This window comes from Sphingobacterium sp. UBA1897, assembly GCF_002337775.1.
In the GTDB taxonomy this organism is placed as follows: domain Bacteria; phylum Bacteroidota; class Bacteroidia; order Sphingobacteriales; family Sphingobacteriaceae; genus Sphingobacterium; species Sphingobacterium siyangense.
This window is the reverse complement of record NZ_DDGR01000003.1, coordinates 127,133-172,645: the sequence shown is the minus strand read 5'-3', so window position 1 is coordinate 172,645 and position 45,513 is coordinate 127,133. Positions and strand designations below refer to the sequence as shown.

Below are 45,513 nucleotides of genomic sequence, written 5' to 3'. Positions count from 1 at the left end.
GTGATTAATGTAATTTACAATTGATTTGCTCGGGCAGTTATTTCCGCAATGTCCAACACCTCAATCTCTGATTCTTTTTCTTTTATTTTTACGCCATCTTTTAACATCGTCATACAGAAAGGACATGCTGCAGCGACAACTTGAGGCTTTGCATCGATGACTTCTTCGATACGTTCGATGTTAATGTCTTTTGCTCCGGGCTCTGGTTCTTTGAACATTTGTCCGCCCCCAGCACCGCAGCAAAGTCCATTGCTCTTACAACGTTTCAGTTCGATCAACTGGGCATCCAAGCTTTCCAATACTTTTCTCGGTGCCTCATAGACCTCATTTGCACGGCCAAGATAACAGGGATCATGATAGGTTATCTTCTTTCCTTTGAATACGTTGTTATCCGCTGGTTTTAATTTTCCTTCATCGATCAGGTTTTGGATCAATTGTGTATGATGAATGACCTCATAGTTACCACCTAGGGATGGATACTCATTTTTCAATGTATTGAAACAGTGTGGGCAAGCCGTTACTATTTTTTTGATTTCATAGCCATTGAGTACTTCGATGTTCATCATGGCCTGCATTTGAAATAGAAATTCGTTTCCACTTCTTTTGGCAGGATCACCTGTACAACTTTCTTCTGTACCTAAGATGGCATATTTTAAACCGACATGTTGTAATATTCTGCAGATATCGCGCGTAATTTTCTGTGCACGTTCGTCAAAACTCCCTGCACAACCTACCCAAAATAGTATATCAGGAGTTTCTCCTTTGGCCAACAGTTCTGCAACTGTGGGAACTTTTAATTCATTTTCCATCATAAAACTATTGTTGTTGAGCCCAATTGGCGCGGTCCAATTGCGCATATTTCCAAGGGGCACCATTGTTCTCAATATTTCCAAACATATTGTTAATACTCGCAGGAGCTTGTGATTCTTCCATAACAGCAAAGCGGCGTAGCTCAATAATAATATCCAAAGGATTAATATTGACCGGGCATTGTTCTACACATGCATTACAGCTTGTACAGGCCCATAACTCTTCTCTGCTGATGTAAGTGTCAATGAGAGATTTTCCGTCATCCTGAAAGCTTCCATTTGTTTTGATATTCGTACCGACTTCAGTGAGTCGATCCCGTGTATCCATCATGATTTTTCGTGGGGACAGCAGCTTTCCCGTTATATTTGCGGGGCAGGAAGATGTACAACGTCCACATTCAGTACAGGTATATGCATCCAATAAGCTCTTCCATGTTAAATCCTGGACATCTTTGGCTCCAAAGCGTGCATTTGCATCTGCTGGAGGCGGGGTGAAACTCGGATCAAGCATTGCCTTAACCTCATTGGTCACAGCTGGCATATTGGATAGTTTGCCTTTTGCGTTCAGATTAGAAAAATAGGTGTTCGGAAAAGCCAAAATAATATGAAGGTGCTTGGAATAGGGGAGGTAGTTTAAGAAGGCAAGTACACCTAGGATATGAAACCACCAACAAGACCGCTCTATTAAAAATAAGGCCTCCGTCGAAGTAGGAAGGTATGGAAGAAGATAATGGCTTACTGGAAAGGAACCTGCCGATTTAAAATGTGCAAAGCCATAGAGTTGCAATTTAAGATCAGAAGCGTTCATCAGCAGGAAAGCCGACATTAAAAGAATCTCTGTGATTAAAATAATATTTGCATCCGTCTTGGGCCAATGTTTCAATTCCGCGCTATTTAAGCGAGCTACTTTAGCAATATTTCTCCGAAATAAAAAGATGAGACAGGATACCAGTACACCCAGCGCGAGCCATTCAAATGCCCCAATCAGGAAATTATAAAAACTCCCTAGAAATGAAAAGATACGATGTGTACCAAAAAGCCCGTCGATGACAATCTCCAACATCTCAATATTGATGATGACAAATCCAAGGTATACAAATAAATGTAGGACTGCGGGGAAAATACGCTTAAACATTTTCTTTTGACCAAAGGCGACGAGGAACATCATTTTCCAACGCTCCGCGGATCTGTCCGAACGATCTGCCGGTCTGCCTAGCTTGATATTACGATAAATCTGTTGTGCATTTTTGCTAAAAAGAAACAATGCTACAGCGAAACAAACCGCAAATATTAGTTGACCTATCATATGCTTGTATCTTGGTTATAAACAAATATACTATATTATTTTGTTATGCTAACATAGTAAAAATAAATCAAAAATGAGGACCTAACACGATAAATTATTGGAAATTTTTAATGGTGAATTTAGGCTGTAATGAAAAACGTCCAAGAAGGAATTATTTCTTCTTGGACGTTTTCTCTAGTTGTATCTGAGTAGACTACAGCTCAACATCAGAAAATGTCTGTTCTAATATTTTACGCATCGTTTTCTGAATTCGTTCTTTTCCTGCTTCGGTATTTACATCAATACCGCAAAATGTACTACCTGTAGATTTTGCCTGAAGGCTCAAATAATAAATTGAACTGACTAAAATCGCTAATGTCGCTCTAAGGTCGTTTTCGGAGTTTTCGAATTTTGAATCGACATGTTTAAATAGTTCTTCGCCGAGCAATTCTCTTCTGTCGGCTATATTTTTAAGCGCTTTTGTTTTTTCGCCCAGTCCCCAATGAATAACTTTTTGCTTCGTCTTATCCTTCAAAAAGGTGTTAAATTGAGATTTAAGCAATTCTTCTATCAAGGAGATACTGATGGAGCCCGGGTTTGTGATCATTTGTTCCAATACGCCCTTGTCTCCGATTTGCCAAAAATCTTTTTGTGTTAGGTAAGCTTCCACCAGTTGATCGAGACCGCCAAAATAATTCCATATTAATGCTTTGTTCAGTCCACATTCCAAAGCAATATTAGGGCCATTCAATGCATGGTATCCTTTTTTCTGAATTACCTTTCCGACAGCAGCGATCATTCGCGCCTTGGTGCGTTCCTTGTCGCGAATAGGACCGGAAGTTACCTTTCTTTCTTTTTTAGGATTATCCTCAATTACTTTCTTTTTCATGCGAATAAAATCATTTTAACGACGAAGCTTTCCTGGGTACCTTATATTCGTCAGTTAATGAACAAATTTGGGACCATGAAGTTTTCATTAGGGTAGATATGTTTGTTTTCCGAACCAATATCTACAATTTAGCTGGTAAATGCAAGAAAATCAAGCAGCAGATTTTTATTTACACTATAATTTGACTGATTCGATAAGCTTTTGAGTTTACCTTATTCTTTTCGCTGTAGAACTGGAGCGTATTTGGTGCTGTCGGCGTTTTACGCTGATTGAAATTCACTTGCCATTGGGAAAATAGATAGGCAATAAAAAAGGGATTATCGATATCGATAATCCCTTTTTTATTGCCTTGTATACTAGCTTATTTTCTTGCTGGAGCAGCAGGAGCAGCTGTAGCTGAAATACCTAATTTTGTTTTAACAGCAGCAGTTAAATCCTCTCCACCTTGGTAGTAAGGGATAAGTCCAGGATTTGAAATATCAAATACATAAGCCATTCCTTTTTCTTTAGAGATAGCACTAACAGCATCCATAACTTTTTTGTGTACAGGTGCAATTAATTCTTCTTCTTTTTTGTTCAAGTCCTCTTGAGCAGCTTGTTGTGCTGTTTGAATACGAGCCTGAATATCTTGTAATTCTTGACCTATTTTGTTGATTTCTGGATCAACCGTATCTTTATTTGCTTCACTTCTGTTACGCAATTTATCGTTTGCTTCTTTTTGTTTTGTTTGATAAACAGTAACCATGTCTTGAATTTCTTTGGTTTTACCGTCACTCAATGTTTTCAATTGACCTTCTGCAGCTTTAAACTCTGGAGTAGATTGGATAATTTCACCTAAACTGATATGACCAATCTTTTGTTGCGCATTTGCGAATTGAGTTGAGAAAAATACTGCCACTAAAGCAACCGCACCCTTTAATAAATTTTTCATGCTTTTCATTTTAATCTAATGAGCCATCTTTATGGCAATCTTTTAGTTTTCTAATTAATTACTACTATTATTATTTGTGTTCACAATGATAATAAACTCCCGCTTAGTTTGCAAGACTCGGATTAGGTTTATATCCTAATTTTGTAATGACATCATTACTTTTATTCAATTTTGGATTGGCATAGAGAAAAGTAGACTCATTACCCTTGTCCATAATAAAATCAATTCCCTGAGCAGAAGCAACATCTTGGATAGCTTTTGCTACACGGTCTTGAATAGGCTTCATCAATTGAGTACGTCTTTTAAAAAGGTCTCCTTCAAATCCAAACTTTTGCTTTTGATAGTCTTTTACTTCTTTTTCTCTTGTCACGATTTCATCCTCACGGCGACGACGCATATCTTCATTTAATAAGACCTGGTCCTTTTGATAAGCCTGATATAGTTTTTCGATCTCAGCATATTTCTGATCCACTTCTTCCTGCCATTGCTTAGATAGGTCATCTAACTGTTTCTGTGCAGTCGTATATTCAGGAATATGTTTTAGGATATATTCTGAATCAGCATATGCAAGTTGTTGGGCAAATGTCGCTGTAGCACTCACGACTACAAAAGCTATAACTAACAATATTTTTTTCATATTTCCTGTAAGTTTTTATAGACTATACTTTTTATTATTTAACACTAATTTACCTTATGACTTCGGATAATCCCAAAAGTTTAATTCGAGAAAACCGCTCTACGTAAATTTACGGCTCAAAAATAAGAAAAAAGAAGCAATCTAACAGATATTTCTCGGGTTTAACACTATTTAACTTGTTGAAGAATGCTCCAATGCTAGTTGCCTGAGTGCTGTTTATGGCTTCTTTTTTCGGTGATCATAACCGCACTCAATATAAGAAAATTTATAAGATATATAGGGGGATTTCGCATTTAATCCGATCAGGTGGAAATGAAAGAAAAATGCATGTTTTACTGAAAAACAATCTTAAAACAAAAAAGCTATCTACAATTTCTTGCGATAGCTTTTTATTTTATTTCGACAGGATTGGATCAACAAAGATTAGAATCCACCCATATTTTGCATGATACTAAATGTAAAGTTTTGTTTCCATGTACTGCTCGGTAAACCCGGGATAGGGTCGAATGCATGGCCGTAATCTATTCCTAGCATACCAAAGATAGGTAAGAAGATACGGGCACCAACACCTGCAGAACGACGTACTTTAAATGGATTGTATTCGGTGAACTTATTCCAGGTATTTGCCGCTTCAGCGAAAGCCAATACGTAAACTGTTGCCTGATCATTTAACATCACCGGGTGACGTAATTCCATTTGATATTTCGTATAGATTGGACTACCTGAATTTCGTGCCACATTCACATTTTGTGTTCCTTCAGGAATGATTACACCATTTGCATAACCACGTAATGCAACAATTTCAGATCCTTGTAGGTAATCAAACCCTTGCATACCATCCCCACCGACTTTGAAACGCTCGAAAGTTGATATCTCAGTTTTGCTGGAGTATTTACCCAAGAAACCAAATTGAGCTTGTGCTTTGAAAACAAGTTTTCCCGCAATTTTTGCATACCACTGCGAGTCAAATTTCCATTTGTGGTACTCTGTCCAACGGTAGCGTTCCTGAGCCGAACCATTTTTATAATCAATGTTGTTAAACAATGAATATGGAGGCGTCAATTGCACCGAGAATTTGATGTTTGAACCCGAAGTAGGATAGATAGGAGCATCGATCGAATTACGGCTAAACTCTTGCGTCAAGTTGATGTTATAAGCTGTACCATTATCAAATAGGAAGTAATTTCCATAGTTCTGAAGCTTATAACGTTGGAATGACAAGGAGGTGTTTGCCTGGAACCAGTTGTCTGGCCATTGCAAACGCTTACCTAATGTGGCGGTAATACCAGTCATCCAAATACGATTCAACTCGGAATCCTTAACAATTTGCTCGCCAGTATAGTAGTTAAATCCACCATATGATGAACTCGAAGTATAGGCGCTCAAACCAAAATAAATTGGTTTTTTACCACCCAACCAAGGCTCGGAGAAAGAGAAACTATACGATTGATAACGTTTACCTGAAGTTTGACCACGGACACTCAACTTCTGTCCATCTCCACGTGGTAGCGGTTTCCAGGAACTTTTATCAAAGAAATTACTGGTAGAGAAGTTGTTAAATGTTAAACCTAACGTACCGATGATCTGACCGGCACCATAACCACCCGAAAGTTCAACCTGATCCGAAGGTTTTTCAGTAACATTATAAACAATGTCCACTGTACCATCCGCATAATTTAGATTTGTCGGTACTGGGTTTGTTTTTTGCTCATCAAAATTTCCCAACTGCGCAATCTCACGCACACTGCGCATAATTTGTTCTTTTGAGAATTTTTGACCAGGTTTTGTATAAATAGAACGTAATACAACACGGTCGTTTGTTACATCATTACCTTTAACAATAACGTTATTGATGGTATATTGAGCACCTTCATATACACGTAAATTCAAATCGATGGTATCGTTGTAAATACGCGTTTGTTCGGGGTCTACTGAGAACGTAAGATAACCATCGTTCATATAGATTGAAGAGATGTCATCCGCATTTCGACCACCGCCTAACAGTTTGGCATTTAACTTTTCTTCCGAAAAAACATCACCACGTTTGATACCTAAAATTTTATTTAGTAAGGTGTCAGAATACTTCGCGTTACCTGTCCAAACAATATTACCTACATAATATTTAGGACCTTCATAGATGTCAAAATTAACCAACACATTTTTTTCACCCTCGCGAATAACCGTATCTTTCAAGAGCGTCGCATCACGATAGCCTTTGGCTGCCATTTTCTTGATTAGGTTTTCTTTACCTTCTTTGTATTTTTCTTCCTTGAATTTTCCAGGACCGAAAATACGGTACCACATTTTTTGCTTGATTGGCTTGGCCATTTTTCTCAATTCTTTTTGAGAAAAATGTTCATTCCCTGTAAAAGTCATTTTTTTGACTCTTACCTTATGTTTTTTATCCACATCGGCAATAAGTATTTCATTATTAGCCTGTGCCGAGTCTTTCACTGTTTTTAGGGTGATCTCCGGATATAAAAAAGCTTTTTCTTTTAAGAACCGTTGGATTGTACCACGTGTGGTGTTCATCAAGTTTTCGTTGACAATCTTACCAGTGTTACTATTTAAACGTTTGCGAACTTCTTCGGTCTGGCTTTTACTTAGACCGTTGATATCAATACGAGTTAAACGAGGACGTTCTACTACACGGATGGTCAAAAATATATTTTCACCTTCAATTTTATCTGCCCATAATTCGACATCATCAAAGAGGCCTTGAGCCATCATATCCTTCACTACTTTTGCAGTCGCCTCACTTGGAACTTCCAAATATTGACCTACTGACAATTTAGAGATCGTAATTAATACATTTTTATCTAAAAATTGTGTTCCAGTTATATCAATAGCACTAATTACATAGTTTTTAGGATTGAGATAGCTGATTTTTTCTGGGTCATTTAAATTGAACGCACCTTTGTCTTGTCCGTAGACAAGCTGCATTGATGAGAGGCCAAAAAATAGTATTACGGGTAGTATACGCTTCATTTATCTATAATTATTGGCGCTAAAGTACACCAATCGTTTGTTAATTTTTGTTAATTAAGAAAATTTAACCAGCTTGCTTTTTTTCAAATCAGTGGTCAAATTTAATAAAATCTTTATAACTGTTCACTTGTTTTTCCAAACCTTCTTTCGCGTTGCTGATAATCGACGATGGATTTAAATAAATCTTCTTTCGTAAACTCAGGCCACATCTTATCTAGGAAGCATAATTCTGAATAGGCAATTTGCCAAAGTAGGAAGTTACTTATTCTCAATTCTCCGCTGGTACGTATCAGAAGGTCAGGATCGGGTAGATTTTGTGTATAGAGGTTTGCAGCGAATAATTCATCGTTAATTTCGTCTGCATTGAGTTTTCCATCTTTTACTTGTTGGGCTAGATTTCGGGCAGCGTCCACAATTTCTTGTCGGGAACTGTAGCTCAAAGCCAATGTCAATGTACAGTGTGTATTTTCTTTCGTTGCTTCAATGGTCTCCTGCAGCTTTCTTTGTGCATTTGAGGGTAATTTGGTGATATCACCAATAACATTCAAGCGGACGCCATTCTCCTGAAAAGTTTTGATTTCTTTTTTAAGGGAAGTAACCAATAGTTCCATCAGTGCCATCACCTCAAGTTTAGGTCGATTCCAGTTTTCTGCAGAAAATGCATAAAGTGTCAGAAATTTAATATTGGCTTTTACACATCCTTCTAATGCTTCTCGTACTGCTTTTACACCATTTTGATGCCCAAATACACGAAGTTTCCCCTTCTGTTTTGCCCAACGGCCATTGCCATCCATGATGATGGCGATATGCTGTGGCAATTTAATAGTATCTATCTGATCTAAAAAACTCATTTTTGCTGTTTTCAATAAAATTAACACCTTAGCCATAAATGCTATTTTGGCGTTTTAAAACCTATTTTTGGTTTCTTGTATTGTTATCAATGATTATTGTTTGTTTAACGTACTTTTCATTGATTAATTATTGCACCTGGATTTCTATTATGGATATTCTTATTCCGTCTTCCTTTATTTCTTCCAAATATCGATTTTTAATTGGAAATTCAGAAGTACAATATGTAGAAAGATTGTTTGAAGCATCTTCATCTAGCAGATTATCTCTTTTCCTTCATGCAAAGCGAGGCTGTGCGAAGCTATTAATAGCCTAATAGTTTCTGACATCGATGCCCCAAAGTAATTTTTCCCGCAGCGTGCTGAAAAAGCTTTCATGCGGGAGCCTAATGAGATTAATAGTAAATGGAGCCTGTTTAATGGTTAATTTTACAGATGTATCAATGGACTCGTTTTTGGAATCACAGCTAAGGATGTATTGATTGCTTCGACTCTCTATTTCCAATTCAAGAGTAAACTGATTGGAGATGACAATGGGTCTCACATTGAGGTTGTGCGGAGAGATGGGGGTAATGACAAAATTGCCACTTTCTGGCATAATAATAGGTCCGCCGCAACTCAACGAATAAGCTGTGGATCCGGTGGGGGTAGCGATAATTAGTCCATCAGCCCAGTATGAATTCAGTAGTTCGCCATTGATGCGTGCATTGACCGTAATCATGGCCGAGCTGTCATAACGAAATACGGTAATATCATTGAGCGCATAGTGATTGCCTTGAAACAAATTAACCTGTTCAGATTCAACAGAGAGCAACACGCGCTTCTGTATCGTAAAACGTTGGTTCAGTATATCGTCGATGGCATCCTCAAAATCATTTTTATTGATAGAAGCTAAAAAACCGAGGCGTCCAAAGTTTATACCTGCAATTGGAATTCCGGAGTCTTTAATCAGGGAAACAGCAGATAACATGGTTCCATCTCCGCCCAGACTCAACATAATGTCAATATCGTCTTTGATTTCTTGGTAGGTATTGTATGTTGAGAAGTTAAAGGCACATTCAAATTGTGATAGCAGAAATTCATGAAATGGATCATAGACCCAGATCTCAATATTTTTATCGACAAGATATTCAAATAAGTGTTTCACATGTGGTATAACAGAGGGCTGAAACTCTCTTCCATATATTGCGATTCTCATATTGTTTTCAATTTATGGGGCAAAGATGAGAAAAAACTAATCCTAATCAAATGTTAATATAATTCATAAGCTGCTGATAACGGTCGGCAGTGTCGTCAAATGCAGCTATGGTATTATGGGTTTCAAGAACTAAATAGTTGTGTCTTAGGAATGAATTCAGTAATGCATTAATGTTTGACTTGTCGACTTTAAGGGTAACTTCAATATTGTCACTTTCCAAATTTATTTTGGTCGCACAATTGAGTATTCTACAATTGTCACTTTCAACAAGGTGCGCAATCTGTGAAAGTGAAAAATCATGTAGGCCAATTGCCAACACAATAATAGCTCCAGATTCATTTTGCGATTGAATTGAACTTATTGCCTTTAATATATCTAATTGCGTTGACACACCAATATATTTGTTGTCTTGATCTAAAACAGGAATGATTGTACTATTATATACAGTTATCATCACCAAGGCATCATAGGGGTGTTGATTAAACTTCAGCTGTATGGGGGCTGTATTTATTTTTATGGATGAAAGGGGAGCATCTTCATCTTCCGCATCCAATAAGATGGTTTCATTAACCAGGCCAATATAATCGTCACCATTTAAAACGACTAATTCTTTACAAAGCATATCTTGCAGCTTCTCTAGCGCTTGTTGTATTGAATCAGCATTTTGAATACTGAAATCAGCATTTGAAAGAAATTGACTTATTAGCATACTCAAACTTAATAAAAAAAGTAGGTGAAAAGAAATTTTACAGATCAGATTTATGCTTAATTCATTGATTGCTTGTAATACCTAAAATACGAAGAACAGCGAAAGATTACATAATTGCAAATAAGTACAATTTTAAAGTTTAAAATTGTACTTTTATTACCATTCTGTTATTATTTTTGTCAACGAATTGGAATAGGCATAAAACGGGGCCTAAATGGAGGAGAAGTATTTTTAATTGGAACAGTAAGATTGATGATCACAAGCGAGAGTAAAAAGTTTATTGATATACGTGAAGTTATTCACAAAAAAAATGCGGGGCTTGCTAAATGGATTCCGTCTTTTTTACTTAATTATTTAAAAAGGACAATTCATGAGGACGAGATAAATGATATTATGACGCGCTTTGCAGATCTTCAAGGCTTGGATTTTGTTGATGCATTGATCAACGATCTGGATGTCAAAGTCAATTTGTATGGGGCAGAAAATATTCCAGTATCGGATCCGGTTATTTTTGCGTCCAATCACCCTTTGGGAGGATTGGATGGTATTGCATTTATGCACGCTATAGGTAAATATAGGCGCGATGTGAAGTTCTTGGTTAATGATATTCTTTTAAATATAGGTAATTTGAGACCTTTGTTTGTCGGTGTCAATAAGTTAGGGGGGCAAGGGAAACAGGCGATCTCAGCGATTGAGGAGGCCTATGGAGCGGACGATGCGCTACTGGTATTTCCTGCAGGTTTGGTTTCCAGAAAACAAAACGATGGCCGCATAGAAGACCTCGAATGGAAAAAAAGTTTTATTAGCAAATCAAAAAAATATAAAAAAGATGTCATTCCGGTGTTGATTGACGGTAAAAACTCTAAGTTTTTTTATAATTTTGCAAGGCTTAGACAGAAATTGGGTCTCAAGGTAAACATTGAAATGTTATATTTACCTGATGAAATGTTTGCCCAACGCGGACATACCGTCAATATTATAGTAGGAGAAAGAATCCCTTATACAGCGTTTGATCAATCAAAAAACGAAAAAACTTGGGCTGAGGAAGTGAAAAGAAGGGTTTATGGATTGGCTCAAGAAAAATAGAATTTATGCAAGAAATTATACCTCCAGTTGATAGAGAATTATTGAAGACCGAATTGAATAAAGACGTCTTCTTACGATATACCAACAATGGAAATAACGAGATATATTTAATCAACTATCATAATTCGCCAAATGTCATGCGTGAAATTGGGCGTTTGCGAGAGTTGACTTTTCGTGGAGCAGGAGGAGGTACAGGACTTTCAATTGATATCGATGAAAATGATACATGCGAAGATTGTTACGATCAGTTGATCGCATGGAATCCCGAAGATGAAGAAGTGGTTGCCGGTTATAGGGTAATCAAATGTGCTGAGGCTGGTGAAGTAAATGGTATACCCAATTTATCAACAGCACATTATTTTCAGTTTTCCGAATTGTTCACGAACGAATATCTACCTTACACCATAGAATTGGGAAGATCGTTTGTACAACCTAAATACCAACCGGCCATCGACAATAGAAAAGGAATTTTTTCCTTGGACAATCTTTGGGACGGTTTAGGGGCTTTGGTGATGCTTAACCCTGAAATTAAATACCTCTTTGGTAAAGTGACCATGTATCCACATTACAATAAAGATGCACGGGATATGTTGCTTTATTTTATGGATTACTATTTTCCTGATCATGATAAATTGGTGCTTCCTCTTCCGGAATTGGAAATCAAAAATGATTACGAACGTTTTGTAGGCGTATTTGATGGACTGGATTATAAAGAAGGATATAAGGTGTTAAATAGTCATGTGAGAGCATTGGGCGAGAATATTCCGCCGTTGATAAATACGTATATGAATCTATCACCTACGATGAAATCATTTGGCACTGCACGTAATGACGAGTTTGGTACGGTAGAAGAAAAAGGTATACTGATTGTAATTGATGACGTGTATCCTGTGAAAAAGGAACGTCACATGAATACGTTTGATCGGGATCGTGAATACGGTCATAGAAAACCCAAACGTGGATAACAAAATAAAGGGGGATTCAATTATTGAATCCCCCTTTATTTTGTAGGTACAGCGACCTTGATTAGGCCGGTTTTATACAGGTATAAAGTGCAAAGGCTAAAATAGCGCCCAAGACAGGTCCTAGGATTGGAATCCAGGCATAAGACCAGTCGGAGCTTCCTTTTCCTTTGATTGGCCAAAGGGCATGAAATAAGCGCGGCCCCAAATCCCGGGCAGGATTGATGGCATATCCCGTAGTTCCACCTAGCGAGAGGCCGATGGCCCATACGAGAAATGCAACGGGTATAGCACCAAGAGAGCCCATGCCAATAGGAGCTGTTTTTCCGTCGATGGTCACATCTTGTCCTGTTATGAAGAAAATAACAAAAATCAAAACAAAGGTTCCAATGATTTCACTTGCCAGATTTGTTGACGTATTTCGGATGTTGGGTATCGTAGCGAAAACACCAAGTTTGGTGGTTGGGTCTGCTGTTGCATCGAAATGGTCTTTGTGCATGATGTAGGTTAACATGGCGCCACAGAAACCACCGGCAATTTGCGCGAGAATATAGCCAGGTACTTCCATCCAAGGAAGACCATGATTGAGAGCGACGGCAATGGTTACCGCAGGATTGAGGTGGGCTCCGGTATAGGGGCCAGCAAATACAACACCGACATAAACTGCAAGTGCCCATGCGGTGGTGATTACAATCCAGCCTCCATTTTCTCCCTTTGTTCCTTTCAAGATAACGTTGGCCACAACCCCATTGCCTAAAAGAAGGAGGAGGGTTGTGCCGATAAATTCTGCTAAATAATGGTTCATGCTTGTTGGTTAGTTTTCGGTCCAGTACTGTAATGCTTTGACACCCTTGGTCCAGAGCTTAATGATTTTTTTTGTTTGCTCTTCTTGCTCTGCTTCAGGTTCAAATATACGATCCTGTGCCCAAAACTTTGATATCTCATCCTTATTTTTCCAGAATCCCACGGCCAGTCCTGCGAGGTATGCTGCCCCCAAAGCTGTAGTTTCTGTGATTTTAGGGCGTACAACTTTGCTGTTAAGCACATTGGCCTGAATCTGCATGAGTAGGTTATTTGCCGTTGCACCGCCATCTACACGTAGTTCTTTGATCGGTATGCCACTATCTGCTTCCATTGCTTGCAGTACATCACGTGTCTGGAGGGAGATTGCCTCTAGTGAGGCGCGTGCTATATGTCCATTGGTGGTTGCGCGCGTCAGACCAAATAGCGTCCCTTGTGCACGAGCATTCCAGTACGGCGCTCCCAGTCCAGCAAAGGTAGGGATGAATGTGAGGCCGCCGTTATCCTTCTCTGTAAGTGCTAATTGCTCTACGTCCGCCGATTTGTAGATGATGTTGAGATTGTCGCGTAGCCATTGGACCAGTGCGCCACCGATAAAGATGCTTCCCTCCAGGGCATATTCTGTTTTCCCGTTGATTTTCCAGGCGACAGTAGTTAAAAGGTTATTCTTTGAACGGATTGGTTTATCACCGATGTTCATTAACATAAAACATCCAGTGCCGTACGTGTTTTTGACCATCCCTTTTTCAATACATTGCTGTCCGAAAAGTGCTGCCTGCTGGTCGCCGGCAATTCCTGCAATCTTGACTTTGTGTGCAAAAATGGTTGTCCGGGATTCTCCATATACTTCACTGCTTTCTTTTACTTCGGGCAGCATAGCAGCGGGGATGTCAAATAATTCGAGTAGCTCCTTATCCCATTCCATGCTATGGATGTTAAAGAGTAAGGTGCGGGAAGCGTTCGTTACATCTGTGATGTGTGCATCGCCACGCGTGAGGTTCCAGACGAGCCAAGTGTCTATGGTTCCACAGATTAATTCTCCGTTTTGTGCTTTTTCCCGTGCACCCTCCACGTTATCCAGAATCCATTTTATTTTGGTAGCAGAAAAATAGGGGTCTAATATCAGACCTGTTTTCTCCTGGATTAGCTCATGTTTTCCGGAGCTACGTAACTCGTCGCAATAATCTGCGGTGCGTTTATCTTGCCATACAATGGCATTGTAAATGGGCCTTCCTGTTTCTTTTTCCCAAACGACCACAGTTTCGCGTTGATTGGTAATACCAATGGCGGCAATATTTTTGCCGTTTAATCCTGCCTTTGTGGTTGCTTCCGCTGTGACACCTGCCTGCGTTGACCAGATTTCATGTGGATCATGTTCGACCCATCCCGGTTGTGGGAATATTTGTGTAAATTCCTTCTGGGCAACGGAGACTATATTTCTGTCCTTATCAAAAATTATAGCCCTGGAGCTAGTGGTGCCTTGATCCATTGCCAAGATGTATTGTTGTTCCATAATTGAGTAATTGAGTATTGCTGGTTATTTTTTTGTATTACTTTAAGATATAATTTTTTGCAACTTTTTGAAAATGCGCTATTTGATCATTTTGCCAATCTTGATCTTTTTCCAGCTCCTGTGCGAGTATTTTTGCGACTTCAGGAGCAGCTTCAATTGCAGCTTTCGCATCAAGAAATAGTATCCGTACTCGACGGGATAGGACATCTTCCACAGTTCTGGCAAGTTCATTGCGTGCCGCCCAAACAACTTCAGCCTTTTTGAATTCAAGATGTGCTATTAATTTTTCGTTCCATTCCGGATTTTCTTGCGCCAATGCGTTGATCGCTTCTTGGTCGGCGCCATAAATATACATATGATTGCTTCTGTCTGATGTCGGAATGGCGCTATAAATCTTTTGACTGGCAGACCGGCTTTCTTTTTGTGGCAAACAACCAATTTTTATCGCTTTGTCGATGGTATCTTGGCCCATTCGACGGAATGTTGTCCACTTTCCACCCGTTAAAGTAAGTAATTTGGAGTCGCTGACGATAACTTTGTGGCTTCGTGAGATCTCTTTGGTTTTGTTGGAGTTGCCTGTAGGGGCTGCCAGCGGACGTAGGCCGGCGAATACGGCCAATGCATCCGCTCTTGTTGGTTGTTTTGTCAGGTAGCGTCCCGCAGTTTTCAGAATAAAATCGATCTCCTGCTCCAAAGCTACCGGTTCAAGGCTATGCTCGTCTATAGGGGTGTCCGTCGTTCCCGCAATGACTCGATTGTGCCAGGGTACCAGGAAAAGGACCCGTCCATCATCCGTTTTTGGGATCATAATGGCGTCGTCGCCAGGAAGAAACGATTTGTCAAATACAAGGTGGACCCCTTGGCTGGGACGTACCATTTGTTTTGCTTCCGGTCTGTCCATTTTTAGGATGTCATCGACAAATATTCCTGTAGCATTGATAACAGCCTTGCCTTGTAGGGTGAAAACTTCACCCGTTTCGGTGTCATTAGCGATGACACCATTTATTCGACCATCGCTGTCTTTGGTGAGGTTATTGACTCTTACGTAATTCAGCGCGACGCCGCCCATTTGAATACAGGTTTGCGCAACGTTGAGCGCAAGTCTTGAGTCATCAAATTGTCCGTCTTGATAAACCACGCCGCCATATAGCCCTTTAGGTCTAACGGTGCTTATGCGGTTAAGGGTTTCTTCTTTGTTGATATGAATGGATTTTCCCAAACTTAATTTACCTGCCAGCAGGTCATATATTTTCATTCCTATGGTATAGAATGGGCCATCGAACCAACTGTAATTGGGGATGATAAAGGATTGATTTTTGACAAGATGGGGAGCGTTTTTTTGAAGTAAACCTCTTTCGTGAAGCGCTTCTTTAACCAGGGAGATGTCGCCCTGAGCCAAGTAACGTACACCGCCGTGAACAAGCTTTGTTGCCTTGCTCGAAGTCCCTTTTGCAAAATCAACCTGCTCCAACAAGATTGTTTTGAACCCTCGGCTTAAGGCATCTAATGCAACACCCAATCCGCTGGCGCCGCCACCTATGACGATAACATCCCATGCGCTCGTATCTCTTATTTTTTCTATCAGTTTTGACCTTTTGAATTCTTGGTGTTTCATTTTGTTTCGTTTTGGATTTTTGTAGTGAATCTTCTGTACTTGTTTTACTACTTCCTTTATACTAAGTTATGCTATATTTGTTGAATTTTAAAGGAAATTAAATAATATTTATGTTAAGGTAAGGTGTTTGTTTTTGTTTTGTTTTGTTTTTATTTTAGCAAAAGGAAGCCTTCCTAGTTTTTACCAGTGACAGGATATGGCGTATCAACAGGTTGTTTTTTTACTTCTCCACAATGGAGTTGTCTTTAATAATGACTACATTCTGATCGCTTAAGCTGATGTGTGTACGACTTAATCGCGTTTTTATAAACCCCGCTGAAATAAGGTCTGTTGTGATCTTGGGTGTTTTTTTTCATGGTCAATAGCTATATAATGTTTAACCATAATATGCTGCTTATGTTTTGGTTTGGGAAAATGATTTTGTAATTTTAGATCACTATTTAATTTATTTATGATGAGAAATATAAGATTATTACTGTGTGGAGCTATCGTGTTTTTTGGGACGGTACTCGTACAGTCCAAAGCGTTCTCACAGCAGCTTGCTACAGCTCAGGATGTTTCAAAGCCTTACAATCCAGACGCTAATGCGCAGAATGATATTGATCAACTATTGGTTCAGGCAAAGAAAGAAAAGAAAAATATCATCATCCAGGCTGGTGGGAATTGGTGTGTCTGGTGTTTAAGGTTTAATGATTATATCCATAATACGGCGAGTGTCGACAAGTTGTTAAAGAGTCATTTCCTCTATTATCACCTCAATTATTCAAAAGAGAATAAAAATGAGGCTGTGTTTCAAAAGTATGCTCCTGAAGGGAATAAACTGGGTTATCCATTTTTTATTGTTTTGGATAGAAATGGAAAAACATTGCATGTACAGGAAAGTGGCAGCCTGGAAAAAGGGAAAGGCTATGATGAAGAAAAAGTGCTTAATTTCTTTAAAGCTTGGGTCGCAAAATAAAAATTACCGACTATCATATTGCTATTCTGCACTAAATTAACAATAGTGCGTAAATAAAACAAAAGCCCCTTTTAAGTGGCTTTTGTTTTGATGTAATAAATTGGAAGATCGGATAAGGGTTTACTCCCGTAAAACTTAGCATTTCTTTGTACAGCAAGTCGGGAAAGATTGGTGATCAGCATACTAAATTATCCGAATTTCCGCATAAGCTTAATCGGAATTAACAGGTGTTTTACACGCATTCATCCGAATGAGGTCCCTATGAAGTCCCTATTAGGTACGGATAAAGTCCGTGTTATTTTTAAATTTAATTCAAGGCTTACCTTCGTTGTTTCCAGCGACGGATATCGGGTTGTGTCTATGACTTTGGTGTTCGAATTTGATTTAATCCAGCTAGTCAGTTATAGGATCGACTGAAAATAAAAAGGTCTCGATCGTAAGAACGAGACCTTTTTATATGGGCTTAAAACCATTCTTTTTCTACAAGGATATTTTATCCGCAGTTAAAAAGGGGGCTTGCTCCTGTAGAATATCTTATTGATAGCCTAATAATTTCATGACTTGTTTGGAGTTTTGCTCCTCACCAAACACCTCGTAGTTGAATGTTTCATCTCTATTGCGGCGTACAAGCACATGTTTGGGTGAAGGAAGTAAGCAGTGGTGGATTCCACCATATCCGCTTAATACATCTTGATATGCTCCTGTATGAAAGAAGCCCAAGTATTGCACCTTACGGGTCTTCGGCATAAATACCGAGTTCATGTGCGCCTCCTGATTGTAGTAATCCTGTCCATCGCATGTGATTCCACCTAAATTGACGCGTTCATATTCTGAATCCCAGTTATTGATCGGCAATAGAATATATTTTTGGTTCAATGCCCATACATCCGGTAGATTTGTAATGAATGAACCGTCAATCATAAACCAACGTTCGCGATCGTTTTGTTGCTTGCGTCCCAAAACTTTATAGAGAATACCTGATGCTTCAGCAACAGTATATTTGCCAAATTCAGTAATAATATCTGGTTCCATTACCTCATGGTGCGCACAGATTTGTTTGATACGATTGACAATCTCATTGACCATATACTCGTAATCAAAGTCGTGTACCAGTGAATCCTTAAATGGCATTCCACCACCGATATCTAGGGTATCTAAATCCGGATTTACTTTCTTGAATTTACAATATAAAGTAACGTATTTCTCTAATTCGTTCCAGTAATACGGGGTGTCCGAGATACCTGAATTAATGAAAAAGTGAAGTAACTTTACTTTAAAGTTTGGATTGTCGGCGATCTTGTTGTTATAGAATTCAACGACGTCTTCTTGGCGAATCCCTAGGCGAGATGTATAGAATTGAGAATCTGGCTGCTCCTCGGAAGCAACACGGATACCTAAAGCACAAGGCTCATCCAATTCGATTTCATCATCATAAAGGTTAAACTCCTCTTTGTTATCCAGTACCGGTATAATGTTTTTATATCCGTCGTGGATCATATCGACAATATATTGTTTGTACTGGTAGGTTTTGAATCCATTACAGATCACTGTAATGTCTTTCGTTACTGTGCCCTGTCTTTCCAATGAATCGATCATCGGCATATCAAATGCAGATGAAGTTTCCAGGTGGATATCATTTTTCAAAGCTTCCTCTACGATGTGCTTGAAATGGGATGATTTGGTACAATAACAATATTTGTAAGATCCGCGATAGTTGTGTTTCAGAATTGCGGTCTGAAAGAGGATTTTCGCTTGCTGAATTTTTTTGCTGACGATAGGCAAATAGGTAAAACGTAACGGCGTACCGTACGTTTCTATCATTTCCATTAAATTCAAATCGTGGAAATACAATTCGTCGTCGATGATTTCGAATCCGTCTTGCGGAAAACCAACACTTAAGTCAAGAAATTCCTGATAGCTCTGCATTTTTTATTATTTTTGCAAAGATATACTTTAATGGTGAATACCTAAATAAGGAATGTTATTTATTTCCAATTCACTATCAGGAAGTTGTAAAAATTACAAAATCATTAAATGGCAAATTCTATTCAAAAGCGACTTGTTGAAGTCACTGTACAAGCAGTAAAAGAGCTTTACAATGCAGATATTTTAGAAAATCAAATTGCTTTACAAGCTACCCGAAAGGAGTTTGAAGGACAAATTACAATCGTAACTTTTCCCGTAACGCGCTTTTCGAAATCTTCTCCGGAACAAACCGGAAAGGAAATCGGTGCATATTTGCAACAGCATATTGCTGAAATATCGGATTTCAATGTGATAAAAGGCTTTTTGAATATTGTTCTTTCCGATGCTTACTGGATCACGTTGTTGAATCAGACCATAACGGCGAAGGACTTTGGTGTATTTCCTGCGAATGGAAAAAAACTGATGGTTGAATATTCTTCTCCAAATACCAATAAACCGCTGCATTTGGGACATATCCGTAATAATTTATTAGGATATTCTGTTGCGGAAATCCTAAAAGCTTATGGTTATGATGTGATCAAAGCAAATTTGGTGAACGATCGCGGTATCCATATTTGTAAGTCGATGTTGGCTTGGCAAAAATTTGGTAACGGTGAGACACCCGAGTCTACTGGACTTAAAGGGGACCACCTTGTCGGAAAATATTACGTTGTCTTTGACAAAGCATATAAACAGGAAATCGAGGCATTGAAGGCTGAAGGGCAGACCGAAGATGAGGCAAAGAAAAACGCACCTTTGATGAAGGAGGCACAAGCGATGTTGCAACAATGGGAAGCTGGTAATGAAGAGGTGATCTCACTGTGGAAAACCATGAACAGCTGGGTGTACGCCGGGTTTGAAAAGACCTACAAACAATTAGGCGTCGATTTCGATAAATACTATTATGAATCCAATACATACTTGCTGGGTAAAGATATTATTCAGGAAGGTTTAGATAAAGGCGTTTTCTTTAAAAAAGAGGATAACTCCGTATGGATTGATCTAACAGACGAAGGATTGGATCAGAAGCTTGTGCTTCGTGGCGACGGTACTTCTGTCTATATTACGCAAGATTTGGGGACAGCACAATTGAAATATGATGAATTCAAAATGAATGATTCTATTTATGTTGTCGGTAACGAACAGGATTACCATTTCAAGGTATTGTTCTTAATCTTAAAAAAACTTGGTAAAGCTTGGGCCGACGGATTGTTCCATTTATCGTATGGGATGGTCGATCTTCCTTCAGGTAAAATGAAATCACGGGAGGGAACAGTTGTTGACGCCGATGATTTAATGGCTGAGATGCTTAAGACCGCTCAGGAACGTACCGAGGAACTTGGCAAGACTGAAGGATTGGATGAGGAATCTAAAGCCGTTCTTTACGATACGATTGGAATGGGCGCACTGAAATATTTTCTGTTGAAAGTGGACCCTAAAAAACGTCTCTTGTTTGATCCAAATGAATCTGTCGATTTTCAAGGTCATACTGGACCGTTTATCCAATACACACATGCCCGTATCAAATCTGTTTTAAGTAAGGCTGAATTCGATTTTGATAGTGCTGTGTCTGTACCGGCGACGATCTCCTCTTACGAACGTGACTTAATTCAACAACTGGGTGCATTTCCGGAGATTATTGAAGCTTCTGCGCAAGAGTTCAGTCCTGCACAATTGGCAAATTATATCTATGAGGTAGCCAAGTTTTATAATAAATTCTATCATGAAGAAACCATCTTGAAAGCGGAAGATCATGATGTGAAAAACTTTAGATTGCACCTTTCGGCTTCTGCGGCAAAGGTTATTGCCAAAGGGATGAACTTATTGGGTATTCGTGTACCTGAAAGAATGTAATACTATGAAGAAAATTCGCGTAGGACTTATCGGTTTTGGAATTTCAGGTCAGGTTTTTCACGCTCCCGTGATGCGTTCGATAGCTGAACTGGATCTTGTTAAGGTGACCGCTCGGAAAGCAGATCAGCAAAGTTTGCTAAAGGAACGCTATCCACAGGCAGAAATTGCTTTGTCTGCAGATGATATTTTTAATGATGCAACCATTGATTTAGTCGTGGTTGCAACGTCCAATGAAATGCATTATCCTTTCGCAAAACGTGCATTGGAAGCAGGAAAACACGTTGTTGTAGAAAAACCCTTTACCAATAGTGTCGAGCAGGCCGATGAGCTTATTGCTCTGGCTAAGGAGAAAAATCTGATCTTGGCACCCTACCATAATTTAAGGTTCAACTCAGACTATCGGACAGTGGAGAAAGTGGTCAAAAGTGGAAGGTTGGGACGGATTGTAAATTTGGAATCCAGGTTTGATCGTTTTCGTAATTATTTGCGACCTAACGCATGGCGAGAGGAAAATTTACCGGGTTCGGGCATATTTTATGACCTGGGACCACATCTCATCGACCAGGCTTTGCAGTTATTTGGAAAGCCGCATGCTGTCTTTGCAGATTTGGCTGTCCAACGGGATTATGCCAAAACCATTGACAATTTCGACTGCCTATTGTACTATGATAATTTGAGGGTATCCCTAAAAGGATCTATGCTTGCAAAAGAACCCACAGCACGTTATCGTGTCTTTGGAATGAACGGAAATTTTGTGAAATATGGTGTCGACCCACAGGAAGCTTTACTGCGTGATGGCAAATTTCCTGATGAGGATCCAACCTGGGGACAAGAAGACCCAAGTCTATACGGCAAGCTCAATATTGTTGAACAGGGGAATGACATTGAAGAAATGGTTCCTTCTGAAATAGGTTCTTATCCTGATTTTTATCAGAACGTTGCGGATAGTATATTGGGCAAAACTACCTTGATCGCATCGGCAGAGCAGGCACGGGATGTCATTAAAATTATTGAATTGGGATATCAGAGTCAATTGGAACGAAGAGTTGTTTCTGTTGAAAATACATTGATTGCTTATTAGATTGTTGCTGTGAGTATACTATACGATGCTATCATTATTGGGGGCGGAGCCTGTGGTTTGATGTGTGCAGCCCAAGCAGGGCTGATTGGAAAGAAGACCTTGGTCCTTGAACGAAACGATAAGGTCGGCGCGAAGATCTTGATTTCCGGAGGTGGACGCTGCAATTATACAAATATCGGTAATAGTCCCGCTAATTTCATTTCTGAAAATCCAGATTTTTTACATGGTATATTCAAACAATGGACAGTGGACGATACCATTACATTTTTTGAACAGTATGGTATTGTAGGGCATGAAAAAACACTGGGCCAGTTGTTTCCAGAGACCAATAAAGCAAAAGATATCGTTGCTGTATTTTCAAAAATTTTATACGAGACAGGGCAGGATATTGCATTGAATACCTTGGTGAAATCTGTAGAAAGAAACGATAATGGCTTTATGGTAACGGTAGAAAATGCAAAAGGTGAGTCCCGATATCATGCACATAAAGTTGTTATTTCTTCCGGTGGGCTTCCGGTCCAAAAACTCGGCGCTTCGGACTTTGGATTACGCCTAGCCAAACAATTTGGTTTGAATGTCGTCGGTACAGCGCCTGCACTAGTCCCTTTGACAATAACTGGAAAAGATGCTGATTGGTATAGCTCTTTGGCTGGAAATTCGGTGTTCTCGAAAGTGTCTGTTGCTGGAATGTCTTTTGAAGAGAATATTCTCTTTACGCACTGGGGGTTAAGCGGACCTGCAATTCTTCAGATATCAAGTTATTGGAGACCTGGACAGGAGATTACGATTGATCTACTGCCTAATTTTAATTTAGATAATCTGATTAAACAGGAGCGGCAATACGGAGGGAAACGACTTGTTTCACAATTGTTAAACGATTATTTCAGTAGAAAATTGGTCGATGCTCTTGGAAAATTTCTAGCATTGGATACCAAAATTGCCTCACTTAGTAAAGCTGATGCGAAAATGATTGTCGATACTATCCATCGCTTCAAGGTAAAACCTGCGGGAGATAAGGGGTATGATAAAGCTGAGGTTATGCGTGGAGGAGTTTCAACGGAAGAACTACACCCCAAGACCTTAATGTCTAAAAAAGTTGAAGGCCTTTATTTTGGAGGGGAGACTGTTGATATTACGGGATGGCTTGGCGGCTATAATTTCCAATGGGCTTGGGCAAGTGGTTATGCCATCGCCCAAGATATTTAGGCATTTTTGGAGAGGTAGCGAGAGGGCTTGAATTTGACGTTTAATCGACAGATTTCTCCGCATAGAGTTGTGTGGCAGCAGCCAAGCGCTGTTTTATTCTCGTTTGCAATTTTTTTGGGGAGAGTACTTTAATGGATTCGCCAAAACCTAAAATTTCTCTTTCCAGTTCAAAGTTAAGTACAACATCGATACGAATTAAGATTGAGCCATCCTCCTTTTTGTCTAAAATCTGCTGTGACGCATGTAAGGGTTTTGTTGCTACATAAGGTGCATTTTTTGCATTGACTTGCAATATCACCCGGTGGCCGCGGTCCTTTTGTGTCTTCGTTACGCCTATAGCATCCGAAAAGTAACGTTCGAAATCGACCCCTGTATATTCCCTGTATGAATTTTTGCCCATTTCCTCGATAGCATTGATCCGATCGAGCGCTAGTGTCATCAATCCTTCACTCTTTTTATGCTGACCAATTAGAAACCATCGATTACGATATTCTTTTAGGAGATAGGGCGAGAAAACAAGATCCTGCTGTTGTGTTGCTTTGAACGATTGGTAGCTGATCAGAAGTGGCGTTTTTTCACGAATGGCTTGATGCAGTGGACTGATAAAAGAAAGGCCTTTTAGCAGATTGTTGCTTTCCATTTGTATAATAGAAGGTGAATTGTCCTTTTTTGTATGGATGCTATCTTCAAGTCGTGCGACAATATCGCTCATTTCATCAAAGCTGGAGAAACCGCTCACATGCTTAAGTACCTCTACAGCCTCCTTCATTTTTTGCATGTCACCGACGGAAATCGGTGAATTGCTAATGCTATAGTTGGGATCTTCATAGGTGTAGAATTTGCGGTGCAAGACGATAATAGGCGCATTGTAGCCGAGCTTATTGCTACGCATGAGTTGAATATCACCTTGTATGGTGCGTTTACTTATCCCATTTTTGATTCCTTCAAATTCATAGAGTGCATCGGAAACCTTTTCCATAAGATCTTCCAAGGTCCATTTCCGATGTCTTAAACGAAGACAATGGTCAATCGTTTTATAACGTATAAGAGCTAGTTTATTGAGTGCCATGTTTTTTTGATAGATTGAAAATACAAAAACTTTCTTTATCTGCGCAAGGTAATTGCGTAGATTTTTGTGTCTTTGATGCAAAATAAATGGTCTTTTCGAAATTGAAAAGAAATTCGGGTTTATCCGAGTAAAATAGCTACTTTTGCGCAGAAGCAAACTGGTTCTATCGCTGCTCTTTTTTGGGAGGAGAGGAAAGTCCGGGCAACATAGAGCAACACGCTTCCTAACGGGAAGGCTGTTATGAAAATAGCAGACAGAAAGTGCCACAGAAAATATACCGCTTTTCGGAGTAAGGGTGAAAACGTAAGGTAAGAGCTTACGGTCTTGTATGGTGACATATATTACGGTAAACCTCGTGTGTTGAAAGACCAAATAGGTTGCGAAATTCGAAGGCTGCTCGTCTTCTTTCAATTTATTGGAATTCGTAATGGGTAGGTTGATTGAGTTTGTCAGCGATGGCAAATCTAGATAAATGATAGAAATTCCACTTCGGTGGTCTACAGAACCCGGCTTACAAGGTTTGCTTCTTTTTCGCTAATTGCCAAAAAAACCTTATATTGATTCCCGTAATTGAAAAAATAGCATAACTCTCGATTTATGAGTACAATTTTAATCATTGATGATGAGCGCGCCATCAGAAGTTCGTTGCGTGATATCTTGGAATATGAAGATTATACGATTTTAGATGTCGACAATGGCCGGGATGGATTAGATATTTTAAAAAAGGAAAAAATAGATCTTGTTCTTTGTGATATCAAGATGAATACGATGGATGGGATGGAAGTCTTGGCGGAAGCACACCAAAGCAGCCCGGATATCCCTTTTATTATGATCTCTGGACATGGTACGATTGAAACAGCTGTTGAAGCGGCGAAAAAAGGAGCATTTGACTTTTTAGAAAAACCGCTGGACCTGAATAGATTATTGATCACGGTTCGTAATGCCCTGGATAAAAGTTCCCTAGTCACAGAAACCAAGGTCCTGAAACGAAAAGTTAGCAGCTCGAAAACAAAAGATATACTGGGTGAATCGGGGGCCATCAAACGTATTAAGGAAACAATTGACCGAGTTGCACCAACAGAAGCCCGTGTATTGATTACCGGGGCGAATGGCTCGGGAAAGGAATTGGTTGCACGCTGGTTACATGAAAAGTCAAATCGTGGACAAGGCCCATTGATCGAAGTGAACTGTGCCGCAATACCTTCTGAATTAATCGAATCAGAATTATTCGGGCATGAAAAAGGATCCTTCACGTCGGCTATTAAACAACGTATCGGGAAGTTTGAACAAGCTAGCGGTGGAACATTGTTCTTGGATGAGATCGGAGATATGAGTCTATCCGCGCAAGCTAAAGTGCTAAGGGCATTACAGGAACATAAAATCACGCGAGTGGGGGGCGACAAAGAAATTGACGTCAATGTCAGAGTAGTAGCTGCGACCAATAAGGATTTATTGAAAGAGATAGAAGATGGTAATTTCAGAATGGACTTGTATCACCGTTTATCTGTCATATTGATCCATGTGCCAGCGTTAACTGATCGTGTCGATGACATTCCTTTATTGTCCACAAACTTCTGTGAAGAGATCTGTATGGAATACGGGATACCTGTAAAGGAAATTACTACTGCTGCAATGAAAGAGTTGAGTCATCTTCCTTGGACAGGTAATATTCGGGAATTGCGCAATATGATTGAACGTTTAATTATTTTGAGCGACAGGTCGATTACCGATAAAGATGTTGTTGCCTTTGCTAACCCGTCCCGCGAACCTGTGAATGGTATAGCTCATGAAAAAAGTGCAACGAATTACGGATTAGATATGGACTCCTTTGATTCGTTTCAAGATTATAAAGATCATGCGGAGAAAGAATTTATAAAATATAAGTTGGAAAAAAATAATTGGAACGTCTCCAAGACGGCCGATGATCTTGATATTCAACGTAGTCACCTGTATAGTAAAATAGAGAAGTTCGGTCTAAAAAGAGATTAACCGTTTAGAGATATTTTAGTCTAGCAGCTGTGAGCGAAAATTGCAGTTTGCTCAGACAAAGTGATAAAAAAAGAGATTCCTTAAGGAATCTCTTTTTTTATCGTCGTCAACCCTTAACCGGGTTATACTTCTTGTGTTTTTAAAATGGCCTTTATATTGGCAACAGATATTTCTGTATAATTATTTATATAATCATTACTTGCAGGTAATTCTTCTTTTTTATGGGTTGAAAGTACGGCGACAACTTTCATTTCAGCATTTTTCGCTGCGGTAATACCCGAAAAAGAATCTTCAAAAACAATACAGCGGTCAACAGGAATTTGCAGATTTTCTGCAGATTTTAGGTAAACCTCAGGATGTGGCTTATGGAGTTTTACATCTTCGCTGCTTAGCGTGGAAGAGAATAAATGACGTATGTTCAATTCATCCAAAATTAAGTCCATATTCTCTCGGGGAGCAGATGTCGCCACAGCAAGCTTAAAACCGTTATTTTTTAATTCCGTTAGAAACTCAATTAAGCCCTTAATAGGGGCAACGTGTTCTTTATAGATCACTCTAAAAAGCTGCTCTTTTTCAAATTCAAGCGTTCGCAGTTCCTCAGAGGATATCGGACGCTGAAAGAAATGCTGCATAATGTAACTATTATGCTTACCATACATATGCTGTTCAAATTCCTCTTCTGTAGCCTGTTGTACATTGTGGTTTTTAAAAAAAGCTCTAAAAGCTTCCGCATGGAAAGGGTTGGTGTGGCTTATGACACCGTCCATGTCAAATATCGCTGCGTATTCTGTCATTGAGCTAATATACAATAATTGCCTTATTTGATCGATTTTACTCATTCATATTCTGGTAAATATTTTCTTCCGACTAGAGAAAGCTGAGATTAAAGCGTCCCTTGTCGCAGCTGCTTACCTCATTATGAAATTGGAAAAAGTCCTCATAAGTATTGGCAGGATAGCTGCCTTCAAAAAGTTCTAGTTTTCTGTAGGTGAATAGTTTATTGTCTTTTATTTCTGACCTAAATTCATACTTTCCAAATGGTTTCTCAATAATTTTCTTTTCAGGAGTTATGTTTTTGAGCATATTTTCCGGGAGGGCAATGCTAATGCTATCGATATCAGCGTACCCCCTTTCAATGAAAATATCTTCCGTTCTATTTCTACTTTCTGCAATATTGGAATGTGTGTTGAATAAATTAGGTTGGATCAAAAGTTTATTACCATTTTTCACAGCGTAGTTTTTGATAAAAATATTCAGGTTCTCCTCAATAAATGGATTTTCCTCCTTATGTTCAATATAGTTTACCTGATTGAAATTGATATTGTCTATATTATAGTATTCCGTGAGAAGCTTATTTTTATCATTATTGCTGGCTAAAAGCACGTCCATATGGTTCTCATATTGGGCTCCGTAGAACTTGGTATTTAAGGTGCCCTGAATGCTTCCGTCTTCCGAAAGTTTTAGGTCGGCATAGCGCAGTTGAAGGTTGGTTGAGTTAATATATTTCGGCGTATGCATGATAACTCCGCCATTTTCGGTACAAGCAACGACATCTCTATCGTCGGTAAAATCGCTAAGAAAACCAAATGGAAGGTTTTGGCTTGTACATTCCAGCCAGGTCGTATCATTTTTGAATGGAATACATAAAATGACGTGATTTCCGTCCTGGGCATTTGCAAAGGTTTTGTGAAAACTTTCTTTGCGTCTGCCTGCTTCGACAATACAGTAATAGGAAGGGATATTGACGGCCGACAACATGCTTCGCATGTAATTCGCCAGTGCTTTACAATCACCGTAGCCCAAGCGGTCTACCTCAGAAGCCGGAAATGGTTCTAAGCCTCCAATGCCAATTTGAATACTGATGTAACGTGTGTTTTTTTGTAAATAATTGTATAGAATCTTTGCTTTGTCTTTATCTGAGCTTGCGTCTTTTGTTAATGCTATAAATTTTTGTTTAGACGCTTCCGTCAAATCTTCTTTTTTGTTCAATAGGCTATTGGATACCCATTGGCCAAATTCTTTCCAATCCCCGAAATTTCCAGTCTTACCATAATAAATAAAATTTTTGGGAACGATGAGTACATTTATTCTTTTCAGGTTAGGATTGGGGCTATAAGATTCATCCTTTTTTGCAGCAATCTGTTCAGTATTCCATGTCTTACTTTCAGTCTTGTCATTTTTCTCTTCCTTGATACTTCCTTTATAGTTCGTTGTTTCAATTCGGCATTCAGTGCCAATTGGTGCAATAAATTGAAAGCTGCTTTTCTCTACGGATACATTACTTGAGACCTCAGGAGTCCAAGATGGAATGATCAAGTTTTGTTTACTTCGAACTTCGTATTGGTATTCGACGGTATAGGGATAGCTGTGATAGTCAGGTACATATAATTTTACCCGAGAATCGGCAAACATCGTACTGTTGTCCACAGCGCTAATATCTTTGAAATCTTTCGTTGCAATTTTCTTTTGCAATATCCCCATTTCGTTATAGATGGCGCCCTTAAGGCTCTTGATTTCGCTAGATTTATTATAATAGACCGGAAGTGAAGCATAGCGGTCCCCATTTTTATTGTAAACTGTGATAGCACACGTTATGGTTGTGATGACCTGTTCGGGCGATTTCATTTCTACCACAGTTTTATCATTGCGTACAGTTGCTACTGCTCTGCTCTTTAATGCACTTGGAATATTGGCGACGTCGTAGTTATCTTGTCCAATTGCGAGGATCGGAAGCAGGAAGTATAGTAAGTTGATGAATACGATTTTCATTTTTTACCGATTAATTTTATGTCTAGCTTTTGTTGTTGAATAATACGTGAATACAATTCTTTGAGTGAAAAATATTCATCGACCGAAAAGATGGGTTTGTTAAACGCGAGGCTCTGTAGTATTTCAAGTTGATTGCCATTGACCTGCGTTACATATCTATATTTTGCAGTTGACTCCGGGAGTGCTAACGATGCATTCTGAGGCTTCTCAGCAATTTCATAGCGATCGGGGATTGTCAATTTGACTGAGTATAATGTTTTGGATTTAAAACCCATATCAACTGGATAAGTTCTTTCCTGTGCTTTAAATGGATTGTAGGAAATCCTGTCAATAATATTGGGCGCCAATAATAATATGTCTTGTTCCATCTGTTTGGAGACATCTACAATGACATCAAATTCCTCTATTAATAGCTGATCAATTTCTTCTAGGTTTTGGATACTCGATTTTGTTAAAGTTACATTGGGCATTTCTTCGTCCAGTTTTTCCCAGTATTCCTCCAAAGAATTGAATTTGGCGATATGTTGGCGTTTTAAAAAGGCTTTGTTACCCCTGCTACTTATGGTCAGTTTTCCCTTAATTTTAGCTTGTTCATCTAAAGCTCCCTCCAATACGTAGCTTACATCGGAAGACTCTTCTACCATAAGCGGAAACCAGTCTGAGCTCTTTTTGGAGTAGATAATTCTTCCCCGTTCATTTAGACATTGTAAGGGCAGCTCTCCAAAAGGTAAGTATGGATTGGAGGCATCTAGTTTATATTTCACGCCATCTACATCTACGCAAGCGATGACATAGTCGAAATCAGATAATACGGGAAATAAGGCATTGGGCGTTCCGTTTCGTCGCGTTGAAAGAATAATAGGGTAGGCCTCCAGATCTGCCGCTAATAGCGCAGTTACTAGCGCTAAATTGATGTCGCCAATATTGCCAGTTCGTTTTTCCAATGCTTTTTCAATGCCAGATTCTGCATATTTGCCTAAATAGTTATTCCATTTTATTTGTTTGTTGATATAGTTATAGATCTTCTTTGCTTTTTCTAATTTGCTGTCAGTAGGGGATACAATTGTTGCTAAATTGGCTTTGAATACGTCTGTTTTTTTTAATTGACCTCCAAAAGCCTTTTCATTCATGAGGTCTGTATCTACGTCTTTCCAGGTTTTGCTAAATGTCTTCTTACTACCAGTACTCGGATAAAAGATCGATTCAAGCTCATAATAGATAGCAGATTTGAAATTGGTTGGCGAAGTCATGTAGTCCTCTTCAACAAATGCCGGAATGTTCTTCATTGTATAGGTCAATTTTGAACAATCCATTCGCAGTCCATCCAGGAAAATATATTCTTTCAATGCTTCGGCTTTTTGATCGGTAAGCTTGTACGGACCACGTAGAACTACATTGTAGGCGAAAGAAGCAGGAATAATAGCGATATATTGGCTTTGTATTTTGGGAATATCATCTTGAAATTCCCATGTTTTGAAATTAAATAAATCCTGCTCTAGTGTCCGATAGGACACTTCAATAATAGAGCCTTCTTTAATATTCGGAAGGGTAAATTTATTAAGGTCCAGATAGGCCGAGTAATTTTCCCTGAAAACTTTCTTATTCTCAAGCTCCGTTTTCTCTATCCTGCCATTTTCTAAGTTATATGTAACAGCTTTGAGTTCGTCAAAATAGTCACGTATGTAGCTTCCGCGTTTATAGGAGGGAATCTCAAAATTAGCTTTTTTAAACCCCTCTTTGTTATTGATACGGATAAGTACATGGTATTCATGCTGAAGTTTTATACGATTATCATAATCATCAACAAAAACAGAACTCCGTCCAAACTCATTCAGCACGATAGCGTTGGCGCTACTATCTAGGTCTGTTTTCGAAAAATCCGAAATAGAAACTTTACCAAAATCAAAAGTTTGGGCTATACTATTTGTATAAATAGAAAATATTAAAAATAGCGTTAAAAACTGGCGCATAACTATAGGTGTAATAATTCACGAATATAAGTTTTTAGCCAAAATTAAACGATACTTTAAAATAATTATTTGTCTAGTTGCAAAAGATTATTAATAATTTCGGTGATGGTATCGACATCTTCACCATCTTCCAGCATAGAGAATGCAAGATAGGTGGCATAGATTTCAGGACTGAATTTTACGTGCTTATCAGCGATAAACCGATCGATCTGCTCTTCATTGCATTCAAAATGAATACTTTGTAGTTCGTTGAAAAGATTGGTTGAAATGGTCTGATGGTTTTCACCACAGGCAAACCCTGCAATAATATGGAATAGAAACTTATCGGTTATTTCGTCATCTTCCTTTTTGAACATCGCACGAATATGCTTATAATCGAATTTAGTTTTTGCGCTATTCACAATAGTGTCCCAAATCTGATACTCTGCTTTTGTCTCCATAGCTCGCTTTAAATTTATATTGGTATAACCAATATAGCAAAAATAATTTGATTTTTGGCAAGGATAATGAAACTTATTGGCCTACTCAAAGGAGCTGTAATAAGCGGATTATCTGTAGGTATAAAATTTGCCAGATCGTCGGGTAAAGGACGGGATGTCAATCATGATGAAGAACTTAGGCTTGTAGTAAGGTGAAAACTATCTCCCCTAAAAAGCAGCCTAATATAACACCAAATAAAATCGACAAAATCACTTTTAACCATACTGGGCTTGTTGCTAAAATCAGTTTCATGGAGCAAAATTGCTTTAAAAATATACTTGAATGAAGACTTTTCTCTTATTTAAAGCTAGCTGTGGCGATACAATGACATGAATTTTTGGCTTTGTGGTATGATAATTGAAAATTAATAGTTGGATTCGATTTTTTTAGTAATTTAAGTCGGAAAATGAAATTGTTGAAATAGCCTGATTTATAATTATGATAACACGAATAGTATTGACAATTGTTCTATTTACTTTAACAAAAGTTGGACTTGGCCAACAGGTGAATATTGATAAAATTCGAAAAGAATATGCGGAGGCCGTGAAGGACGAAGATCTGTGTGAACATAATTTGGAGGTGCTGACGGAAGGTGCCAAATCACCGACCGAGAAAGTATACCTGGCCGCTTATCAAATACTTTTAGCGAAACATATCGGCAATCCATTTAAGAAAGTTGGGCAGTTCAAAGAGGGCAAAAAGCATTTGGAAGAAGTGATTAAGGAAAATCCAAATCATATTGAAGCACGGTTTATACGTTGGAGCGTACAGGTGCATGCGCCTTCTTTTTTGGGATATAACAATAATATCCTTGAAGATAAAAATTTCCTTGTTAAAAATCTTTATAAATTACCCAATGAAGAGGCTAAATCAATTATTTATAATTATCTCAAAGGCGCAAATCCCTATCTTAAAGGTGGGCAAGTATTTAGCGCTACAGAGCTGAAGGAGCTAGCCCAATAGGACGTTAAAGGTTGTTAATTTGACAAGAATGTGGGGTATTTTGGCTAGAATATTGCGTATCTTGCTATATGAATTAATTCAACATCTACAAAAAGAGTATATCATGAAGAATTTAGTTTTTCCAATGACTGTATTAACAGCCAGTTTGTTTGTTATCGGATGTGGTGTCAGTAAAAAGCAATATGCTGGTTTACAGTCCGACTATAGTAAATTACAAACGGAGCACAGTCAATTGACCAAACAATATCAGGATGGACAGCTTCAATTGGCTGAAGGTCGGACACGGATCAAGAGTTTAGAAGATCAGTTGGCCTCTGAACGACAAAATAATGCGGATCTTCGATCGGCTTATGCTGCTTTACAGAAATCGCTAGATAACAGTATTAATCAGAATTCACAGGGAAATATCAATATTTCCAAGTTGGTTGATGAAATTAACGCTTCAAATAAATATATTAAGCATCTCGTTGAGACGAAAAACAAATCCGATTCCTTGAATCTGGTATTGACCAATAATTTGACAAGATCGCTTAGCCGTGAGGAATTGCAGGAAGTTGATGTACAGGTGTTAAAAGGGGTAGTTTATATCTCACTTGCTGATAATATGCTTTACAAATCCGGTAGCTATGAAATTAATGATAGAGCCGATCAGACATTAAGTAAAATTGCGAAAATTATCCAGGATTATAGGGATTATGAAGTATTGATTGAAGGTAATACCGATACCGATCCAATTTCTAAACCTAATATTCGGAATAACTGGGATTTAAGTACCTTACGGGCTTCTTCTGTGGTACAAGCTTTACAAAATAAATATGGTGTGGATCCTAAACGCTTAACTGCAGGTGGTAGGGGCGAATATAATCCAATTGCAGATAATACGACCGCGCTAGGTAAGCAACGGAATAGAAGAACGCAGATTATTATCACCCCTAAATTGGATCAATTTATGGAGTTGATTGATAAAGCTCCGGAAGCTACCGAAGTACCATCGGCACAATAGATTTTAATGCGGTAAATAAAAAAAATCCTTTCCGTTTTCGGAAAGGATTTTTTTTATTATCCAAAGAATTTAGTCGGGTCAAAACCATGCTCTTTCAACACATCATCTGGTACGCCATTCCAGACTCCAGGTTTATTTCCGGCATAGCCGATATCTTTCACACCCATTTCACTTGTGTAAAATCCTGAGGAAGTCAGATTGCGCATCAATGAAAAGAAGGCGGCACCTTGTTTCATTTCCGGTTTTGCCAAATCAGGGTAGGCAATATCATCCACTAATGCAAGTTGATCTTTTGCGCCGCATTTGATAAATACTGTTCCGTAACGCTTTTTGGATTGGAGGTCGAGCCAACGAAGCCCGCCACGCATAGGGATTTTATTATCAGGCAAATCTTTTACGATAAATTCGATGAAATCGGGTACTCCCGCCTCAGAAGCACTTCCTGAAATATTATCCTTAGGAATAATAATATCTGCCAAAACAGTGATTGTAGCCATTTCATGTTCGTCAAAAAACTTTTCGGCATATAATTGTTCCGTGCGTTCGTATTCAAAATCCTGGACTCCAGGTAACTTTTTGCTATTGTCAGCTACCGCATTTTTAGCATCTTTTGAATTGCAAGCTGCGGTTAAAAGACCAGATCCAGCTGCAATTAATCCTAATGCTCTTAAAGATTCTCTTCTATTCATGCTTTTAACCGTTTAATTTTTTCTTTTCTTGAAGTATATATTCTGCTGTCCGCATTGATAAAGCGAGTATTGTCCAGGTCAGATTTTTGTCACCTTGTTGTACAAATGGTCCCGCATCCACGACGTAGAGATTCTTACAATCGTGCGCTTGTCCCCATTTGTTCAAAACGGAGGTTTTAGGGTCATTTCCCATTCTTGTGGTACCACCTTCATGAATAATTTTTCCGGGAGCTTCCAGGCCATATAATGTATTTGCTCCTGGTATTTTAGAAGTAATTACAGCGCCCATTTCGTGCATAATAGACTGAAATGTCTCTTGCATATGTTTGGCTTGTGCTATTTCTTCATTCGCCCATTTGTAGTTGAAACGTAGCACAGGAATTCCGAATTTGTCGACTTTATCCGGGTCAATTTCACAGTAATTGTCTTTTCTTGCCAATGCCGTTCCCCGGCCTGCCATACCTACATTTGCACCATAATAGCTACGGAAATCTTCTTTTAATGCAGTACCATAACCGCCTTTGGCTTTTGACTTCCCATCCGAATTTTTTGCCAGGTCATTTACTTTCGGTACCCAATTCAAAAATCCATAAGAGGGCATATGTAAACCACCACCATATTCGATGTGGTAACCTCTTGGGAAACTCAACTTGGCATTATCTTCCCACCATGGTGAATAAATATGGACACTTCCAACGCCATCTTCATTATAACGCTTCCGGTCAAGTAGTTGTGGTAAAAATCCAGATAAACTGGCCCCTGTAGAATCGTGGAGATATTTTCCAACTAAACCGCTGCTATTACCAACACCCCCAGGATGCGATTTTGATTTGGAATTTAACATGATCCGCGCGCTTTCACAGGCACTAGCACCCAAAATAACGGTTTTCCCTTTAACGGTATATTCCTGCAGATCCTTGGTGTTTACATAAGAAACACCAACTGCAATTCCTTCATCATTTGTAATGACTTCCCTTACCATTGCATTGTCTATCACCTTTAGGTTACCTGTTTTCATCGCTGGAATAACCAGACAAGATGAAGACGAAAAGTCCCCATAAACTTTACATGCACGGCCACATTGGCCACAGTAGAAACAGGTACCTCGATCTTTAATATCTTTTGATACTTCGGTTAGCACGGCTCCTCTTCCGGGAATCACTGGAACTCCAGCTTTTTTGGCACCTTTTGCAATATATAATTCGTTTAAGCGTGGCTTAGGTGGTTTCATAAAAATACCATCGGGTTCGTTATGAATACCTTCTGCTGTGCCATATATTCCGATCATTCGATCTACACGGTCATAAAATGGTTTAACTTCTTCATAAGTGATAGGCCACTCGTCTGTTACTCCATCCTTTGGCTTGAAATCGTCAGGTCCCATACGCAATGAAATTCGACCCCAGTGGTTGGTTCTGCCGCCCAGCATACGTGCTCTGAACCATTCAAATTCAGTTCCCGCTACCTTGCTGTAGGGTTCACCTTCGATTTGCCAGCCACCGAAGGCTGCATCAAAATCCCCGAATGGCCTTGTGGTACCGGCACCTCTTCTTGGAGATTCCCAAGGCCAGCGTAGTTGTAACGAATCTTTTGCTGGGTCATAAAAAGGACCTGCTTCCAGCATCAATACTTTAAGCCCCGCATGTGCAAGTATATAACCTGCCATACCACCACCTGCGCCGGAACCAACTACGATGGCGTCAAATAATTCGGGATTTTCTTTAATTTGATAATCTGACATAATTAAATGAAGTAATTAATTGAGAGGCCTGTGCGATACATTTGCCCTAAGGCTGCAATGTAAATGAGAAGGTTCAATTAATTTAATGGTTATTGTTTCATGTTTAAAATCATCGTGAATATATCGATAAAAATTCTTTTTTTTTAATTTAATTTATCGATTTAGCAGATTTTAAATAAAGAATATGGGATTGTTACAAAAAATACGGTGTTTTATTAAAATTTTATGGAGGGCAGTCATTGAATACTGCGTTTATTCCGTTGCAACGAAATAAACGCAGTTGTCATTTATAGGTCTTTTAGTTTGATGACTTTGTTGATATGGATTTCCTGTAGAAAGACCTCATCATGTGAAATGACGAGTAGCGTACCTTTATAAAGCTGAATCGCTCGGGTTAGCATCCGGATATTTTGAAGATCTAAATTGTTTGTTGGTTCATCAAGAATAATTAAATCTGGAGACTGTTGCTGAATGGTGAGGCAACATATTATCAGACGCATTTTTTCACCACCGCTCAATAGTTGGCAGGGTTTGTTCCAATCGTCTTTTCCAAATAAGAACCGATTGAGCCTAATTTTGATCTCATGTTCAGGTAGTGCGTCGCTATTGAATTGCTGGGCCTGCTCGTAAATACTTAGATGCGAAGACAAAATGGAGTATGTTTGATCTAAATAGATCGCACGAAATGATTGACGTTCAATTTTTCCTTGTACAGGTGTCAATTGGCCGAGTAGAAGTCTGACCAATGTCGTTTTACCAGATCCATTCTGACCTTGTAGTGCGATACGATCTCCACTGAATAATTGAAAGTTGATGTCAGCTGGCCAGAGTCCTTGTGAGTCATACTTGAAATTGACATTTTCGACTTTGATCATACTCTTTCCGGTTGGAAAGGCACTGTTTCCTAAATCTATTTTAATCTCATCCAGTGCAGATTGTGAACCTCGGAGTTCCTGTAGGTCGGATTTGATATCTCCAATTTTGTCCTGATGCACACTTTTTATCTTGGCGGTACTTTTTTCAGCATTGTTGCGCAGTGTATTCATCATGATGCGCGCTACACCTGCCTTTTCCTGTTTTTTTTGACCGCGGTTGTTTAATCTATTTTGGCGTTCGATTGTTTCTCTTTCTTTCTCCTTTGCAATTTTGATCGCCCTTTCCTTGTGATGAATATCTTGTTGTAACGCCTGGCGCTCGGTCTCTTTTTGAGTTTCGTAAAAGGCATAATTTCCCCCATACCGCTTGATACCTTTTGGGGTCATTTCGGCCATGTCATCCAATAAATTAAGCAGGGTTCTATCGTGGCTAACAATAATCACTGTGTTTTTGCTTGATTGAATCCAATCGTATAGTAGTGTTTTGCTATCCATATCCAAATGGTTGCTGGGTTCATCAAGAAGAATAAGTTCGGATCGGTGAATGTGGATTCCGGCCAATAAGACTTTTGTTTTTTGTCCACCACTAAGGGACGACATCTTCTGTGTCAACTGGATATCGGGCAGATCCCATTGCTCGAAAGCTTCTTGGCAGCATTCCTCCAAGGTCCAATCATCTTGAAGTCTATTGAAATTTTCTTCAGACGCATCGCCAGCTAATATGGCGTGGAGTGCATTTAATTTTTTGGCAATGCCAAGTGCTTCGGCGACTGTCTTATCCTCAAATTGTCCCACAACTTGAGGGACATAATAGGTGCTGGTATTGACTTGTACGCTGCCACTGGAAGGTGATAGTTCTTTGGCAATCAGTCGCAATAAAGTTGATTTACCGACACCATTGTGGCCGATGAGCGCTATTTTCTCTTGCGCATTGATGTGTAGATTTATGTTCCCAAACAATAAATCTTTATTCGGATGTATATAAGAAAGTTGTTGTAATGAAAGCATGTTGAAATTCTTTAAATGTTAGAAAAGACCATTTGGACAGGTATTGTCAATGGATGGTATTTATTTCGTTCTAAAGAATTTTAATCTTACATGCAGTTTTAAGGATGTTGAGAGAAGCAAATATAGCGTTTTTATTTTGATGACGGGAAAGTTTTTGAGGAATAGTCAAATTGTTTATTTTTCTACTATTTGCTTCGGACAAATTGTACTTTTGAAAAAACGAATATTGTGAATAGAGTTCTCCTTATAGATGACGAAGAGAAACTTCGGAAATTGATGGCCAAAATTATTAGCCTGGAAGGTTTTGATGTGATTGAAGCTGCTGATATTAAATCGGGGTTGAAAAAGCTTGAAGTCAGTGATGTGGACGTTGTACTTTGTGATGTCAAACTGCCTGACGGTAATGGGGTAGAAACGGCCAAATTAATTAAAGAACGGTATCCAATTGTAGAGATTATTCTATTGACAGCATACGGGAATATCCCGGACGGTGTTCGGGCGATAAAAAATGGTGCTTTTGAATATATTACCAAAGGAGATGACAATAATCGCATTATCCCTCTGCTTTATAAAGCCAGTGAAAAGGTTGCATTGGCACGAAGGGTACAACAGTTAGAAAAGCGATTAGGAGATAAACTTTCTTTCGATAAGATTATTGGAAAATCTAGTGCAATAAAGGCTGCCATTGGCATGGCACAAAAAGTTGCCGTTACAAATACAACGGTCTTGCTAACAGGCGAGACTGGTACCGGTAAGGAGGTTTTTGCACAGGCAATCCATCAGGCGAGTTCCAGGAGAGCGCGTAGTTTTGTGGCCATTAACTGTGCCGCATTTACAAAAGACCTGCTGGAAAACGAGCTGTTTGGTCATAAATCCGGTGCCTTTACCGGTGCTACTAAAGATCAGCGGGGTTTGTTTGAAGAAGCACATTTGGGGACTATTTTTCTGGATGAAGTCGGGGAGATGGCCTTGGAACTTCAGGCCAAAATTCTTCGCGTTTTGGAAACGGGCGAGTTTTTAAAAGTTGGGGACTCCAAACCAACGAAAGTGGACGTACGTATCATAGCCGCGACCAACAGAAATCTCGAAACCGAAATTGCATCTGACCATTTCAGGAGTGATCTATTTTATAGGTTGTCTGTTTTCACGATTGAATTGCCGCCACTGCGTGAGCGTATTGAAGATATAGCGACTTTGGCACAATACTACGCCGATATCTTTGCTTTAAAATCCAACTTGAAACCCTTGCGGATGACCCCTGAGTTTGTGCAGGCATTGGAATCTAACCTATGGCGGGGAAATATCCGTGAACTGAAAAATGTGATTGAGCGCAGTGTGATTTTGAGCGAGGGCGGCATATTAGGTGTTGAGGGTCTTCCTTTCGGTGAACGTGAGTATAGAGAAGGGGCAAGCGTCTTATCAAACTTTTCAATGTCCAATATGGAGAGGCAACATATACAACGTGTATTGAAACATACGAATGGAAATAAAGCTGAAGCTGCTCGATTGTTAGAAATCGGCATAGCTACCTTGTATCGAAAAATTGAAGAATATAAAATCCAATGAAACTTAAAGCAAAGCTGACATTTGGGGTAGGATTTTTATTTTTTATGATCTTACTGCTTGCAATAGTGAGTGGGTATTATGTTTATCGATTAAAAAAAGATACCAATAATATTTTAGTCGACAATTATAATACGCTGCATTATTCCAGAAATATGCTGTTGGCCTTGGAGGATCTTCATACGAATGAGAAGGGCATTGCGCAATTTGAACATAATTTAAGCCTCCAAAAGCGCAATGTAACTGAGCCTGGAGAACGAGCGGTGACCGAACGTATAGATCATCACTTTTTGAGTTTAGCGAAACAGCTGAAAGATTCTACAATTGCTGCTGACTTACACAAAGATATATTTCAGCTAATGTATCTTAATATGCAGGCAATTGAAAACAAAAATAATATCGCCAATGCAACAGCTGAAAAAGCTATTTTGGCGATCTCCATTGTAGGTGCGATCTGTTTTATGATTGCGTTTGTATTACTTGTCAATCTCCCCCTAGCCATTGCTGGTCCAATTGTACAATTAACCGATAGTATTAAACAGATTGCTGCTGGGAACTATAAAAGGAGACTTCATTTTAAGCGAAAGGATGAATTTGGAGAAGTGGCGCAATCGTTCAATACAATGGCTCAAAAACTCGAGGAATATACGGAAAGTAAATTGGGTAAGATCTTGCAGCATAAAAAGAGAATTGAAGCGCTTATTGATAATATGCATGATGCCGTTATAGGGATAGATGAGGAAAAAAGAGTGCTCTTTGCAAATGAACCCGCTTGTTTGCTCTCGGGGTTAAAACACGCAGAATTTGAAGGGCAAAAATTAGTGGAAATAGCTTCTTCCAATGATTTGATTCGTAAGCTTCTCGATAGGATCAACGCTTTAAACCAGCAATCCGAGCATCTTGGTTTGGTTCAGATCTTTGCCTATGGAAAAGATAACTACTTTGAACTGGAGGTTATAGACATTAATGTTGTACCAACGGGAGAGGAGAGTTCGCAGTTTATTGGACAATTTATTTTGTTGAAGAATGTGACAAGTTTTAAGGAACGTGATGTCGCAAAAACAAATTTTATTGGAACGGTATCTCATGAACTGAAGACACCAATCGCATCAATACGCATGGGGATCCAATTGCTCGAGAATAAGCGGATTGGAGAGTTGAATGAAGAACAAAAAGACTTGCTTGAAGGAATTGCTGATGATACAGAGCGGCTTCTGAAAATTACGGGAGAACTTTTGGATATTGCACAAGTGGAGAGCGGTACCATTCAGATGAAGCTGAATCCGGCGACAATCGGACCGATTATAGATTATGCCCTTTTAGCCAATCGTTCAATGCTTGACCAAAAGAAAATCCAACTACAGGTTGAACTGGAAGAGGAACTGCCGATGGTTTTTATTGATAACGAGAAGACCGCATGGGTATTGACGAATCTACTGTCCAATGCAATTCGTTATTCGGATGAAGGGGGGGCGATTTGTCTTGCTGTCAAAAGAATGGGCGCCAGGGTGCTTTTGCGTGTTGAAGATCAGGGGCAAGGAATCCCGGTACAATATTTAGCGAAGATTTTTGATCGGTATTTCCGTGTTCCAGGGGGTACAAAGGAAGGAACAGGCTTGGGGTTAAGCATAAGCAAGGAATTTATCGAAAGCATGGGGGGAGAGATTGATGTGCAAAGTGTTTTTGGTACTGGAAGTGCATTTTTCGTTTATCTTCCTATTGCACCGCTTAAACAATCCACTTAAAAAAAGGAAGAGCTCCATGAAAAGCTCTTCCTTTTTTGCTTAACGAGTGATTGAAAGATACTGCAGCTTGCTACGCAGAGGCTGCAGGATCGGCACCCGCTAAAGTTTTATTTCATTGTCATCGATAAGTTTTGCATCACGTGTATTTTTTTGTACTGCGATAGCTGAAAAAATACTCAATGAGAAGGACATTGCATAGAATCCTTTTTCACTTAACAGCAGATCCGCGTTCCATAGGCCTACAGTTAATAGCACGACGGCAGCAATTGTTGCAAACCAGCTTAAGCCATAGTACAATTCGGTAACAGCTAGTCCTTCTGCTTTATCTCTTACACTTTTTTGAACGGAGATGACCGCAAATAGCGCAAATAGTAAAATTGTAAAATAGTACCCTTTTTCATTTAATGCCATTGTTGCGTTCCATAAGCCTACACAATAGCTAACGGTACCAACCAATAATGCAGTCCATGAGGCTCCAATAAATGCTCCTGTTGGTTTAAATGGGTTTCTTTTGTCTAAATTTCTTTCAGCCTTTTTTTCTTCAATCATGTTTTTTAGCGGTTCCATAATTTTCTTGTTTTAGTTTTAATTTGTTGTTGTTTTATGATTCAAATATCGATAGGAACTAATTATTTTAAAACTTGAATTTATAAGAATACTGACGATATAATTTTGTTTAATATATTTGTTTAATTCTAAATTTAAGCTATGGCGGACGCGATATCAGATCTCCTATTATTATTGAGTAAAGATGATATTAGGGATTTTAAAACCTTTTTGAAACAAAAGAATAAGCGAAATGATGTGAAAAATATCAAGTTACTTGAGATTATAGAAACTGATGATATAAATAAGCTAAAAAAGTTATATGATCCCATTAAAAACCGGGATGCTTATCACGCATTGAGGAAAAGGCTTCATGATAGTCTTTTGTTTTTTCTTTCAAATAAGGTTTTTGAACGAGACAACAGTGAAGCCCACGAAGCGTTGAGATTATTTGTTGTGGGTCGTTTTCTATTGGAAAGTCAGTTCATTAAGATTGGATTCAAATGCCTTCAACGGGCTGAGGACAAGGCTCTTGTTCTGGATCAGTTTAGTTTGCTGAACGAAATCTTGCAAATCAGACTACAATATGCACATTTAGATTTGAATGTCAATTTGGAATTGCTTATCGATCGTTTTACCGAAAATCAGCAAAAACTGCAGCAAGAAGCAAAATTTCAGATTGCTTATGCGCTATTGCGTTCAGCATTGCAGGATATTCATTTGAAAGCAAAAATAATTGATATCAATAAGTTGATTTTGCGTGTACTGCGTAAATACAGTATTTCTTTGGATGATCTCTTATCATTTAAATCACTCTATCAACTTCTGTATATCGCAAATGAGTATGCCGCAATACATCAAAACTATACACTGGTTCGTTCTTTTTTAAAAACAGCAGATAATTTTTTGATGAAGTATGATGAACAATCGGCGCATCAACTATTTTACTATCTTCATATTTTGTATTATCTGGCCAATTTTAATTTGAGGAACGGATTCTTTAATGAGAGCATCGGGTATTTAGAGCGCTTGAATGAAGTTTTATCTCAAGGAAATACGGTTTTTCGAGTCCAGTTTCAGCTGCGGTGCCATTTGTTGATGGCATTGAATTTCCATTACCTTGGCGATGGAGTAAAAGGTCTTTCCGTGTTAAGGGCGGGGATTAAACAAGCCTCAACAAAATCAAGTGAGGTTGATCTTGCGGATCTACAGTTGTGTTTGGTGATGTTTTTAACGCAATTTGAAGATAAAACAGCATTGATTGAGCTTCGACAGTTGATTCGAACAGATGCTTGGTACGAGAAGAAAATGGGTATGTTGTGGACGATTCGGAAGAGTCTGCTTGAAATTCTGATCCATATTCAATTCGATCACATCGATTTGGCAACCTTGAAATTAAAAAGCTTTGTCGGTAGGTATAAAAAATACTTGCTGAATGTCAAGGAAAACAGAGTGATTGATTTTGCCAAATTGGTAGAGAAATATCTTTTAAATCCAGCAGTTATTCAAGGGAAATCCTTTCGGGCAGCTGTTCAAACTTTGGCGGAGGACAAAGAAAATAAAGATTTATTTATTATGGGATTTATTGCTTGGTTGAAAGCTCTTAGTGTATCTCAAAGTCCGTATCAGGTTTTATTGAACTTGATTAAAGAAAATAGCTGGTGATCAAAGAAGATAGCCGGTGATCAATAATAAAGGTGATCAATAATAAATATGTAAGACGATTTGTTTCTTTGAAGAGTCAATCAGGTTCTGTAGTCTTTTGTAGAATTCGACGTTTACCATAGGACAGCCTTCACTGAGACATATTGGATCTACTTGTTCATCGTAAGGCATGCGGTCATATTTGTGTAGAACGATGTTTCTAGCATATGCATTGCTATTGGAGCTATCTAAGCCATATAATTTATATGCTTTTCCAAATTTACCGTTATACGAGCTGCCGATAGCGTAACTACCTAGCGATGTCGCATGAGAGTTATCTGTATTGCTAAATTGCAAAAGATTCTTTTTTCCGGTTTCGGAGCCGGATCCATGCGCCACTAGCCCTTGATCTAGAATCCGATCTGTTTTTAGATCTACGACAAAAAAACGATTTCTTCCCGAGGGTCTTTTCATATCCAAGAGAAAGGATATGTCACTATTATACTCTTTGTTGTTTATGATGCGTTTTTTTACGTTCTTTATTGCCATCGTATAGCGAAAGGCGTCTGAAGGAGTATTTTCTTCCTTATCAACAACGGCTAAAAGCGTGTTTTTTTGAATGGTTTTGTATGTGATAAGGCCAATTCCAAGGATAATAACCAAGAGAATGATTTTATTCATGTAAATAAAGTATATTTCATAAAGTGCTTTTATTGAAACTTATGTCTGCTGTTCGAGAGACCTATTCTATTTGTTTATAAAATCGTTCGAAGGTTTTCCAGTATTTATCTTTGTAGATGCTATAATCAATTTGAAGATTGTCCCTGTATTCTTCGATTAATCGATCAATCGTTCGTGAGGCTTTTCGAAATTCTGTACAAGCCAAGTAAATTTCCCTGAGGTTATCGGCAGTTTCTCTTCCGATATTAAGAAATCCAATATCAATTGGAAGACTGTCCATTAATTCTTCTTCAAATTTATCCATTAAATCGTAAGTCTCCTGATCGGGCATGCCATTGGTTGCTGTTCCGTCATAATTAATCTTTAATGTAACTATCCAAGGGTGAGAAGCTTTTCCATCCCAGTCTAATAACGTCGTATTGATGATAGCAAAGATAGGTAAGTCGTTCTCCAGGATACCCTCAAAAGCAGTGTATGTGTCATCTGCGGCCCGGTGTCTAACGTCGGTATATTTTTCCACAAATTCCTTTTCCCGCCAGATCAAATAGTCTTTTAATTTAAGTAGAGGAATCAGCTCTTCTGTTGCAAGCTCTTTTGAGGTGACATTCAAGTTGTCTATGGCTATGATCGAGTTCAATTCACCAATGTAATTGTCTAGAAATATTTCTATCCCATGGGAAATATTGGCTTTGTTCTCTTCCGTAAAATCGGGGTGAACAATAACAATATCGACTTCATCCGGATGGTATTTGTGTTGAATGGGGTAAAAAAACATATCCTTGATGTCAAAAGTGAATCCATACATCGTGATTTTGAATTTTTCCATATCCGCAATAGCGGGTTTTAATGCAGTAAATTTCCAACGTGCTAATGCTGGAGCAGAAGCAATCAGATGCTCGACGAACGCAACGTTTTTGATAACACCATCAGGGGTAACTACAAGTTCTGCGGTGTCATCATCGTACATTCCCGTTAAGAAATACAGTTCCTTGCGAAGAGCATCGATCTTCGGCGAAAGTTTGCTGAAAAAATTCTGATCAATTTGTTCTCCAGTCTTGACGATTTGAAAAAATGCGTGTTCGTTTTTTGTAAACCAATCCCAAAAATCCGCTATACTGTCCTTTTTATTTTCTTTTTTACCAAAAATATTGTTCAAAAATCCCATAATTAATAGCTGTTTGATTGAATCATCAAAGTGCGTATCTGTTACTTAAAGCGTTTTTATAACCACAGAGGATTAAATGATCCGAATGAAATAATCATGAATACCTCTGTTCCTAAATTTAATTATATAATTATAATCCGGCAAGGGAATTTAAGTTTAAAAATAATTGGACAAACAATTGCGTATGGAGTTTGTTAGGATTATTGTTGGAATTATAAATTAAAATTGGTCTTATGAAATTTAGCAAATTAACATTTTGTCTATTGGCAACTACAGTT

The 45,513-nt window shown here is 38.7% G+C and carries 37 protein-coding genes and 1 other RNA gene (1 of these 38 running past the window's edge); 14 read left to right on the top strand and 24 right to left on the bottom strand.

The genetic code is table 11. From position 1 onward, the window contains the following. Window positions 1-14: 14 nt before the first annotated feature. The 9 genes from B4N43_RS02685 to B4N43_RS02645 form a co-directional block, all read right to left on the bottom strand. Window positions 15-809, bottom strand: coding sequence for a (Fe-S)-binding protein (locus B4N43_RS02685; RefSeq protein ID WP_075994698.1), 795 nt, complete (start codon window positions 807-809; stop codon window positions 15-17). A gap of 7 nt (window positions 810-816) precedes the next feature. Continuing rightward, window positions 817-2,115: a 4Fe-4S dicluster domain-containing protein gene (locus tag B4N43_RS02680; RefSeq protein ID WP_286732586.1), complete on the bottom strand. Its 1,299-nt coding sequence runs from the start codon at window positions 2,113-2,115 to the stop codon at window positions 817-819. A gap of 193 nt (window positions 2,116-2,308) precedes the next feature. Next, a complete protein-coding gene (locus tag B4N43_RS02675; RefSeq protein WP_070569195.1) occupies window positions 2,309-2,983 on the bottom strand; it encodes a TetR/AcrR family transcriptional regulator in 675 nt (224 codons plus the stop codon). A gap of 361 nt (window positions 2,984-3,344) precedes the next feature. Continuing rightward, a complete protein-coding gene (locus B4N43_RS02670; protein WP_120334962.1) occupies window positions 3,345-3,914 on the bottom strand; it encodes an OmpH family outer membrane protein in 570 nt (189 codons plus the stop codon). Between the two features lie 103 nt (window positions 3,915-4,017). Beyond that, complete coding sequence (locus B4N43_RS02665; protein ID WP_046671928.1) at window positions 4,018-4,551, bottom strand: OmpH family outer membrane protein; 534 nt, start codon at window positions 4,549-4,551, stop codon at window positions 4,018-4,020. A 423-nt stretch (window positions 4,552-4,974) separates the two neighbouring features. Then, the gene (bamA, locus tag B4N43_RS02660) at window positions 4,975-7,539 is read right to left on the bottom strand and encodes an outer membrane protein assembly factor BamA (protein WP_286732583.1); all 2,565 of its coding nucleotides are present in this window, start codon (window positions 7,537-7,539) and stop codon (window positions 4,975-4,977) included. 113 nt (window positions 7,540-7,652) lie between these two features. Further along, window positions 7,653-8,390, bottom strand: a complete 738-nt coding sequence (locus tag B4N43_RS02655; protein WP_075994699.1) for an isoprenyl transferase — start codon at window positions 8,388-8,390, stop codon at window positions 7,653-7,655. A 310-nt stretch (window positions 8,391-8,700) separates the two neighbouring features. Then, on the bottom strand, window positions 8,701-9,585 hold the full coding sequence (locus B4N43_RS02650; protein WP_120334890.1) for an NAD kinase: 885 nt from the start codon (window positions 9,583-9,585) through the stop codon (window positions 8,701-8,703). Window positions 9,586-9,631: 46 nt separating this feature from the next. Further along, entirely contained in the window at window positions 9,632-10,294 is a 663-nt protein-coding gene (locus B4N43_RS02645) for a CBS domain-containing protein (protein WP_286732580.1), read from the bottom strand. A gap of 252 nt (window positions 10,295-10,546) precedes the next feature. Between B4N43_RS02645 and B4N43_RS02640 the strand changes: the two genes are divergently transcribed. After that, window positions 10,547-11,380, top strand: a complete 834-nt coding sequence (locus B4N43_RS02640) for a 1-acyl-sn-glycerol-3-phosphate acyltransferase (protein ID WP_070569211.1) — start codon at window positions 10,547-10,549, stop codon at window positions 11,378-11,380. A 5-nt stretch (window positions 11,381-11,385) separates the two neighbouring features. Further along, window positions 11,386-12,345 carry a GNAT family N-acetyltransferase gene (locus B4N43_RS02635; protein WP_075991769.1) on the top strand — a complete coding sequence of 320 codons (960 nt, stop codon included), beginning with the start codon at window positions 11,386-11,388 and terminating at the stop codon, window positions 12,343-12,345. A gap of 61 nt (window positions 12,346-12,406) precedes the next feature. Here the strand turns inward: B4N43_RS02635 and B4N43_RS02630 are convergent, their stop codons facing one another. The 3 genes from B4N43_RS02630 to B4N43_RS02620 are packed head-to-tail and all read right to left on the bottom strand — an operon-like array spanning window position 12,407 to window position 16,271. Beyond that, complete coding sequence (locus B4N43_RS02630; RefSeq protein WP_286732577.1) at window positions 12,407-13,147, bottom strand: MIP/aquaporin family protein; 741 nt, start codon at window positions 13,145-13,147, stop codon at window positions 12,407-12,409. A 9-nt stretch (window positions 13,148-13,156) separates the two neighbouring features. After that, window positions 13,157-14,656 (bottom strand): glycerol kinase GlpK, encoded by a 1,500-nt coding sequence (gene glpK / locus B4N43_RS02625; RefSeq protein WP_286732575.1) that lies wholly within the window; start codon window positions 14,654-14,656, stop codon window positions 13,157-13,159. A gap of 37 nt (window positions 14,657-14,693) precedes the next feature. Beyond that, window positions 14,694-16,271, bottom strand: coding sequence for a glycerol-3-phosphate dehydrogenase/oxidase (locus B4N43_RS02620; protein WP_286732573.1), 1,578 nt, complete (start codon window positions 16,269-16,271; stop codon window positions 14,694-14,696). 451 nt (window positions 16,272-16,722) lie between these two features. Between B4N43_RS02620 and B4N43_RS02615 the strand changes: the two genes are divergently transcribed. Further along, the gene (locus tag B4N43_RS02615) at window positions 16,723-17,229 is read left to right on the top strand and encodes a thioredoxin family protein (RefSeq protein WP_286732571.1); all 507 of its coding nucleotides are present in this window, start codon (window positions 16,723-16,725) and stop codon (window positions 17,227-17,229) included. 534 nt (window positions 17,230-17,763) lie between these two features. Here B4N43_RS02615 and B4N43_RS02610 read toward each other — a convergent pair. After that, window positions 17,764-19,155, bottom strand: coding sequence for an arginine decarboxylase (locus B4N43_RS02610; protein ID WP_046675638.1), 1,392 nt, complete (start codon window positions 19,153-19,155; stop codon window positions 17,764-17,766). 108 nt (window positions 19,156-19,263) lie between these two features. Here B4N43_RS02610 and argS point away from each other — a divergent pair, with 108 nt between their 5' ends. Genes argS through B4N43_RS02595 form a run of 3 tightly spaced genes read left to right on the top strand, consistent with a single transcriptional unit; the run spans window position 19,264 to window position 23,335 of the window. Further along, the gene (gene argS / locus B4N43_RS02605; protein ID WP_120334882.1) at window positions 19,264-21,048 is read left to right on the top strand and encodes an arginine--tRNA ligase; all 1,785 of its coding nucleotides are present in this window, start codon (window positions 19,264-19,266) and stop codon (window positions 21,046-21,048) included. Between the two features lie 4 nt (window positions 21,049-21,052). Continuing rightward, entirely contained in the window at window positions 21,053-22,129 is a 1,077-nt protein-coding gene (locus tag B4N43_RS02600; protein WP_286732569.1) for an oxidoreductase, read from the top strand. Between the two features lie 15 nt (window positions 22,130-22,144). Beyond that, window positions 22,145-23,335, top strand: coding sequence for an NAD(P)/FAD-dependent oxidoreductase (locus tag B4N43_RS02595; protein ID WP_286732594.1), 1,191 nt, complete (start codon window positions 22,145-22,147; stop codon window positions 23,333-23,335). Window positions 23,336-23,375: 40 nt separating this feature from the next. Here B4N43_RS02595 and B4N43_RS02590 read toward each other — a convergent pair whose 3' ends face one another. Then, window positions 23,376-24,404, bottom strand: coding sequence for a helix-turn-helix transcriptional regulator (locus B4N43_RS02590; protein WP_286732568.1), 1,029 nt, complete (start codon window positions 24,402-24,404; stop codon window positions 23,376-23,378). Between the two features lie 150 nt (window positions 24,405-24,554). On the opposite strand from B4N43_RS02590, the gene rnpB reads away from it, so the two are divergent. Both rnpB and B4N43_RS02580 read left to right on the top strand, forming a co-directional pair. Then, an RNA gene (gene rnpB, locus B4N43_RS02585) (RNase P RNA component class A) lies at window positions 24,555-24,934 on the top strand. Window positions 24,935-25,001: 67 nt separating this feature from the next. After that, window positions 25,002-26,393: a sigma-54-dependent transcriptional regulator gene (locus B4N43_RS02580; RefSeq protein ID WP_088160865.1), complete on the top strand. Its 1,392-nt coding sequence runs from the start codon at window positions 25,002-25,004 to the stop codon at window positions 26,391-26,393. Between the two features lie 122 nt (window positions 26,394-26,515). Here B4N43_RS02580 and B4N43_RS02575 read toward each other — a convergent pair whose 3' ends face one another. The 4 genes from B4N43_RS02575 to B4N43_RS02560 form a co-directional block, all read right to left on the bottom strand. Further along, window positions 26,516-27,232 (bottom strand): HAD family hydrolase, encoded by a 717-nt coding sequence (locus B4N43_RS02575; RefSeq protein WP_286732566.1) that lies wholly within the window; start codon window positions 27,230-27,232, stop codon window positions 26,516-26,518. A gap of 28 nt (window positions 27,233-27,260) precedes the next feature. Beyond that, complete coding sequence (locus B4N43_RS02570; protein WP_120334879.1) at window positions 27,261-29,162, bottom strand: DUF3857 domain-containing protein; 1,902 nt, start codon at window positions 29,160-29,162, stop codon at window positions 27,261-27,263. After that, window positions 29,159-31,132, bottom strand: a complete 1,974-nt coding sequence (locus tag B4N43_RS02565) for a transglutaminase domain-containing protein (protein ID WP_286732564.1) — start codon at window positions 31,130-31,132, stop codon at window positions 29,159-29,161. The genes B4N43_RS02570 and B4N43_RS02565 overlap by 4 nt, the downstream gene beginning before the upstream one ends. A gap of 65 nt (window positions 31,133-31,197) precedes the next feature. Next, a complete protein-coding gene (locus B4N43_RS02560) occupies window positions 31,198-31,572 on the bottom strand; it encodes a hypothetical protein (protein ID WP_286732562.1) in 375 nt (124 codons plus the stop codon). Between the two features lie 478 nt (window positions 31,573-32,050). Here B4N43_RS02560 and B4N43_RS02555 point away from each other — a divergent pair, with 478 nt between their 5' ends. Beyond that, window positions 32,051-32,575, top strand: a complete 525-nt coding sequence (locus tag B4N43_RS02555; RefSeq protein WP_205398817.1) for a hypothetical protein — start codon at window positions 32,051-32,053, stop codon at window positions 32,573-32,575. A gap of 103 nt (window positions 32,576-32,678) precedes the next feature. Next, window positions 32,679-33,578 carry an OmpA/MotB family protein gene (locus B4N43_RS02550; protein ID WP_075994703.1) on the top strand — a complete coding sequence of 300 codons (900 nt, stop codon included), beginning with the start codon at window positions 32,679-32,681 and terminating at the stop codon, window positions 33,576-33,578. A gap of 56 nt (window positions 33,579-33,634) precedes the next feature. Here the strand turns inward: B4N43_RS02550 and B4N43_RS02545 are convergent, their stop codons facing one another. From B4N43_RS02545 to B4N43_RS02535, 3 genes are all read right to left on the bottom strand, one after another. Continuing rightward, window positions 33,635-34,267, bottom strand: a complete 633-nt coding sequence (locus tag B4N43_RS02545; protein ID WP_088160870.1) for a gluconate 2-dehydrogenase subunit 3 family protein — start codon at window positions 34,265-34,267, stop codon at window positions 33,635-33,637. Window positions 34,268-34,271: 4 nt separating this feature from the next. Continuing rightward, window positions 34,272-36,008, bottom strand: coding sequence for a GMC family oxidoreductase (locus B4N43_RS02540; RefSeq protein WP_286732559.1), 1,737 nt, complete (start codon window positions 36,006-36,008; stop codon window positions 34,272-34,274). Between the two features lie 287 nt (window positions 36,009-36,295). Then, window positions 36,296-37,891 (bottom strand): ABC-F family ATP-binding cassette domain-containing protein, encoded by a 1,596-nt coding sequence (locus B4N43_RS02535; RefSeq protein WP_286732558.1) that lies wholly within the window; start codon window positions 37,889-37,891, stop codon window positions 36,296-36,298. Window positions 37,892-38,119: 228 nt separating this feature from the next. Here B4N43_RS02535 and B4N43_RS02530 point away from each other — a divergent pair, with 228 nt between their 5' ends. Together B4N43_RS02530 and B4N43_RS02525 are read left to right on the top strand one after the other, a co-directional pair. Continuing rightward, on the top strand, window positions 38,120-39,457 hold the full coding sequence (locus B4N43_RS02530; protein ID WP_376749047.1) for a sigma-54-dependent transcriptional regulator: 1,338 nt from the start codon (window positions 38,120-38,122) through the stop codon (window positions 39,455-39,457). Next, on the top strand, window positions 39,454-41,199 hold the full coding sequence (locus B4N43_RS02525; protein ID WP_088160873.1) for a sensor histidine kinase: 1,746 nt from the start codon (window positions 39,454-39,456) through the stop codon (window positions 41,197-41,199). Before B4N43_RS02530 ends, B4N43_RS02525 begins: the two co-directional genes overlap by 4 nt. A 99-nt stretch (window positions 41,200-41,298) precedes the next feature. Here B4N43_RS02525 and yiaA read toward each other — a convergent pair whose 3' ends face one another. Beyond that, a complete protein-coding gene (gene yiaA / locus B4N43_RS02520) occupies window positions 41,299-41,766 on the bottom strand; it encodes an inner membrane protein YiaA (protein WP_286732556.1) in 468 nt (155 codons plus the stop codon). Window positions 41,767-41,907: 141 nt separating this feature from the next. Between yiaA and B4N43_RS02515 the strand changes: the two genes are divergently transcribed. Continuing rightward, window positions 41,908-43,410 carry a hypothetical protein gene (locus tag B4N43_RS02515; protein ID WP_286732554.1) on the top strand — a complete coding sequence of 501 codons (1,503 nt, stop codon included), beginning with the start codon at window positions 41,908-41,910 and terminating at the stop codon, window positions 43,408-43,410. 36 nt (window positions 43,411-43,446) lie between these two features. On the opposite strand, the gene B4N43_RS02510 is transcribed toward B4N43_RS02515, so the two are convergent. Together B4N43_RS02510 and B4N43_RS02505 are read right to left on the bottom strand one after the other, a co-directional pair. After that, window positions 43,447-44,070 (bottom strand): murein L,D-transpeptidase catalytic domain-containing protein, encoded by a 624-nt coding sequence (locus B4N43_RS02510; RefSeq protein ID WP_286732552.1) that lies wholly within the window; start codon window positions 44,068-44,070, stop codon window positions 43,447-43,449. Window positions 44,071-44,131: 61 nt separating this feature from the next. Further along, a complete protein-coding gene (locus B4N43_RS02505) occupies window positions 44,132-45,235 on the bottom strand; it encodes a DUF695 domain-containing protein (protein WP_286732551.1) in 1,104 nt (367 codons plus the stop codon). Between the two features lie 233 nt (window positions 45,236-45,468). Here B4N43_RS02505 and B4N43_RS02500 point away from each other — a divergent pair, with 233 nt between their 5' ends. Then, window positions 45,469-45,513: the 5' end (the start) of a BON domain-containing protein gene (locus B4N43_RS02500; RefSeq protein ID WP_088160876.1), read on the top strand. The gene runs 462 nt beyond the window's last position; 45 of the gene's 507 nt are visible here — the first part of the coding sequence; its start codon is at window positions 45,469-45,471; its stop codon lies beyond the right edge, outside the window.

Excerpts from the sequence above, each read along its gene's own strand:
- B4N43_RS02685 (WP_075994698.1), bottom strand. The coding sequence starts at position 809 with ATGGAAAATGAATTAAAAGTTCCCACAGTTGCAGAACTGTTGGCCAAA.
- B4N43_RS02680 (WP_286732586.1), bottom strand. The coding sequence starts at position 2,115 with ATGATAGGTCAACTAATATTTGCGGTTTGTTTCGCTGTAGCATTGTTT.
- B4N43_RS02675 (WP_070569195.1), bottom strand. The coding sequence starts at position 2,983 with ATGAAAAAGAAAGTAATTGAGGATAATCCTAAAAAAGAAAGAAAGGTA.
- B4N43_RS02670 (WP_120334962.1), bottom strand. The coding sequence starts at position 3,914 with ATGAAAAATTTATTAAAGGGTGCGGTTGCTTTAGTGGCAGTATTTTTC.
- B4N43_RS02665 (WP_046671928.1), bottom strand. The coding sequence starts at position 4,551 with ATGAAAAAAATATTGTTAGTTATAGCTTTTGTAGTCGTGAGTGCTACA.
- bamA (WP_286732583.1), bottom strand. The coding sequence starts at position 7,539 with ATGAAGCGTATACTACCCGTAATACTATTTTTTGGCCTCTCATCAATG.
- B4N43_RS02655 (WP_075994699.1), bottom strand. The coding sequence starts at position 8,390 with ATGAGTTTTTTAGATCAGATAGATACTATTAAATTGCCACAGCATATC.
- B4N43_RS02650 (WP_120334890.1), bottom strand. The coding sequence starts at position 9,585 with ATGAGAATCGCAATATATGGAAGAGAGTTTCAGCCCTCTGTTATACCA.
- B4N43_RS02645 (WP_286732580.1), bottom strand. The coding sequence starts at position 10,294 with ATGCTAATAAGTCAATTTCTTTCAAATGCTGATTTCAGTATTCAAAAT.
- B4N43_RS02640 (WP_070569211.1), top strand. The coding sequence starts at position 10,547 with ATGATCACAAGCGAGAGTAAAAAGTTTATTGATATACGTGAAGTTATT.
- B4N43_RS02635 (WP_075991769.1), top strand. The coding sequence starts at position 11,386 with ATGCAAGAAATTATACCTCCAGTTGATAGAGAATTATTGAAGACCGAA.
- B4N43_RS02630 (WP_286732577.1), bottom strand. The coding sequence starts at position 13,147 with ATGAACCATTATTTAGCAGAATTTATCGGCACAACCCTCCTCCTTCTT.
- glpK (WP_286732575.1), bottom strand. The coding sequence starts at position 14,656 with ATGGAACAACAATACATCTTGGCAATGGATCAAGGCACCACTAGCTCC.
- B4N43_RS02620 (WP_286732573.1), bottom strand. The coding sequence starts at position 16,271 with ATGAAACACCAAGAATTCAAAAGGTCAAAACTGATAGAAAAAATAAGA.
- B4N43_RS02615 (WP_286732571.1), top strand. The coding sequence starts at position 16,723 with ATGATGAGAAATATAAGATTATTACTGTGTGGAGCTATCGTGTTTTTT.
- B4N43_RS02610 (WP_046675638.1), bottom strand. The coding sequence starts at position 19,155 with ATGCAGAGCTATCAGGAATTTCTTGACTTAAGTGTTGGTTTTCCGCAA.
- argS (WP_120334882.1), top strand. The coding sequence starts at position 19,264 with ATGGCAAATTCTATTCAAAAGCGACTTGTTGAAGTCACTGTACAAGCA.
- B4N43_RS02600 (WP_286732569.1), top strand. The coding sequence starts at position 21,053 with ATGAAGAAAATTCGCGTAGGACTTATCGGTTTTGGAATTTCAGGTCAG.
- B4N43_RS02590 (WP_286732568.1), bottom strand. The coding sequence starts at position 24,404 with ATGGCACTCAATAAACTAGCTCTTATACGTTATAAAACGATTGACCAT.
- B4N43_RS02580 (WP_088160865.1), top strand. The coding sequence starts at position 25,002 with ATGAGTACAATTTTAATCATTGATGATGAGCGCGCCATCAGAAGTTCG.
- B4N43_RS02575 (WP_286732566.1), bottom strand. The coding sequence starts at position 27,232 with ATGAGTAAAATCGATCAAATAAGGCAATTATTGTATATTAGCTCAATG.
- B4N43_RS02570 (WP_120334879.1), bottom strand. The coding sequence starts at position 29,162 with ATGAAAATCGTATTCATCAACTTACTATACTTCCTGCTTCCGATCCTC.
- B4N43_RS02565 (WP_286732564.1), bottom strand. The coding sequence starts at position 31,132 with ATGCGCCAGTTTTTAACGCTATTTTTAATATTTTCTATTTATACAAAT.
- B4N43_RS02560 (WP_286732562.1), bottom strand. The coding sequence starts at position 31,572 with ATGGAGACAAAAGCAGAGTATCAGATTTGGGACACTATTGTGAATAGC.
- B4N43_RS02555 (WP_205398817.1), top strand. The coding sequence starts at position 32,051 with ATGATAACACGAATAGTATTGACAATTGTTCTATTTACTTTAACAAAA.
- B4N43_RS02550 (WP_075994703.1), top strand. The coding sequence starts at position 32,679 with ATGAAGAATTTAGTTTTTCCAATGACTGTATTAACAGCCAGTTTGTTT.
- B4N43_RS02545 (WP_088160870.1), bottom strand. The coding sequence starts at position 34,267 with ATGAATAGAAGAGAATCTTTAAGAGCATTAGGATTAATTGCAGCTGGA.
- B4N43_RS02540 (WP_286732559.1), bottom strand. The coding sequence starts at position 36,008 with ATGTCAGATTATCAAATTAAAGAAAATCCCGAATTATTTGACGCCATC.
- B4N43_RS02535 (WP_286732558.1), bottom strand. The coding sequence starts at position 37,891 with ATGCTTTCATTACAACAACTTTCTTATATACATCCGAATAAAGATTTA.
- B4N43_RS02525 (WP_088160873.1), top strand. The coding sequence starts at position 39,454 with ATGAAACTTAAAGCAAAGCTGACATTTGGGGTAGGATTTTTATTTTTT.
- yiaA (WP_286732556.1), bottom strand. The coding sequence starts at position 41,766 with ATGGAACCGCTAAAAAACATGATTGAAGAAAAAAAGGCTGAAAGAAAT.
- B4N43_RS02515 (WP_286732554.1), top strand. The coding sequence starts at position 41,908 with ATGGCGGACGCGATATCAGATCTCCTATTATTATTGAGTAAAGATGAT.
- B4N43_RS02510 (WP_286732552.1), bottom strand. The coding sequence starts at position 44,070 with ATGAATAAAATCATTCTCTTGGTTATTATCCTTGGAATTGGCCTTATC.
- B4N43_RS02505 (WP_286732551.1), bottom strand. The coding sequence starts at position 45,235 with ATGGGATTTTTGAACAATATTTTTGGTAAAAAAGAAAATAAAAAGGAC.